This window comes from Pseudomonas sp. GW531-T4, assembly GCF_017349615.1.
Lineage (GTDB): Bacteria > Pseudomonadota > Gammaproteobacteria > Pseudomonadales > Pseudomonadaceae > Aquipseudomonas > Aquipseudomonas chlororaphis_I.
On the sequence record NZ_JACMZT010000030.1, the window covers coordinates 1 to 57,671 of the forward strand.

Below are 57,671 nucleotides of genomic sequence, written 5' to 3' on the forward strand. Positions count from 1 at the left end.
TCGCGATGAACCATCGGGCCGCGCAACCTGTGCGCGACCCGACGGGTTTGTCCCTGCTTAGATCCGGTGGATCTGGGTGATGTGCGGCTTGCCTTTGATAGGCGCGTAGATTTCCACTACCGCTTGCCAACTTTCCGACGAGCCAGGCAGCGTCGCTTTCGATTGATAGCGATAGTTCGTGCCGTTGACGACCTGGGTCGAAACCAGTTCAGGTGTGTACTGCACACCCACGAACCCGGCCAGGGCTTCTTTGAATACTTCCTGATCCTTTGGGGTCAGTTTGTGATAAGGAGTCCATCCGCCAACAAAGTTCTCTTGAGCCGACATACGATATATCTCCATATATAAGTTCCTACTCGTCTGGCTTTTCGGAGTCCGCCCCGTTTATTGAATGGTTTCCGGAATCCATTGTGCCGGGTGGTTTTCCCGAGTGCTGTTCCTCGTGGAACAGGGCGTTTGGGAGAGCACCGGCACGTACTGCACACATCGCGCACTGCAGGCCAGCAAGTGGCGAGCGCGAATGTCGGGTCATGGAGGATGAGGTGGTAGTCGTCGGCTTCAGATCCTTGTCCCTGATAGAAACAGCCTTCGATGAACGATGACTGCCAGACCTCCATGTCTTGTCCGCAGCAGCTCTGCTTATGGGGCATGCCGCTGGATGGCCTTAAGCTATCAGGCATCGGCGGAAAGTCTGTGCGCATTTGGCTGTCCGAGCTGTAAGGCGTTGGCTATTGGCTACCAACGGCCACAGGCATTGTCGTTAGAACGTCGATTTGCCAATGGACGCTCCGCCATCGACAAACAATGTCTGGCCAGTGATAAAGCCGCTCTGTTCCGATAACAGGAAAGCGATGGCCGCCGCGATTTCATCCGGCTGACCGAGCCTGCCCATGGGAACGCTCGCCAGGTAACGTGCTTCACCGTCGCTGCCGAGCGGATTCCCGGCACGGAACAACTCGGTTTCCGTGGGGCCTGGAGCAACGGCGTTGACGGTGATCCCGCTGGTTGCCAGCTCCAATGCCCAGGAGCGCGTGAAGCTGACCAGCGCGGCTTTTGCCGCGGCATAGGCGGTACGGTGCGGGATCCCCAGGATGGTCAGGCTGGAGATATTGACAATCCTTCCCCAACCTCGATTGCGCATCCCCGGCAGCAAGGCTTGCGTTGCCTGCAAGGCGCTATGCAGGTTGATCCGCATGACTTCATCAAAATCGTCGAGCTGTACATCGCCCAAAGCCTGCGGGCGCACCAGGCCAACGTTATTGATCAAACCATCGAAGGCATAACGTGAAACCAGGCCCGCCAGCGTTTTTTCGGTCTGCTCCCGGTCGCCCAGATCGAGGGCAACAAGGGTGCCGGGAAAGTCTGGATCGTCGCTGTTGCGAGCGATGCCGACCACATGGTGGCCCGCTTGGGACAATTGGTTCGCAAGCGCACGGCCGATGCCTTTGCTGGCTCCGGTGATAAGGAAAGTACGAGTTTTCATTGCGATGCTCCAAACACCCGGCAACATCCGGGATTGGGGGAGGGGACAGGTTCATAACCAGGATGTGGTATTCGCGATGGCTGCAGTCAATGCAATACGAGGCGATTCAGGTCGGGTCCAGAAATAATCAGGAGAGCCGTTGTCGCCCCTGCCTGGATACTCTAGTGAGGCGCGCCGTGACGATAAACCACCCCTGGTGGAATTCATCTGGACTTAAAAAGCAATATTCACGGTCGGCTTTGCCGATCATTCAACCGGCTCTGAAGCAGAAATGGTTGTCTGCGTAACCCCAACTGCTTCTGGCATTCCAGCGGGGACATGCCGAACCAGCGATTGAATGCTCGGGAAAAGGTGCTGACGTCGGCGTAGCCGAGCAGTTGCGCCACGTGGGTCATGCTGATCGAGGGGATTTTCAGGTAGTTGTGCACCATTCCCTGGCGGGTCTCATCCAGCAGTCGCTGGAAGGAGGTACCTTCCTGCGCCAGGCGGCGCTGCAGTGTGCGTGGGTTTATCGCCATGCAGTCGGCAACCCGCTCGATCGTGACCCGACCGCTGGGCAACAGGTTGCGCAGCAATTGCCTGACGTAGCCCGGCATTTCGTCCGCGGCCAGGCGCTCCATGCCGCTCAGATGTTCAGCCATCAGTTGGTGCAGGGTTTCATCGGCAAGACTCAGTGGCAGCGCCAGCACCGAGGCGTCGAACAGCAGCCCGGTGTGGGCCGCGGCGAACGTCGGCGTAATACCCAGCGCCCGCCGATAGGCCGACTCATTGCCAAGGGGAGGGTGGCGAAGCAGCACCGCCTTGGGTTGCCAGTCTCCGCCTGCCAAGGTGCGCATCAGTCGCAGGCCGACACCACAGGCCAGCTCTTCTGCCTGGGGCAGTCCGGGAACGGCCTGTTCACCGGCCCGATAGCTGAGGAGTGCCATGCCGTCGACGACATCCAGGCCGATTTGCGCCGCGCCGTTGTAAAACCCGTAGTGGGTCCGCAGTTCGAACAGCGCATCACCGACGGTCCTGGTGTTGTGGATCAGGTAGAAAATATCGCCAAAGACATCGATCCCCTGGTAGAGCCCATACTCCAGGCCGAACAACGCGTTGCTGGAGCTCTGCTGGCAGAGCTCCAGCAACTCGCAGTAGCGACGGAAGGACAAGATATCTTCCGGACGGCGCAGGGATGCCGGCGGCAGGGAAGCGCAGCGCAACATATGGGTCGGATCCAGACCCTGACGGGCAGCGAATTTGTCGAAACCCGCAAGGCTGAGTGCGCGAATGAAAGGATTGATCGTCATGTTCCGCCACTTCTATTGCCGATGAGGGGGTTGCAAACGCTGCTTCCACTTTTGCGGGCTCATGCCGTTCCAGCGGTGGAAGGCCCGGGAGAAGGCGCTCAGGTCCGCGTAACCGAGCAGGCTGGCCAGCTGCGTCAGGCTGATCGACGAGTCGCAGATATAGCGCGTGGCCATTGCCTGGCGCGTCTTGTCCAGCAGCTCCTGAAAGCCAGTGCCTTGGGCCTGAAGATAGCGCTGCAGGGTACGCGGGCTGATCATCATGTACTCGGCGACCTGGCGTATCGTCACCTGGCCGCCGGCAAGCCGGCTGCGCAACAGTTTCTGCACGTAGGACGGCAGCTCCTGCAGCGTCACCCGGGCCAGCTCGTCGATATGCTGCTGGACCAGTTGCTGGCATCTGGCATCCGTCGGGCCCAGCGGGGTCGCCAGCAGCGACTCATCGAATACCCAGGCATTGACCGGGCTGTCGAAGCGCGGAAGCACACCCAGCAGGGCCCGGTAGGCTCCGCGGTCCGCGGCGGCAGCATGGCGCAACATCAAGGCCCGCGGTTTCCAGGCGTGCCCCAGCAAGTCATGCAGCAAGTGCGCGGCCACGCCCATGGCCAGCTCCACGGTCTGCCGCACCGAGGTCAGATCGCCGTCGGTGATGTCGTACAACAGCAGGGCACTGCCGGCCTGTCGTTCGAGACGCACTTCCGCACCATCGCTATGGACATGGAAATAACGGGTCAGCAGCGTCAGCGCTTCCCCCAGGTTGCCGGTGCTGCGCATTGCGTACAGCAGCGGCCCTAGCCCTTGCGGCCCTTGGCGCAGGCCGAACTGCAGACCGAACAGGGGATTGTTCGCACGCTGTGCGCACAGCTCGATCAAGGCATTGAACTGCACGCCGGAAAGCTGCCCGGGTAACGGGTCTGCGGGCAGCTTGACCTCAGCCAGGGCCTGGGACGGATCGAGCCCCAGGCTGCTGACAAACTCAGTGAACCCAAGCAGGGCGGTGCCTCGGACAGTAGACGTCATCTCAAGCCCTCGAGTGAGCCATGGGGCGTGGCCAGGCGCGCGGCTGCCGGCCTGACACCCGCCTGTTGCCAGAGCGCCCGAGCCGAGTCGCGTCTGGCAGGATTTGCACAATAACTGGCGCGATCTGCAAAGCTTTTACCCCTGCCGGCGACCAGACTCGAATCACCAATAACAAAAGACCTGCGTTCAGCCCGAGGCTGGATGATGGAGGTATTCGATGCGCCGGTTCCTGTCCGCTTTCCTGGTTGTCGCCCTGATCTCGGGCGCCGTCTATTTTCAGTTTCAGCCTTCGAACAAGACGATTCACCATCAACCCAAGCACCCTCCGGTTGCCAGCATCAGCGAAGCGCTCGGCCATTTCTGAGGGCGCGCACTCACACCCAAAGAGCCGTTTCCGGCGTGGGCGAACGCTCGTTCGACACGCCGGGACACAGGGCTCCATGCAAAAACATCTGCTCCAGTGTGCGGGCTGAATTGGCATTGGCCGCGCGCCCGCGTTGTTCGGCATCGACCATGCCGTAGATCAGGGTGATGAACAGTTCGCTGAAGATCGCCGCGGTAATGTCGATACGAAACACGCCTTTTTGCTGGCCGCGCAGGAAAAACGCGTCCAGCGCTTCGATGTAAGGCCGCCAGCGCGCGTCGCCGCGTTCGAAGTCGAGGAAGTCGGGGCGGTATTGCACCATCAGGAACGCCAGCAGCTCACGATGGGCCAGGTGTTCTCTGATCAGGCGGCGCAGTGCCTCCAGCGGCTCGGCGTGCTGCAACCCGGCGCTCTTGATGATCCGCTCGAGCGTGCCCTCGGCGTACGCCTCCAACTGGTGTTCCAGGTTTTCCCGTGTGCCGCAGTAGCGATGCAGTGTCGCCTTGCTTACCCCCGCCAATTGCGCCAGCTCCTTCATGGTGGCGCGCGGTCGATTGACCACCGCCAAGGTCAGCGTCTTGAGCAGATGTTCATCATGGGAAGTCGGGGTCATCACCAAGCCTCGGATGGATTTTCCGGATGGGCACCTGTGCAGGTCACTATCCAGGTTTCTGAAATATGACAAATATTACCCATATGAGACATTGTTGACTCATTGGGATTTAGAAAGTAGCATTCGAGTCGTTTTCAATCAAGCCTCGGGTGATTTATGGGCAATTTGCGTGCAATAGGGATGGCAGGCTCGTTGGCAGCAGCCATTGCGCTGGCCGGATGCGGTCCGGCGAATGAACAAGAGAGCGTGGCCGAAGTGGCGCGTCCGGTAGACGTGGTAGCGGCGGTGACCGAACCCCTGGCCCTGACCTCGGAGCTGCCGGGCAGGGTCGAGCCCATGCGTGTGGCGGAAGTGCGTGCACGGGTGGCGGGTATCGTCATGAAAAAACGTTTCGAGGAGGGAGCTGATGTAAAGGCCGGCGACCTGCTGTTCCAGATCGATCCGGCGCCGCTCAAGGCGGCGGTATCGCGGGCCGAAGGCGAGCTGGCGCGTGCCCAGTCCGCAGTGCAGGAGGCGCAGGCGCGAGTCAAGCGCTACGAACCGCTGGTGAAGATCGAGGCGGTCAGCCAGCAGGACTTCGACAGCGCCACCGCCGACCTGCGCAGTGCCCAGGCCGCGACCCGTTCGGCCCAGGCCGATCTGGAAAGCGCCCGGCTGAACCTGGGTTATGCCTCGGTCACCGCGCCGATTTCCGGCCGTGTCGGCCGCGCCCTGGTAACCGAAGGCGCTCTGGTCGGCCAGGGTGACGCCACGCTGATGGCGCGGGTTCAGCAGCTCGACCCGGTGTATGTCGATTTCACTCAGTCGGCGGCGGATGCGCTGCGCCTGCGGGAATTGCTCAAGGACGGAAAACTCTCCGGCGACGACAACAAGGTGCTGTCGATCCGCGTTGAAGGCACGCCTTTCGAGCGCCAGGGCTCACTGCTGTTCACCGATGTGGCCGTGGATCGCGGCACCGGGCAGATTGTCCTGCGCGGCAAATTCGATAACGCCGACGGCACTCTGCTGCCGGGCATGTACGTGCGGGTGCGCACGCCGCAGGGAACGGATAACCAGGCGATCCTCGTGCCGCAGCGTGCGGTGCAACGCACCAGCGATGGCAGCGCCCAGGTGTTCGTGGTCGGCGCGGACGAGCGGGTCGAGGCGCGCGCGGTGCGCACCGGCACCATGCAGGGTTCTCGCTGGCAGATCAGTGAAGGGTTGAAGGCGGGGGACCAGGTCATTGTCGGTGGTCTGGCCGGCCTGCAACCGGGTGCCAAGGTCACGCCTAGCCAGTCGCAGGCCCAGGCTCAGTTGCCTGAGTCGAAACAGTAAGGCCGAGTTCGCCGCGAGGATTTTCCGATGTCTCAATTCTTCATCAAGCGCCCGAACTTCGCCTGGGTCGTGGCGCTGTTCATTTCACTGGCGGGCCTGCTGGTCATTTCCAAGCTGCCGGTGGCGCAGTACCCCAGCGTCGCGCCGCCGCAGATCACCATCACTGCCACCTATCCCGGCGCCTCGGCGAAGGTGTTGGTGGACTCGGTCACCACCGTGCTCGAGGAGTCGCTCAACGGTGCCAAGGGCCTGCTCTACTTCGAGTCGACCAACAACTCCAACGGCGTGGCCGAGATCGTGGTCACGTTCCAGCCCGGGACCGACCCGGACCTGGCCCAGGTGGACGTGCAAAACCGCCTGAAGAAGGCCGAGGCGCGCATGCCGCAAGCCGTGCTGACCCAGGGCTTGCAGGTCGAGCAGTCCAGTGCCGGCTTCCTGCTGATCTACGCCCTCAGCTACAAGGAAGATGTGGAGCGTAGCGATACCACGGCGCTGGGTGACTACGCCGCGCGCAACATCAACAACGAGCTGCGGCGCCTGCCGGGCGTCGGCAAGTTGCAGTTCTTCTCCTCCGAAGCGGCGATGCGCGTCTGGATCGACCCACAGAAACTGGTGGGCTACGGGCTGTCCATCGACGACGTGAGCAATGCCATTCGTGGCCAGAACGTCCAGGTGCCGGCCGGTGCCTTCGGTGCCGCTCCGGGCAGCTCCCAGCAGGAGCTGACCGCGACGCTGGCGGTCAAGGGGACCCTGGACAATCCGGATGAGTTCGGCCAGATCGTGCTGCGCGCCAACGAAGACGGCTCCCTGCTGAAGCTGGCCGATGTCGCGCGCCTGGAAGTCGGCAAGGAGAGCTACAACCTTTCCTCGCGCCTGAACGGCAAGCCGACCGTGGGCGGCGCGATCCAGCTGTCGCCTGGCGCCAACGCCATTGAGACCGCCACCCTGGTGAAGGCGCGCCTCGCCGAGCTGTCGGCATTCTTCCCCGACGACATGGAGTATTCCGTACCCTACGACACCTCGCGCTTCGTCGACGTGGCCATCGAGAAGGTGATCCACACCCTGATCGAGGCGATGGTCCTGGTGTTCCTGGTGATGTTCCTGTTCCTGCAGAACGTGCGCTATACGCTGATTCCATCGATCGTGGTGCCGGTGTGCCTGCTGGGTACGCTGCTGGTGATGTACCTGCTGGGCTTCTCGGTGAACATGATGACCATGTTCGGCATGGTCCTGGCCATCGGTATCCTGGTGGACGACGCCATCGTGGTGGTGGAGAACGTCGAACGGATCATGGCGGAAGAGGGGCTCTCTCCGGCCGAGGCCACGATCAAGGCGATGCAGCAGGTCTCCGGGGCCATCATCGGCATTACCCTGGTGCTGTCGGCGGTGTTCCTGCCGCTGGCGTTCATGGCCGGTTCGGTGGGTGTCATCTACCAGCAGTTTTCGGTATCGCTGTCGGTATCGATCCTGTTCTCCGGTTTCCTTGCCCTGACCTTCACCCCGGCGCTGTGCGCCACGCTGCTCAAGCCGATTCCCGAGGGGCACCACGAGAAGCGCGGCTTCTTCGGCGCCTTCAACCGGGGTTTCGCCCGCGCCACCGAACGCTACTCGTTCCTGAACACGAAGCTGGTGGCGCGCACCTCGCGCTTCATGCTGGTGTACGTCGGCATCATCGCCGTACTCGGCTATTTCTACCTGCGCCTGCCGGAAGCCTTCGTGCCTTCGGAAGACCTGGGCTACATGGTGGTCGACGTGCAACTGCCGCCCGGCGCAGCCCGCTCCCGTACCGACACCACCGGTGAAGAACTCGAGCGTTTCCTCAAGTCCCGCGAGGCGGTGGCCTCGGTGTTCCTGGTCTCGGGCTTCAGCTTCTCCGGCCAGGGTGACAACGCTGCGCTGGCCTTCCCGACCTTCAAGGACTGGTCGCAACGCAGTGCGCAACAGTCGGCCGAGGCGGAAATCGCGGCGGTCAACGAACATTTCGCAATGCCTGGCGATGGCTCCATCATGGCCGTGTCGCCACCGCCCATCGATGGCCTGGGCAACTCCGGCGGTTTCGCGCTGCGCTTGATGGATCGCGGCGGCCTTGGCCGCGAGGCGTTGCTGCAAGCCCGGGATACGCTGCTCAGCCAGGTCTATGGCAACCCCAAGTTCCTCTACGCGATGATGGAAGGCCTGGCCGAGGCGCCACAGCTGCGCCTGGTGATCGACCGCGAGAAGGCACGCACCCTGGGTGTGAACTTCGAGACCATCAGCGGCACGCTGTCCTCGGCTTTCGGCTCGGACGTGATCAATGACTTCACCAACGCCGGGCGTCAGCAGCGCGTGGTGATCCAGGCCGAGCAGGGCGCACGGATGACTCCGGAGAGCGTGCTCAAGCTGTATGTGCCCAACGCCAAGGGCGACCTGGTACCGCTCAGCGCCTTCGTGACCATGAAGTGGGAGGAGGGGCCGGTCCAACTGGTGCGCTACAACGGCTATCCGTCGATCCGCATCGTTGGCGACGCCGGGCCCGGTTTCAGTACCGGCCAGGCCATGGAAGAAATCGAGCGCCTGGCCTCGCAGTTGCCGGCCGGTATCGGCTACGAATGGACCGGCCTGTCCTATCAGGAGAAGGTTTCCAGCGGCCAGGCGACGCAACTGTTCGCCCTCGCCATCCTGGTGGTGTTCCTGTTGCTGGTGGCTCTTTACGAGAGCTGGGCGATCCCCCTGACGGTGATGCTGATCGTACCGATCGGCGCGATCGGCTCGGTGCTCGCGGTCATGGTGGTCGGCCTGCCCAACGATGTGTACTTCAAGGTCGGCCTGATCACCATCATCGGCCTGGCGGCGAAGAACGCGATCCTCATCGTCGAGTTCGCCAAGGAACTGTGGGAGCAAGGCTACAGCCTGCGCGACGCGGCGATCGAGGCGGCCCGCCTGCGTTTCCGGCCGATCATCATGACCTCCATGGCCTTCATTCTCGGCGTGGTGCCCCTGGCGCTGGCCACCGGTGCCGGCGCGGCCAGTCAGCGCGCGATCGGTACCGGGGTGATCGGCGGCATGCTCAGCGCGACCTTGCTGGGTGTGCTCTTCGTACCGATCTGCTTTGTCTGGGTGCTGTCAATGCTGCGCAGCAAACCGGCCCCCATCGAACAACCGGCCCTGGCCCAGGAGTGACTCCATGCGTATCTCAGCCTTTTCTACGCTTCTGATCGCCATGGCGCTGGGCGGGTGCTCGCTGGCGCCCACCTATGAACGTCCTGTCGCGCCGGTGGCCGACAGTTGGAGCGGCCAGGCCCATCAGCGGGGCAGTGCAGTCAACGAGATGGTCTGGCAAACCTTTATCGTCGACCCCGACCTGCGCCGCCTGGTCACGACCGCGCTGGACAACAACCGCTCGCTGCGCCAGACGCTGCTGGACATCGAGCAGGCCCGGGCGCAGTACCGGATCCAGCGTGCCGACCGGGTGCCGGGGCTGAACGCGGGTGCTTCGGGCAATCGCCAGAGAGTACCGGCCGACCTGTCCAACAACGGCAGGTCGGGCGTAGTCAGCAGCTATCAGGTGGGCTTGTCGCTGCCTGAATACGAGCTGGACCTGTTCGGTCGGGTGAAGAGCCTCAGCGATGCCGCGTTGCAGGAATACCTTGCCACCGAAGAAGCCGCGCGTGCTGCGCAGATCGCCCTGATCGCCGAGGTCAGCCAGGCTTACCTGATTCATGATGGCGCCCTGCGCCGCCTGGACCTGACGCAACAGACCCTGGCCAGCCGCGAGTATTCTTTCGCCCTGATCAGCCAGCGTCGCTCGGCCGGTACCGCGACCGCGCTGGACTACCAGGAGGCCTTGGGCCTGGTGGAGCAGTCCCGCGCCGAAGAGGAAAGCAATCAACGGCAGAAGCAGCAGGCGTTCAACGCGCTGGTTCTGCTGCTCGGCACCGCGGACGCCGCGAAGTCGATACCTCAAGGTGTGCGCAAGGAACCGATGCTGGTCCAGGACATCGCGCCGGGCACCCCCTCGGCGCTGATCGAGCGGCGCCCGGACATCCTCGCCGCCGAGCATCGCCTGCAGGCGCGTAACGCCGATATCGGCGCGGCGCGCGCGGCGTTCTTCCCGCGCATCAGCCTGACCGGCAGCTTCGGCACCTCCAGCGCACAGATGTCCGGTCTGTTCGATGGCGGTTCGCGCTCCTGGAGCTTCGTGCCGAACCTGTCCCTGCCGTTGTTCGACGCCGGTCGCAACAGTGCCGGCCTGAGCCTCGCCGAAGCCCGCAAGGACTCCGCCGTGGCGGCGTACGAAGGCACTATCCAGACGGCGTTTCGCGAAGTGGCGGACGCCCTGGCGGCCACCGATACCCTGCGTCGGGAAGAGGCGGCCCGGCGCGCCCTGGCCGACACCAGCAGCGAGTCGCTGAAGCTGGCCAAGGCCCGGTATGAAGGGGGCGTGGACAGTCACCTGCGTTATCTGGACGCCCAGCGCAGCAGCTTCGTCAACGAGACGCTGTTCATCGAAGCCAGCACTCAGCGGCAGATTGCCCTGGTCGACCTGTTCCGCTCCCTGGGCGGGGGCTGGCCGTCTGCACGACACCAGGCCGAGCAGGCCAGCAGATAAGGGTCGGCAATAACTTCCTGGGTTGGCGCATCCAACCGAGCTTTAGCCCCGTGGACCTTCAGGTCGCGGGGCTTTTTTTGGCCTGCGCCATGGCTGGAGAATGGGGCAGTAGAGCGGGGCAGCGATGTCGATTGATAAGCCTGGAGCAGGCTACTTGGGGCTCACCGCCGCGGCTGCGCCATGCAGGAACATCTGTTCCAGCACGTTGGCTGAATTGGCGCTGGCCGCGCGACCGCGGCGTTCGGCATCGATCATGCCGAAGACCATGGTCAGGAACAGTTCGCTGAAGACCGCAGCGGTGATGTCGATGCGAAAGGCGCCCGCTTGCTGGCCACGCAGGAAGAACGCATCCAGGGCATCGATGTAGGGTTGCAGGCCTGTAGCTTCACCATTTATGCCGAAGGTGTCGGGGCGATACTGGAACAGCAGGAATACCAGCATTTCGCGGTGCGCCGGGGCCAGGTGTTCGTTAATCAGGCCACGCAGTGCTTCCTGAGGTTCATCCTGCTGCAGATTGGTGGCAGCGATGATCCGGTTGAGCACCGTATCGCCGTGGCTTTCCAGGATCTGCACCAGATTGTCGCGAGTGCCGCAGAAGCGGTGCAGGGTGGCCTTGCTCACCCCGGCGGATTCAGCCAGTTCCTTGAGCGTCGCCCGAGGGTGGTCGACAATGGCCAGCGCCAGCGCCTTGATGAGTCGTTCGTCTTGAGGGGTCAGGGACATCAGTCGGTCTCGGATCAAATTTCAATGGCTGGTATTGTGCAGGAAAAGCTCATTGCTTCAACGAAAAGCGATGAAGATACTTCATCTGAGACATTATTTCCTCAGGCAATCCATGAGGAAATCTCTCTTCTCGTTCCCGTACCCGTCACCGCGCACTGACCTCCAGGGCGCGGTTTCGCCGCGGCTGGACAATCGCCATGGTCAGGTTTTTTGAGCGTCATGATCTGCATATTCTGTGGCGTGATCTGCAAAGCTTTTGCCTGTACCAGCCCCCAGAATCGAAACCCTCAATAACAAAAGACACTGCATTTGGCCCCGGCCGAATGACGGAGGTTTTCGATGCGCCCATTCCTTTTTTCCTGCCTGGCCGTGACGCTGGTTTCACTCGCCGTCTACTCCATTCACTCGTTTTACTCGCTGGCTTCCTTTGGCTCTGTGGCTTCGGGGGCCGCCGCCAGCTCCCCGCAGAATTACCCCGTTGCCAGCATCGGCGAAGTCTTCAGGAACTTTTGACGACCAGGGCCCCATGAGCCCACGAGCGCATGCGCGGCGACAGCCCCGATGAAATGCACAACACCCGTTCGCAGTCCTGGTAATACCAATTAAGGATCTCCCATGTGCGACCTGATCCACTTCCGTCTCGAAGGCAGCCTGGCCTTGATCGGCCTGTCCCGTCCGCCGGTCAATGCACTCAGCCAACCGCTGCGCGCCGCCATCATTGAGGCGTGCGAGCGCGCGGCGGCTGACATCAGGGTGCAGGCCATCATTCTTTATGGCGAGCATGGCCTGTTCAGTGCCGGTGCCGACATCGGCGAATTCGGCACCGAGGCCTGTTTTGCCGAGCCGGACCTGCCCAGCACCCTGGTCCGCCTGACCGAAATCCCCAAGCCCCTGGTTGCCGCCATGGGCAAGCTGGCGCTGGGCGGCGCCCTGGAGCTGGCCCTGGCCTGCGGATACCGGATGGGGGAGCCGGGCACCCGGGTCGGCCTGTCGGAAATCAACCTGGGCCTGCTGCCCGGGGCGGGCGGGACCCAGCGCCTGCCCAGGCTGATCGGTGCCGAGTCGGCGCTGAACCTGATTCTTTCGGGTGAACAGATAGACGCCGAACGCGCCCGCATGCTGGGTATCCTCGACCGCATCGCCAGCAGCGCCGAGCAGTTGCTCGATGAGGCATGCGCTTATGCCAACGAGTTGATCGAGTGCGGTGCACCGGCGCGCCCGGCGGAGGCCTGGCCGAAGCCGGCCGAGGACCTGCCGGACGACTTCCTCGCGCGCTACCGCGCCGAGCACGAACCTCGCTGGAAAAGCCGCCTGGCCCCGCGCCTGGTGCTCTCGGCGCTGGAGGCCGCCTGCCTGTTGCCGCTGGAAGAGGGGCTCACCCGCGAGTTGGCGCTGTTCAAGCAGGCCGAAGCGTCCCGCCAGTCGAAGGCGCTACGCCATGTGTTCTTCGCTGAGCGCGAGGCCGGGCGCGTTCCAGGTATCGGGCCGGACATTACCCCGCGCAAGCTGGACAAGGTCGCGGTCATCGGCGCCGGCCCCCTGGGTGCCGGCATTGCCATGAGCTTTGCCGACGTCGGTATCCCCGTGGCCCTGCTTGAGCCCGAGGGTGGCGCGCTGGATCGCGGCCTGATGCAGATCCGCAAGCTCTACCAGGCCAGCGTCAAGCACGGAAAAATGAGCGCCGCACAGCTGCAGCAACGCATGGACCTGCTGTTCGGCACCCTTGACTACAAAGATCTGGCCGACGCCGACCTGGTTATCGAAGCGCTGTGCGAGAAGCCGGGCGTCAAGCGGCAGGTGTTCCTCAGCCTGGAACAGGTCTGCAAGCCAGGCGCGATTCTCGCAACCAGCACGTCGTCGCTGGATATCGATGCCATCGCGGCGAGCCTCGGTCGTCCGCAGGATGTGATCGGCCTGCATTTTTTCAGCCCGGCCAATGTCATGCGCCTGGTGGAAGTCGTGCGCGGCAAGGCCACCGCGCCAGAGGTGCTGGCCAGCGCCATGCAGATCGCCAAGCGGATCGGCAAGCTGCCGGTGATCTCCGGCGCCGGCCAGGGTGCTATCGGCGAGCGCATGCTCGAGCCCTATGCACGCGAAGCCCATCGCCTGGTACTGGAAGGCGCAACGCCGGCGCAGGTCGATAGCGTACTCACAGGCCTGGACTTGAACATGGGAGTGTTCAGCATGCTGGACCTGGCCGGCATCGACGTGAGCTTCCTGACGCGCGACGCCAATCGCGCCGCCACGGCCCATGATCAGAGCTACTGCTGCATCGCGCAGGAACTGTGCGCCCTGGGACGCTACGGGCAGAAGACCGGGCGGGGTTTCTACCTCTACGAGGGCCAGAACCGCCAGGAAGACTACGAGGTAACCGCGCTGGCAGAACAGCTTGCCGGTGAGCTTGACGTTCCCCGGCGCGCGATCGAAGACCTGGAAATACATGATCGCTGCCTGTTCATGCTGATCAACGAGGGCATCCAGCTACTGGACGAGGGTATCGCCCTGCGGGCCAGCGACATCGATCTGGTGTGGATCAACGGCTACGGTTTTCCCGCCCATCTTGGCGGCCCGCTGCATTACGCCGAGCAACTGGGGCTGGACCAGGTGCTTTGCGGCATCCTCCACTATCGCCAGGCTCTCGGTGAGTACGGCCAGATGTGGTTCCGCCCGGCGGCGCTGCTGGAGCGCCTGGTCGCCGCTGGCAAGACCCGCATCGAACGAATCTGAAGATTCCCCCTTTCTCCGGGGGAGGGCGAGGCCTGGGGGCGACCACGCATCAACCTCAGCCTGGCCCGATCCCGAAGAAAGAGGGTCCAACCTGCCTGCACAACACCCTGTGCATTGTCCACGCAAGACGTGCCGCCATTCTTTATCGAGGTGTACCGATGAGTCACGATTTCGCCCAGAACTTTTCCCTCGCCGACCGGACCGTGCTGATCACCGGCGCGTCGAGCGGCATCGGTGCGCACCTGGCGCGGATTGCCGCTCGCGCCGGTGCCCGCGTGGTACTGGCGGCGCGGCGCCTCGATCGGCTCGAGCAAGTGGCCAGGGATGTCGAGTGGGAGTGCGCCCAGGTGCTGTCGGTCGCTCTCGACGTCACCGATCGGGCCAGCGTCGAGGCAGCTTTCGACGCTGCCGAGGCGCGTTTCGGAGTGGTTGATGTGGTGCTCAACAACGCCGGCATCGGTAACGGCCAGCGCCCGCTGGAGATCAGCGAAGAGGAGTGGCGCGCCATGCTGGCGACCAACCTGGACGGCGTCTGGCGGGTGGCCCAGGTCGCCGCGCAACGGCTGGCCAAGGCCGGGTGTGGCGGCAGCATCGTCAACATCGCGTCGATACTCGGGCTGCGCGTCGGCACTGGCTACAGCCATTACTGCGCTGCCAAGGCCGGCGTGGTGCAACTGACCAAGTCACTGGCGCTGGAGCTCGCGCGCTACCGGATCCGGGTCAACGCCATTGCTCCGGGCTACTTCAAGACCGAGATGAATGCCGCGTTCTTCGAGAGTGACAAGGCCAAGAGCTACATCCGTGACCTGATTCCCATGCGCCGCCTGGGCCAGCTTCATGAGCTGGAGGGACCGTTCCTGCTGCTCGCCAGCGATGCCGGTGGGTTCATGACCGGGAGCGTACTGGCCGTGGATGGAGGCCATCTGGTCAGCAGCATTTGATAGGCCTGTTGATGTTCGAACAGGACTCAGTGACTGGCCACCAACAGTGCCAGCGCCTTGCAGGCTGTCTCGGTTTCGCTCTCCAGGCGCGCCAGGTCGTCATGGGCGGACCAGGCAATGATCAGGCCATCGACCAGGTGAATGAGCAGGCGGCTTGCGGCCTGTAGAAAGGGCTTTTCGAGCTGCGCCCCCATGGCGCGCTCCAGGGCCTGCTCCGTTGCTTCTATAGCAACCGAGTAGATCTTGTTCGCCAGCTCGGGATTGTTGCGCATCGCCCAGAAAAACAGCTCGGTTTGCGCCCTGGCCACGTCGGGGTGGCTGGTAAGCCAGGCAATCAATTGGCGAAGCACCTCGGCAGCCTTTTCCGCGGCCGTGGTACCCGTGGGTACGTGTTCCAGGGCTTGATGGGGCAGATCGAAAAGCGACTCATAGACCGCATAGAAGAGGTCGTCCTTGGTGTGGAACACGTAGTGCAGCGACGCCAGCGGGCAGCCGGCGGCAGCGGCGATGCGCCGCGTGGTTGCATTGGCGACCCCGTGTTCGGCAATGACCTTGACCGTCGCCTCGACGAAATCCTGCCTGCGTAATTCAGCACCCATTCTGGCCATGGATCAGCAATCTCCCCTAGTGCGCTCGCGCCGTACCTGCGGCTTTGGCGGTGTCAGTGCTGGCGGATGCTACAGCAAGCGCTCCGAGCGCGTCAGGGCCTGCGGAGCATCACAGTGATGTGTATGCCTGTTTGAACCAATTTAGGTAACAAGTGTTTCGTGAATTCCCATTCTGGTGCGATCCGACGAAACAAACCGCGGCAGGGCAGGACAGCATTTCGTCCGCCGAATCCATTGCCCGAACTTAAACACTTGATACAAAAAGAGAAATCCAAAGCCATGGAATCTTGGCATCAGGTTTGCCTCTTGATCAATGGACTTGGTCATTTGATCAAGTCAGTTGACTAGATTAGCCCAGGCAACGTGTTGCGGCTTTCCCGGAGCGCACGCTGCCGCTCGAGGCCCATGAGGATCTTCCAATGAAAGACGTGATTGAGTACCCGGGCGCCGGGATTTCCATCGGTGGTGGAACCAGGCAACTGATCCTGGCATTGGCCGTATCGGCTGTCATGTGCAGCGCTCAGGCAGCGGACAAGGATCCGGCGTCACTGGGCAGCAAGCTGACGCCCTTGGGCGGGGAGGTCGCGGCCAGCGCCGATGGGGTGATCCCGGCCTGGACGGCGCCGGGCCCGCAGGCGGTTGGCTGGAGCCATGGCCAGCCGCGGGGCCAACACTGGAAGTTCAAGGGCGACAAGCCACTCTTCAGCATCGATTCGAGCAATGTCGCGAAATACGCGAGCAAGCTCTCTCCTGGCCAGGTGGAACTGTTCAAGAAGATCCCGGGGTATCGCATGGACGTGTACCCGACCCGTCGCAGCTGCGGCGTACCGGATTTCGTCGCGGACAACACCAAGAAGAATGTCGGCTTCGCCAAGCTGGACGCCGATGGCCTGGCACTGCAGGAAGCCTACGTACCCGGCATTCCGTTCCCGTTCCCGAGCAACGGCGCCGAGGTGATGTGGAACATGAAGATGCGTTACCGGGGCGTTGGCTTTGAAATGTCCAAGACCGTTTCCGGCATCTCGCCACGCAAAGGCAGTGAGGACTGGCTGCGTACCTCGACCGACTGGTTCATGTATACGCCGTGGGGAGAAAAGGGCAGCGCGTTGTTCTCTTCGGTCGATCGCCTGGAAGTCGCCACCTACTTCTCCTACTACGATCCCGCCGCCCTTGCCGGGCAGGCCGGCGTGGTGACGACCAAGGCTGGCGAGCAGGCCAGCACCTTCTATTACTTCCCCGGTCAGCGCCGTGTGCGTCGCATGCCGGCCTATTCCTATGACGCGCCGCAAATCGGCCTGGACAACCAGTACACCATCGATGAGTCGAACGTGTTCTTCGGGCCGATGGATCGCTTCGACTGGAAGCTGGTCGGCAAGCAGGAGTTGCTGGTGCCTTACAACGCCTTCGGCCCCTACGACAACTTGGCGAAAATCGAGGATGTGGCCAAGCGTGATTACATCGCCCCCGAATCCCGCCGCTATGAATTGCATCGCGTCTGGGTGGTCGAGGCCACCGTGCGTCCGGGCATGCGCCACCAGGCACCGAAGCGCCTGTTCTATATCGATGAGGACAGCTGGAACGCCCTGATGGCAGTCGATTACGACAAGCAGGGGCAAATCTGGAAAGTCCGTGAAGGCTACACCATTCCTGTCTACGAGACCGGTACCTGCGACATGGAAGCCCAGGCGCAATACAACCTGGTCGACGGTCGCTACCTGTACGACATGACCTCCATAGGCGTGGGCAAGAACGACCACCGCTGGCTCACCGAAAGTACCGGCAACCCGCGACTCAAGCGTGACTTCTATACCTCCGACAATCTGCGCGCCACCAGCGAACGCTAACCGCGGCCTATCGAGAACTGACATGAAAAGAATAATTACCAAAGCCTCAGGTCTTGTCATTGCGTGTGCAACCCCTCTGGCGATGGGGTTCACGTTTGAAACCGAAAACATCCGGGGCTCGTTCGACTCCACCATCGCCATGGGCATGGGCCTGCGTACCGAGTCCCCAGGCTGCAACCTGATCACCAGTGGCGCCAGCGGACACCATCCGCCCAGCGGCTGCCTGTCGCCCAGCGCGGGCATCGGCGACCAGGGCAACATGAACTACGACAAGGGCGACCTGTTCACCAACTACCTCAAGGGCACCCATGAGCTGCTGCTGAAGTTCCCCGAGGACTACACCTTCATGGCGCGCGGCAGCTGGATCCGTGACTTCGCCGCGACCGACACCAGCGGTGCGTTGTCGGCCACCAGCCCGGAGAGCGTGGGCAGCGACGGCCTCACCAGCAGCGCCCGCGACGATCTCAAGTTCAAGGCCCGCCTGCTGGACCTGTGGGTGAGCAAGAGTTTCGATGTCGGCGAGCAGCACGTCCGGGCCAGGCTCGGCAACCAGGTGATCAACTGGGGCGAGAGCCTGTTTGCCGCCGGCGGCATCAACAACACCAACTCCTACGATGTCATGGCCCTGTCGCGGCCGGGCACCCAGCTCAAGGAAGCCTTGTTGCCAGCGCCGATGCTGAGCCTCGCTTCGGGCCTGGGGGCTGGCGTCAACATCGAGGCTTACTGGCAGTTCGGCTGGAACAAGAGCGAGATGCCGCCCGTGGGCAGCTACTGGTCCACCACCCATGCGCTGGGCGAGGGCAGGGGGGCTTATGGGTACGACGAAAAGGACGCCCGCGACAGCGGCCAGTGGGGTATCTCGCTGCGCTGGCAGCCCCAGGACAGCGACCTGAACCTCGGCCTCTATGTGATGCGTTATCACGACAAGCTGCCGTCCCTGACCATGCAGGTGCTGGACCCGGACACCTTCGCCCTGGCGCAGAAGTGGGAGTACCCGGAAGACCGCATGCTCTATGGCATCAGCGCCAACATGCCGATCGGCGACTGGGCCGTGGGCACCGAGCTGTCGTACCGCCCCAAGGATGCGGTACCGCTCAACCCGGTGATCGATGCCTGCACCAGCAACGGTGGCAAATGCTGGAAGGATGAGAAGAAGTTCCAGTGGCACCTGACCGGTATCTACAGCCTGACCCCGTCCAACTCGCCGAGACTGCTCGACTTCACCGGCGCCAGCACCGGCACGCTGCTGACCGAATTGGTCGTCGTCAAATACCCGGGCTTGCATGACAACTACAACGGCGAACCGATCTCCGCCGGCTTGAACACCTGGCAGCTGGATCCGGCCACGGCGCCGACGGCCAAGGGCAACAAGACCTCTTCGGGGATAAGCCTCGACTTCAGCCTGACCTACGACAACACGCTGATCCCGGGCTGGCAGGTCACGCCGGGGGTGTTCTATTCGCAGTCGCTCAAGGGCCGCACGCCCAACCTGTCGGCGACCTTCACCGAGGATGCCAGCAGCATGAACCTGTACCTCAACTTTGTGCGCAACCCGGCGAGTTGGCAGGTTTCCTTCAACTACGCGAAGTTCTCGGGGGGCAAGACTCCCTACGACCAACTGTTGCGTGACCGCGACTACGTCGGTCTTGTGGTTTCCCGAACCCTGTGAGGCGTGCAGTGAACAGTTCCGTAAAGATGTCGGAGAAAAAGGTGCGTGGCGTGCTGCCACGCATCGAGCAGTGGTTGTTTACCCATCGTCTGCTGACGCTGGTGAGCCTGGGTGTCTTCACCCTGGCCATGGCCTGGTTCGCCGTGCAGTTGCGCATGGAGGCCGGCTTCGAAAAACAGCTGCCGATCGGTCACGAATACATCGAAACCTTCGAGGCCTATCGCAACGACCTGCTGGGGGCCAACCGCCTGACGGTGGTGGTCAAGGCACGCCAGGGCACGATCTGGAGCAAGGAGGGACTCAAGCGCCTGTACGACGTCACCCAGGCGCTGATCTTCCTGCCCAATGTCTCGCGCAGCAGCGTGCGCTCGTTGTGGACACCCAATGCCTTCGTCAACGAGATCACCGAAGAAGGTTTCCGTGCCGATCCGCTGGTGCCGGGCACGGTTACCCCGGAAAACCTCGATGAGGTGAGCATTGCGATGATCGCCGACTCAGCGGCCCAGGGCGGCTTCATCGGTACCCTGGTCGCCCGTGACCAGAGCAGCGCGATGATCACCGTCGACCTCAATGAGTTCGATGCCAACGGCGAGCATCTTGACTATGTGGCCTACAACCGGGTGCTGGAGCAGCAGATCCGCGAGAAATTCGAGGACGGCGACTTCGACATCCAGATCATCGGCTTCGCCAAGCAAATCGGCGATATCGCCGACGGGGCTTCGGCGGTACTGGAGTTCTGTCTGCTGGCTCTGCTGCTGACGGCGCTCGCGGTCTACTGGTACTGCCACTCGCTGCGCTTCACCCTGTTGGCCCTGGGCTGTTCGCTGGTGTCGCTGGTCTGGCAATTCGGCAGCCTGCGCCTGCTCGGTTACGGTCTTGACCCGCTGGCGGTGCTGGTGCCGTTCCTGGTATTCGCCATCGGCGTGTCCCATGGCGTGCAGCAGATCAACTTCATCGTCCGCGAAATCGCCTGCGGCAAGTCCATCGAGAGCGCGGCGCGTGCCAGCTTCCGCGGTTTGCTGATCCCTGGCACGCTGGCCCTGGTGACGGCGTTCGTGTCCTTCGTGACCCTGCTGCTCATCCCGATCCCGATGGTCCGCGAGCTGGCGATCACTGCGTCGCTTGGGGTGGCCTACAAGATCATCACCAACCTGGTGATGCTGCCGGTGGTGGCCTCGATGTTGCGGGTCGACGGCGGTTATGCCGCCGCCGAGGAGCTTTCCCGCCAGCGCCGGGCCCGCTGGTTGCGAGGCTTTGCCCGACTGGCCGAATGGCACAACGTGCGCTGGGTGTTGGGCATGGCCTTGCTGATCTTTCTCACGGCGGCCTGGCAGAGCCATGACCGGGTCGTCGGCTCCCTGCAGGCCGGGGCCCCGGAGTTACGCGAGGAAGCCCGCTTCAATCGCGACGCGGTGGCCATCGCCAGCAACTACGACATCGGCCTGGACTGGCTCAGCGTGGTCTTCGAGGTCGTTCCCGACACGTCCGGCGCAAGCCCGGCGGACGCCTGCGAAGACGTTGCCCTGGGCCAATATCAGGATCGTTTTGTCTGGGCCATGCAGGGCGTGCCCGGGGTGCTGTCAGTGACCTCGTTCTCCAACAGCATGCGCCAGTTCAACGAGGGCTATAACGAGGGCAATCCGAAAATGAACGCGGTGCCCATCGACCCGGCGAACTACTCATCGATGGCGGCCGAGGTGGCCCGTGTCCCCGGGATGATGCGCCCCGATTGCAGCATGACCGCCGTGCACCTGTTCCTGGCGGACCACAAGGCCACGACCATCCACCGGGTGATCGCCGCCGCCAAAGCGTTCCGTGCCGAGTTCAAGCAGCCTGGCGTGAGCGTGCGCCTGGCGTCCGGCAACGCCGGGGTGATTGCCGCGATCAACGAGGAAGTGGAGCGCAGCGAGCTGCCGATGATGCTGTACGTCTATGGCGCCATCGCTCTGCTGGTGTTTGTCGTCTACCGCGACTGGCGTGCGGTCCTGGTGTGCTGCCTGCCCCTGACCCTGGGCACCTTCATCGGCTACTGGTTCATGAAGGAGCTGCAGATCGGCCTGACCATCGCGACCTTGCCGGTGATGGTATTGGCCGTCGGCATCGGCGTGGATTACGCCTTCTACATCTACAACCGCCTGCAACTGCACCAGGCCCTCGGCCAGCCGATCACCAAGGCGGTCGAGCATGCGTTGCTGGAGGTCGGGGTAGCGACCATCTTCACTGCGATCACCCTGGCAGTGGGGGTGGCGACCTGGGCGTTTTCCGACCTCAAGTTCCAGGCCGACATGGGCAAGCTGCTGGCCTTCATGTTCCTGGTCAACATGGTCATGGCCATGACCGTGCTGCCAGCGTTCGCCGTCTGGCTCGAGCGGGTATTTCCGCGCCGGCGCCCCGTGCGCATGATCGGCGCCCTGGCGCACTGAGGAGAGCACTATGCGAAACCTGATTTGCCTCATGGCGACCCTGTTCGCCAGCGCGCTACCGCTGGCCACAGTGCAAGCCGCACCGGTACAGCCAGTACCGGCGACCCGGACAGCCAACGCCACGGCGGCCACCATGCTGGGTGCCAGCTGGGCCCAGGAACGCCTGGTCGCCGTTGGCGACCATGGCACGGTGTTGCTGTCCGACGACAAGGGCCACAGCTTTCATCAGGCGGCGGCCGTGCCGCTGTCCACGCCCCTGACCGGTGTCTCGTTCATCGACGCCAGGCAGGGATGGGCGGTCGGCCACTGGGGCGCGATCCTCGCCAGCACCGACGGCGGTGACAGCTGGCAGCTGCAGCGGCTGTCCAGCGCCGAGGATCGGCCGTTGTTTGCCGTGCATTTCTTCAATCCCAGGCAGGGCGTCGCCGTGGGCCTGTGGTCGCAGGTGCTGACCACCGACGACGGCGGCCTCAACTGGAGTGAGCAGAAGCTGCAGGCACCGCCTGGAGCGAGTCGCGCCGATCTGAACCTGATGGGGCTTTTCGCCGACCACCAGGGGCGCCTGTACGCCACCGCCGAGCGCGGCCAGGTGCTGCGCTCCGATGACCAGGGCAAGCACTGGCGCTACCTGGATAGCGGTTATGCCGGCACCCTCTGGACGGGAGCGGTGCTGGCCGATGGGTCGCTGCTGGTCGGCGGCCAGCGGGGCACGCTGTTGCATGGCTCCGCGGACGGACTGAGCTGGAAACGCGTACCCCTGAAGAGCAAGAGCTCGGTAACCGGCATCGCGGTAGCGGGGCAGCAGGTCGTCGTGGTCGGCCTTGATGGGCTGATGGTGAGCAGCAGCGACGGCGGGCTGAACTTCCAGGAACAGCAGAGTGCCGAGGGTGTTTCGCTGACGGCTGCGCTGTTGAACGGCAACGGCTCGCCCATCCTGTTTTCGCGACGGGGTGTGGTGTCCATGCAAGGCCAGGAGGAGGGGACGATACACCCGAGTGAGTGAGTCCGCGGTACCTGTTCCAAGTGGACCGGCGCGGCGCTTCAGGCGTCGAGCCAGGTCCTGATCTTCATCCTTTAAGGGGCCCGTGCAGTACTCCACTCCAGGCGTGGCCCCTTCTTTTTAAGCCTTGCCAGGTAGGGCTTTTCTGCCTGTGTCGACGAGGGCCCAGGCTCTTTTTCCGGTCTGCTTTCGCGGACATTTCGCGCTTGTAGATTGCCCGTTCATGCACCCGCGATTAATTTACGTAACACATGTTGCGTTAAATAAATCACCTTGTTAGAGTCGATCTCAAATAACAAGACGCAGGAGGTTGCACATGAAAGCTCGCATCACTGGATCGCGCTCGGGAGCACTTCCCGGCGGATCGCTCGGCTTCGATCGTCCCGGCGCGCGTCGCGCGGCGGCTCGCAACACGTTCTCGCTGGAGGTGCTCTGATGATCTCGCTCAAGCCCACCCTGACCTTGCCCGCTGCCGGGCTGTCCGGTTTCGAAACCCCGCTGAGCGAGGAAGAAGCTGCGATCCAGGCTTCCGTGCATCGTTTTGCCAAGGACGTCTTGCGGCCGCTGGGTCGCGAGCTCGATCGCATGAGTTCCGAGGAAGTCGTCGCCCCAGGCTCGCCTTACTATTCGTTGTTCGGCGAGTTCGCCAAGCTGGGACTCGACCCGGCACTGCTGGCGGAGCTGCCGCCGGAGATGGCGGTGCGGATCGAGTCGCTGATCGGCGAAGAACTCGGCTGGGGCGATGCCGGCCTGGCGGTTTCTCTCGGCTGCGCCGGCTTTCCGCTGCAGATGGCCGTCGCCGCCGGTAATACCGAACTGATAGAGCTTTGCCAGGGGCGGATCGGCTGCTGGATGGCCACCCAGCCCGATCGCGGCAGTGACAACCAACTCTTCGATATAGCGCGCGACTGGCCCGCGGGGCAGCAGGCCAATATCGGCAACCTGACCGCCAAGGTGGTCGGCGACGAGATCATCATCAACGGCCAGAGTTCGGCCTGGGTCTCCAACGGTGCGGTGGCGCAGGTGGCTTTCGGCTTGATGTGCGCCGATTACGGGGATGGTTTCTACGACCGTGACGGCTTGCCCCATGGCATTGCCGTCATCATCCCGCTGGATCTCAAAGGCGTGTCCAAGGGTAAGCCGCTGGACAAGATCGGTCAGCGCTCTCTGCCCCAGGGCGAGATCTATTTCGACAGCGTACGGGTGCCCCGGCGCTACGCCATCGCCGAGCGCGATGCTTATTACGGTGCCGTCAGCTCCTCCTGGTCCTATGCCGGTACGCACATGAGCCAGGTGTTCACCGGCGTCGCCCGGGCGGCCTTCGAATATGCGCTGCAGTACTGCCACGAGCGCCGGCAGGGCGGGCGGATGTTGATCGACCACCAGATGACCCGCCTGCGCCTCGGCGAAATGCTGCGCCGGGTCGAAATCGCCCGCGCAGTCGCCCGGCGTTCGCTGAGCTTCGCGCGCCTGTCACCGCAGACCCATCCTTACGCCACTGCCTCCGCCAAAGTCACGGTGACCGAAGAAGCGATGGCCGTGGTCGAGGAAGCCTTCCGCCTGTTCGGCGGTAACGGCACCACCCGTGAATACCCGATCGAGAAATTGTTGCGCGATACACAGTCCGCGCTGATCGAGGACGGCGAGAACCGTGTCCTGACCATGCGCCTGGGGCTGCTGGCCCAACAGCTCTACGCCGAAGGCTGGGCGAACAACTGATCCTGAAGGATCCCCCGGCAACACTCATCCAATAACAACAATGAGGAACACTCCAATGGCTAAATATCCTGTCGTTGTCTATGGCGCCAGTGGTTACACCGGCATGTTGATGATGGACTGGTTGATCGACCAGAACATTCCGTTTACCGCGGTCGCACGTAACGCCAGCCGTGCCCAGGAAATGATGGCGCAACGTGTCGTCGGACTGGAGTCGGCCACTTACGAAATCCTCGAGTGCCCGCACGAAGTCCAGGCTCTGAGCGCCGTGTTCAAGGGCGCGCGCGTGGTCTGCAACACGGTCGGCCCATTCGTCAATTTTGGGTTGACGGCCGTCGAGGCGGCGTTGAATGCCGGCTGCCACTACCTGGATCCGGCCGGCGAGCAGCAGCATATCCTTGCCCTGCGCGATCAGTTCGGCGAAAAATTCCGTCAGGCCGGGCTGCTGCTTTCTCCCTCTCTTGCCTATATGTACACCTTCGCTGAAATTGCCGCCGAACTGGCGCTGGAAACCCCGGGGGTCGACTCCCTGGAAACCGCGACCCTGACCCGCGGGCCTCGTGGCCGTGGTGCCGGTGTCACCGTGGGATCGACCGCCACGATTTTCGAGGGCTGCCGCCATGACTCCTTTTACCTGTGGGAGAAAGAGCTGGTCATGTACGCCCCCAATGCCAGCTTCAATGTCGTTTCGCCCGACCTCATGGAGTCGGTGTTCTGCCTGCCCTGGGGCGGCACTTCGCTGCCCGTGTACTTCGAGCGCGACGCACGCGTTCGCAGCTGCATGTCCTGTGTCGGTTTCTACGACAACCCGGTGATGAAAGTCGTCCATGGACTGAACGAGAAGTGGGACGCTGAATACAAACACTTGCCCAAGGAACAACAGGACGCCGTCATCCAGAGCCTGGTGAGTTCGACAACGCCGAGCATGCCCCCTCGTGAACGCGGCACCTTGCAGCGCACCGTGGACTTCGCCATCGGCCGCGGTCAGTTGACGGCGGTGCGTGCCACCGTGCACGGCATCACCCCCTACATCGCCACCGGCGCCCTGCATGCCGCGGCAGTGACCAAGCTGCTGGACAACGACACCGCCAAGGTCGGTTTTGCCTCGGCCTCGAAGGCTTTCGGCCATCGCTACCTGCTGGGTTTCCTCGAGCAGCGTGGCCTGGCCCGCGCAACCATCACCCAACTCTGAAGTGACAGACATGGCGATTATTGATTTCTTCGACCGTGGCTGGCGGATCAATCCGCAGGGCGCGGCTTATATCCAGGACGATCGGGTGTTCACGTTCACCGAAGTCCGCGATCGGTCATGCCGTATCGCCAACGCCCTGTTGGCCGAGGGTTTGCCCAAGGGCACCAAGGGGGCGATCTGGTCAACCAACGATGTGGTGGGCTGGACCTGCACGCTGGGACTCTGGCGCGCCAACCTGTGCTGGATTCCCGTCGGCGCGCGCAACAGCGCCGAAGAGAACCGCTACGTGCTCGATGCGTTCGACTGTGAGGTGTTGTTCTTCCAGAAGGAGTTTGCCGCGGTCATCGACTCGCTGCGCGCGAGCCTGCCGAAGATCAGGTTGTGGATCTGCCTCGACGGCGACCTGCCCGGCGCGACTTCTCTTTCGGCCTGGAGCGATGCCCAGCCGAGCAGCGTGCCCCAGGTCGACTATGACATGGACGACGTGGTGGCGATCTCGCCCACGGGGGGAACCACGGGGATGCCGAAGGGGGTGATGAACACCCATCGGAGCGTGCAGACGTTCTGTGCCCACTTCATGATCAACTTCCCTTATGAAGACGAGCATCGTCCCGTCAACCTGGCGGCGGCGCCGATGACCCATACCGCCGGCACGCTGTCCCTGCCGTGTTCCGCGCGGGGCGGCACCGTGGTGGTGATCACCAAGCCGGATCCGGCGCTGATGCTGGCGATGATTCCCAAGTACAAGGTCACCGAGACCTTCCTGCCGCCCACGGTCATCTATCGCCTGCTGGATGTGCCCGATCTGGCGCAGAAGGTCGATTTCAGCTCGCTGAAATACTTCCTCTACGGCGCGGCGCCGATGTCGGTGGAGAAGCTCAAGCAAGCGATCGAGACCTTCGGCCCGGTGATGGCGGGTGGCTACGGCCAGACCGAAGCGCCGGCATCGATTTCCAACCTGCCGCCGAGCGAGCACCTGCATGGCGGCCAGCTGGCGTCGGACGAGCGGCTGTCTTCGGTGGGGCGTCCCAATCCGCTGATCCGGGTCGAGATCATCGACGACGCGGGCAATATCCTGGCCCAGGGCGAAACCGGCGAGATCTGCGTGCGCGGCGACCTGGTGATGAAGGGGTACTACAAGGCCCCGGAAAAGACCGCCGAAACCATCATCGATGGCTGGCTGCACACCGGCGATATCGGCCACCTCGACGCCAATGGCTACCTGCACATCACCGATCGCAAGAAGGACATGATCATCTCGGGTGGCTTCAACGTCTATCCGAGCGAGGTCGAGCAGGTGCTCTGGGCCCACCCGGCGGTGCAGGACTGCGCGGTGATCGGCGTGCCGGACGCAACCTGGGGCGAGAGCGTCAAGGCGGTGGTCGAGTTGAGTTCCGGCCAAAGCGTCAGTGCCGAAGAACTGATCAGCCTGTGCAAGGCCAGGCTTGGTTCGGTCAAGGCTCCCAAGAGCGTGGATTTCATCGATGCCCTGCCACGGAGTCCGGTCGGCAAGGTATTGAAGAAGGATCTGCGTGCCCATTACTGGCAAAGCGTCGATCGTCAGATCTGAAGTCGAGGAGTTATCTGATGGAACCCATTTATATTGCCGGCATCGCCATGACCCAGTTCGGGCGGCATCCGGAACGCAGCCTGCAGAACCTGGCCCTGGAAGCTCTGCAGGGCGCGCTGGCGGATGCCAACGCACAGCGTTCGGACATCGGCGCCGTTTTCTACGCCGGCATCACCAACGGCCCGTTGCAAGGCCAGTTTTCCATCCCGGGGCAGGTGGTATGCAGCAAGATCGGCATCGAAGGGGTGCCGGTCTATAACGTCGAGAACGCCTGCGCTTCTGGCAGTACCGCGGTGCACCTGGCGGTGCAGAGCCTGCGCGCCGGCGCCACCGATGTGGCGCTGGCGCTGGGCGTCGAAAAGATGAACGTGGCGGACAAGCTCAAGGCCCTGTCACTGTTCGAGACGGGCTGGGACGTTTCCACCGCCGAGGAGAACTACGAGATCCTGGTGAAAATGGGGGAGGGCATCGTCCCCCCGGCCGGGTCGGAGTCCGATCGTCCATACAGCAAGTTCATGGCCATCTATGCGGCCATGTGCCGTTGGCACATGAAGACCTACGGCACCACCCAGCGGCAGATCGCAGCGGTGTGCGCCAAGAACCACCAGCATTCGGTACACAACCCTTATTCCCAGTTCCGCAAGACCTTCAGCATCGAGGAGGTGCTGGCCGCGCCGCCCATCACGTATCCGATCACCTTGCCGATGTGCGCGCCGCTGTCCGACGGCGCGGCGGCCGCCATCCTCTGCACGGAGGCGGGCCTCAAGCGCATCGGTGCCGATCCCAAGCGCTGCGTGCGGATCGCCGCCAGCGTGATCCGCAGCTTCACCCTGCGAGACCTGAGCGAGCCGGAGAAGCATGTCAGCCTCCTTGCCGCCCGCCAGGCCTATGAGATCGCCGGCCTGGGGCCGCAGGACATGCACGTCGCCGAGGTGCATGACGCCTCGGCGATGGGCGAGATCATCCAGTCGGAAAACCTTGGACTGGCGCCCCTGGGGCAGGGTGGTGTGTGCGCCGAGCGCGGTGACTTCACCGTGGGCGGGCGGATCCCGATCAATCCCTCTGGCGGGCTGGAATCCAAGGGCCACCCACTGGGCGCCACGGGCATCGGCCAGTTGTATGAGCTGACTACCCAGTTGCGGGGCGAGGCGGGTGCGCGTCAGGTCGAGGGCGCGCGTCATGCAATCCAGGAAAACGGTGGCGGGCTTCTGGGTGTCGAGGAAGCTGCCGTCGCCATTCACATCTTGAGTCGATAGGAGAACAGTCCATGTCCACGACCCGTCGGGGCGATGAAATCAAGGCCACCTCTGGCCCGGGGCAGTTTCGCAGTCTCGGCGGGTGGATGGAGCGACCGGACGATCTGCAACCGGAACTGGAGGGTAATGTCAGCGCCGACGTCATCGTGGTCGGCGCCGGCTTCGCCGGCCTGTCCACCGCGCTAGAGCTTACCGCCCTTGGCGCCAGGGTGATCGTTCTCGAGCGAGAGTGCGCCGGTTTTGGCGCCAGTGGCCGTAATGCGGGTTATCTCGCCGGTAGCCTGGGGATCGAATTCGAGATGTTCCTCAAGCGCGTAGGTCATGAGAAGGCGAAGAAAGTCGTCGCCTTCTATGACGAGGGCGTTGCCTACGTGGAAAGAAGGCTGCGCGAACTCGGTATCGACTGCGACTACAACGCCTCCGGGATCATTCGGGCGGCGGTTCATCCCTCACAGGAAAAGAAGTTGCGCGAGAGCATGCAGATCGGTCTCGAGCTGGGCTCGTCCGCGTGCTTCCTCGACCAGGCCGAGATGCGCGCTCGTGGCATACCCCCGGCGTTTCTCTTTGGCTGCCTGCAGCGACACGGCGGTACGCTGGACCCCGGCAAGTACGTGATGGGACTGCGTCGCGCGGCGCTTCAGGCCGGAGTGAAGATTTATGAGAACACTGAGCTGCTGTCCTACAGCGAAGGCCCGATCATCCAGTGCAACACCGCGCGGGGCAGTGCCAGCGCCCCGCATCTGGTGCTCGCCACCAATGCCTATACACCGCAGCTTGGCCTGCTGCGCGACAAGGTGGTGCCGTTGCGGGTGTCGGCGATCGAGACCCAGCCGCTGTCCCCCGCGCAGCTGGCCTCGTTGGGCTGGCCAGGCCGCGAAGGTCTGGTGACGCCTCACTGGACCATGGAAAGTCATCGTCTGACCGCTCGCAATACGCTGGTTGTCACGACCAAGCGACTCAGCTATGTGTATGGATCCCAGACACCGAATGTGCCGGACAACGTTGCTTATCACGAACTGGCAACAGCACTCGAAGACCGCTTCCCGACCTTGCGCGGCCTGGGTATCCAGTCATGCTGGAGTGGCTACATCAGCCTTGCCTACGACGCACTGCCGGTAGTCGGTGAAACGGGAGAGCAGGGCAATATTCTCTACACCGCCGGGTGCTCCGGGCATGGCGTCGCCACCCAATCACTCATGGGCCACCTGCTGGCCGAGCGAATTGGCGGCATCGAGCATCCGTTGCTCGCGGCCCTGCGCCACAAGACCCCCTCGACGCTGCCCGAGCCGTTGCAGTGGTGCGCCGTCAACCTGGCGCTGGGCCTGGTGCACAGGATGGACGAGCACGTCAATCGCAAAGCACGCCGTGTTTCCAATCAGTAACTAACAGACTTGTCGATGTTCAAGATTCGACAGATGGCTGGACATATAACAACAACTTGATGCACTTGGCTGCGCACCCTGGTTTTTAAACTTGATGACTTCGCCCGTTGTGTTCTGGCGAACTGAAAGTTGCTGTCGGGTACAACGCCGCTGTCACTCTTCTATTGCCGAAATGACACTCATCAATGAGTGGTTACTTTAATAAAAAACACGTGAGGCACCCTGTATGAACAAGAAGCCCACCCCTGACACTCCGCTCGATTTAAGACGAAGGCAACTGCTCAAGTTTGCCGGCGCCTCGGCAGCGGTAGGAAGCCTCGGTCTGAAAGCGGGGCTGGCAAATGCCGCTGAAGGGCCAGGAAAAACAGACTCCGCCACTGACAGGGGAGATGTTCTGGACGTCGTCATCATCGGCGCCGGGCTGGCCGGCCTGACCGCCGCCCGCGACCTGCAACAGGCAGGTTGCCGCTCATTCGTGGTCCTCGAGGCCAGGGATCGGGTAGGGGGCCGAACCCTCAATCACGACCTGGGCTCGGGTTATGTGTCCGAAGCCGGCGGCCAGTGGATCGGGCCTGGACAGACCGCCGTGGCGGACCTTGCCCGGGAACTGGAGGTGGGTACCTTCCCCACCTATTACGAGGGCAGCACGGTCATTCTTGGCGGCGACGGGCGGGTCGAGATCGACCTGAAGGGCACCTTCGGCACCGATGAGACGCTCGCGGCGAAGCTCAGCGAACTGTCACGCGACGTGCCTTGCGGCGCGCCCTGGAAGTCTTCGAAGGTGGCCGAGCTGGACAAGCTTTCTGCAGGCGATTGGCTGTCCAGGCAGGCCATCAAGCCCGAGGATCGGGCTGGGTGGAATGCCAGCTTCCTCCTGACCTGCGGCGTGGCGCCGGCGAAGATGGGGTTCCTGCATTTCCTGTCGATGATCAACTCGGCCAACTGTGAGTACATGCAGCTCGACTCGATCAAGGACAGCGCCCAGGGCACCCGGCTTGTCGGTGGTTCGCAGATTCTCTGCATCAAGATGGCGCAGCAACTGGGTGACCGGCTGCGCTTGTCGTGCCCGGTCCGGCAGGTTTCCGACTGGGACCGCGAAGTCGTCCGGTTGCAAACGGACCAGGGGGAGATCCGTGCTCGCCGGGTGATCATGGCCATCCACCCCGCATTGTGCCATCAGCTCCGGTTCGATCCGCCGCTACCCGAAGAGCGCGCGGCGCTGCAACGTGCCTGGCCCGCCCACTCCCCGGCGCGCAAGACGTCCATGGTCTATTCCCGTCCGTTCTGGCGGGAAAAAGGCTTGAACGGGCATGTCATCCAGGCGGGTGGCCCCGTCATCTGGGCTTACGACAACTCCCCGCCGGGGGGCGAAATCGGCGTGATCAATGCCTTCGTCACCAACGCCATGGTGTCCTCCGACCTGAAGGAAGCACAGCGCGTGCTGGCCCAGATTTACGCCAGGGCACTGGGCGACGAGGCATTGAAGCCGGTGTCGTATCACGAGCATGACTGGGGGCAAGCCGACCCCTGGACACTCACCTGCGTTTCCCCCATTCCACCTGGTTTCTGGAGTACCCATGGCGAGGCCCTGCGTCCTCCCTGCGGCAATCTCTTCTGGTCGGGTACGGAGACCGCCGATATCTGGGCGGGCTACATGGACGGGGCCGTGCGCTCGGGCCATCAGAGTGCCTTGCAGGTGCTCAATGCCCTGCGTCGGGCGTAGGAGGCGAAGATGAAAAGAAAGATTGTGCTGGGGATTATCGCAGTCGTTGCCGTCCTGCTGGGCCTGTATGGCCGGGATTTGCTCGACCTCTATCGTTTGCAGAACTACATCAGCGCCTCGACCGAGGCCTACGAGGCCGACGGAGGCCCATGGCCGCAACTGACCGACGTCTGTACCGGTTGCCATGGAACCAAAGGCAGCTCGCAACATCAGCGCTACCCCAGCCTCGCGGGGCAGCCGGCCCCATACCTGGCGGCGCAGTTGCACAACTTCGCCAGCGGGCAGCGGATCAACCCGAACATGGCGCCGCTGGCGATGACCCTGAGCCGGGAGGACATCGACCGACTGGCCAACTACTACGCCAAACAGCCTTTGAGCCGCGACTCGTCCTTTCAGCCCGACCCGGGCCTGCGGGACAAGGGGCAGAAACTGGTCGCCGCAGGCGGCTGCGTGGCCTGCCATGGCGAGCGCCTGATGGGCCGCGAACAGTTCCCGCGTCTTGCCGGGCAAGGGTCCGACTACCTCCGGGTGCAGCTCGATGCCTTCGCCGACGGCCGGCGAAAGGACCTGACCGGGGCAATGGGGGCCATTGCCGCGACCTTGTCAGCAGACGAGCGCAAGGCCATTGCCAGCTATCTCACAAGTTTGTCTGCGCAATAAAACAACGAATCGAACATCAATAAAAACATTGAGAGTATGTGTCATGGAACTCAGGAATATTGTTATATGCGCCGCTTGTTTCATATTGGTTTCGGCGGGACTGGTTTATGGGCTCAAGCTCCTGCGCAAGCGTAACTATCTGCTTGGCCTGGAATGGCTGGTCGTTGCGTTCTCGGCGACCAATGCTTTGCTGTACTTTTCATTGGGATCGGAAACGGCTTATTTGTTTTCGTATTTCTGTGATGCGTTTTCCAGGGGCGTCGGAATTCCAGTCATTACCATCATTGGCTTCATGGCGGTCACCCATGATTACAAACCGTCGGTCTTCAAGGATGTCATGCTGTTCGCGGGCGGTATGCTGGTCACCCTTGCTCTTGTCCTCTCTGCCAATGCCCTGGGCGGGTTCCTGGCGTATTTCTACGTCGTCATGTGGACTGTCTTCTCCCTCTACCTCGTTTACCTGGTCCTGCGTCTGCTGAGTGCCGGGGAACACATCCTGGCGCTGGGCCTGTTCCTCGGCATGCTGGCGGCGCAGACGATTGCCTGCATCTACGATTTCTACAAGATCCCGGGGGACGAGACCAACGTGCTGTTCAACTTCTATGTGCTGGCGTTGCTTAGCTGGGCCTGTCTGTTGGTCCTGATGTACTACGCCTATGGCGCCCTGGAGCGCACCAAGGAATCGATGCCGCTCCTGCAGCCACGCTGACGAGTCGTTTTTTCAAGAACGGGCCTGCTCGCGCCCCACCTGCCGCGGTGTGACAGACCCACCGCGGCACGTGGGGCGCGAGCATGCTGGATGTGAAGCTGGTCGCGTCTGTCCGCATGCAGCCACCTGAGCCTGACCTCGGGGCAACGTCGGACGCGGATATCCATGATGTTTTGTGCCCGCAGGAACGTCAGGGCAGGGCGGAGGTCGAGGAGGGAAGGCAGGGAGGAAGGCAAGGAGAGGTGAGCATCCTTGCCCACGCTCACCCACAGCGGACTACTTGGCGCCTGGTGCGGGTGCCAGGGTGCCCAGGTAGTGGGCCACTGCCTTGATGTCGTCTTCCGATAACGTACTGGCCAGGGCGTTCATGGCCTGGGTGGGGTCCTTGCGCTGGCCCTGTTTGAAGGCGGTGAGCTGATCCGTCAGGTAGAGCGGCCCCTGGCCGGCGATCCGCGGCGCCAACGGGCCGCCCGAGAGGTTTTCACCATGACAGGCGACGCAGCCAGTGGTGGCAACCTTGGCCTTTCCGCGTTGCTCGAGGGCCTGGTCGCTTGCCGGGGCCTCGGTCTGGCCGGCTGTCTGCCGGGAGAAATAATCCGCCAGGAACTTGATCTGCTCTTGCGTCAGATTCGCCGCAAGCGGGCTCATTTGCGCACTGTGCCGACGCCCTTGCGCGAAGGCCTGCAACTGCGCCTCGATGTAGGCTACGGATTGTCCAGCCAGGGAGGCATATCGGGTGTTTGCCGGCTGGCCCCTCGCGCCATGGCACAGGGCGCAGGTGTCCTGAAGCTGCGGCCAGGCGCCGCCGTTGGCCAGGTACCTGGCGTTGTGCTCGTCGAGGGTATTCATGAAGCGGTAGCCGGCCACCAGCTCCGGGCCGTAGAGCGCACCAGCCCCAGCCAGCGCCGTGGCCACCACCACCGTCCCGATCACTATTGCTCGTTTCATCAGGCGCTCCTCCGGTCTTGGACCAGGGCCTGGAGCGCTTCCAGCGCCGCCCGGTGGCCGGCACGGACCGCGCCGTCCATCGAGCCGGCCCAGAGATCCGCGGTTTCAGTGCCGGACCAGATCAAGCGACCGGTCGCGGGGTTCAGGTACTCGCCCCATTGCGTCCAGAACCCGGGCGGCATTGGCGAGATACAGGTGAGGGTCCAGGGGTCGACCTTGCCCCAGTCCTGGTCGTGGAACTGGACAGGGTGCAAGGCTTCGTCCCCCAGGGCCTGGGCATAGATGGCCGACAAGGTGCTCTGCGCGGCTTGCGGATCATGGGGCAGTTGCCCGGTCCTGACGAACCCGCTGAGGACCCCGAGGCTGCCATCCGGGGGCGAATTGTCATAGGCCAGGATCAGCGGCCCTTCGACCTGGATGATCTGGCCGTTCAGGCCCTTGTCTCTCCAGAAGGGGCGTTCATAGACATGCACGGTCTTGCGCATGGGCGCGTGGGCCGGCCAGAGTCGCTGCAGCTGCGCACGCCCGGTGGGGAGGGGCGGGTCGAAGGTGATCTGGTTGCACAGGGCCGGGTTGACTGCCGCAATGACCTGCCGGGCGCGGATGATGCCGCGGTCCGTATGCAGTTCGACGACGTCGCGGTCCCAACCGACGATCTTGCGCACCGGGCAAGACAGCTTGAGCTTGTCCCCCAGGGCCTGCGCCATCTTGAGGCTGAGTACCTGGGAGCCGCCAACAAAACGTGTCTCCTGGGCGCCGCCCTTTATCCCCTCGAGTTTCTCCAGGCTGCAATCGGAAGAGTTGATCATCGACAGGTAGTGCAACAGTCCCATGCCGGCTGGGGTGGTGCCGAAGGTCAGGCTCACGGACATGTTGAATCCGATCTGGTCCTGGTTGCTGATGCCTTGCCTGACCAGCCACTCGCCAACCGAAAGTTTGTCGAGGGCGGCGGCATCCGCTGCCTTCCAGGGTGCTTTGCTGGGGACGCCCCTGGCCAGCTCGTTCAGCTTGCCGACCAGCTCGGTGTTGGAGTTCGGGCCGTCGGTCACGTCTTCTTCCACCTTGGTGTCATCCAGCAGATAGACGGTTTTGCCTTGGTAATAGGTGGGGAAGGTGCCGACCTCAAGCTGGCGTGCCAGGTCGGCGATGGCTGTTTGTCCTGGCCCGATCCACTGGCCGCCCGCTTCAGAGACCACGCCATGGCCGAGGTCATGGTTGTAGGTACGTCCGCCCACGCGATCGCGGGCCTCAAGCACGGCGAAAGACTCGCAGCCGGCGCTGAGCAGGTCCCGTGCCGAAGTCAGGCCCGCCAGGCCGCCACCGATGATCGCTACGTCCAATATGCCGTCGCGATTGTCTTGTAGCGCCTGCGCCGCGGCACGCGTGCTCAGCGCGAGCCCTCCAACCACTGCCGCGCTGCCAAGCGCTTGCAGCAGCAAGCGCCGCTGCGGTGATTGAAGGGATGATTCATTGTCGGTCGAATGCATGTTTGTCCCTGCCAGATCTGAGTTTTATTTTTAAAAACAGGTGTTATGCAAAATAACGCATAATCTGATCCGGGCAAAGGGAAAACCGCCGCGAATCAGGGACAGGGCAAGGGGCGTCGAGCTATTGAAGCCTTGCCTGAGTAGGCGTGATGGAGCAGGGGGGAGGAGGGGGCCGCAACGACCTGGATGGCAGCGCTATTTCGCGGCGCAAAGCATGAAGGCCGGAAGCGTGCCGGCCTTGTGCTGGTTCTGAAGAAGCTCCGTTACCGATTCCGGCAACGCTACGGCCTCATTGCTTCCGGGGACTCTTGCCGTTCGATGGCGCCGCCGGTGAGATCAGGGTGATGACCGCATCGAGCAGGGCCTGGCTTCTGGCGGGGGTGAACCTTTCGGGCTCGATCGGCAACATCATCATCCAGCCGTCGCTCATGGCGCTGATCTGATCGGCGAGCAGATCCGCTTCGATGTCGCTGCGGATCTTGCCTTGTTTCTGTCCCTTCTCCAGCATCGACGTGAGTACCTGGCGGAACAGTGCGTAGCGTTGCTTGATGATGCTCGCGAACGCTGGTTCGTGCCTGGCATGGGCCAGCAATTGGAACCAGGCGAGCCAGCCATTTGGTTCATCGACGCGCATCCAGTTCAGCCATTGTTCGATGAGTGACTTGATGTCGACCTGTTCCTGGCTGCCTTCCAGCAACGTGTCGATCTGGTCGAACAGGCTCTGGGCGACAGCCGTGACCATCTCTTCCTTGTTGGCGAAGTAGTAGGTCACCGCACCCGTGGTGCATCCGGCATGCTGCGCCACTTTGCGCATCGAAGCGCCAGCGTAGCCTTCCTGGGCGATCACGGCGATCGCCGCTTTCAGCAACTCGGTTCTTTTCTCGTCGCGGTTGCCGACAGGGCGCCCGCGCCGTACGGCAGGCTTGGGTGGAGAGAGGTGAGAATCATGCATGGGAAATGGGCAACTTCGCTGGCTCGATTATCTGGAGCACCATCGGTTTGAAAATGGTGCCTTCTGGCTGTGGAGCAGCATAGGGAATTTGCTCGCAGAAAGCACATGGGAAAGCAGCGCAGCGGCCAGGGCTTGAGTCCGCCGACTATTCGTCATCCGCGCGGAAGATCGTCGGGGTGATATCGGTGAAGTTGGCGACATCGCCAATCACCCTGGCAGTCCCGGGCGAGGACAGCGCGGCATTGATATCGGCCTGCTCGCGAAAGCGCAGTATCACCATGGCCACCAGCGGCGTTGGCCCGGTTGCCGGAAACAGCACCTCTGCCGATTGCAGCCCGAACTCGCTCCAGGCGGCGCGCGCCAGTGGCAGGTGGGTTGCCAGATAGTAATCCCGGTCGAATCGCCCGCCTTTGGCAGCGGGATAACTCACGATCAGTGTTGCCATGTTGTGGTCCTTGTTCCTGTCAATAAGCATCCTCGAAAGGGCGCGAAGATACTTCGCAGCCCCTTGGAATCTTGAGGCGCCTGTATGCGTCGACGCCCTCGGATCAATCCTGCCCGCAGCCGATGACCGCCACCGCGCGTATTTCCACGCGCAATGCGGGAAGGGCCAGTTGCGTGACGCCAACCGCGCTCCAGGATGGGTAACGATCTGGGAAATACTTGTCCTTGATCTGTCCGAACGTATGGATCTCGCCTTGCAGATCGATATGGAAGGTCATCAGCTCGACCACGTCGGCCAGGCTTGCACCCGCTTCCTCGAGAATGCCGCTCAAGGCCTGGAACGCCAGGTGCGTTTGTGCCTCGATGCCTTCGGCCGGAGTCATGGTCGCGTCGACGCCAACCTGGCCGGACACCCAGATCATGTTCCCCACGCGGGTCGCCTGGGAGAAGTGAAAGTTGTCGTAAATGGCCTGGGTATGGCCAGGGTTGATGGACTGTCGACGCAAGTCTTGGGTGGTCATGGACGATCTCCTTATTAGGCTTAGGCGATTTGCCGGAACGTGGTGTGGCGAAAGGAATCCCCGGCCTTCAGGTCTGCCAGCTCCTGGGTGAAGAGCACGCCTTGCTGCGGATAACCGGCTGCGCTGTGTTCCGGCAGCGGGCGGAAGGTTGCGTCGTCGCCGAAGAAGCGGAAGACAAAGGTGTGACGATCCGGGAAGGTCTCATCGACCGGAGCGCCACCGTGCAGCGCGCCGGGATGGAGCACGACTATGTCTCCAGGCTCGGTCGCCCAGGAGAGGATTTCGTAAGCGTCGGGATCCTGCTTGCGCTGGGCCTCGACATCGGGAAGCCGAGGCAGTGCGTTGCCGCCATGCAGGGGCTGGGTCGGGTCGTTCGGATCGAGGAAGGTGGTGCCGTCGTAACGCGGCCCTTTGTGCGAGCCGCGGACGATCTCCAGGGCATTGCGCTTGGGCACCGACTCGAAGCTGATCCAGGCATTGCCCCAATGCAGGCCAGCCCAAGGCAGATAGGAGGTGTCCTGGTGCCAGAGCGTACGGGAGCCGCGGCCGCCCGCCTTGAGAAACACTTCCTCGGCGAAATACCAGACATGTTCAGAGCCCCAGAGCTGCGCAAACAGCTTGCCGAAGGGCAGGGAAGCGACCAGTTCCTCGAGCCGGGCCTTGGCCTTGGGGTTGGCATTGTCGACATGCGATTGCTGCTCGGTCCCGTCGAACATCCTGAAAGCATGCGGGCCGTGATTCTCGACAGCCCAGTCGTAGGCGGCCCGGCACTGGGCCAACTGTTCTACGTTCAGAAAACCTTTGATCAGGACGGCCCCGTCTTCCAGGAACGCCTTGCGCACAGAGTCTTGCATGAGAGCTTCCTCCTAGGAAATGCCACTTGGCGATCTGGATCCTAGCAAGCCGCTTTATTTTACGCAACATGTGTTATTATAATTTGAAAAAGGCGTCGACAAGGCCAGATTCCCAGGCCTGGCTAATGCTTATCGAGTTCATCACCCGCTGACCTTCGGCGGCTCGGAGTACGAAACCTGCTCCGATGCCGAGCAGTAACGGAAACGCTGTCAGAGGGAAGGCGGGTTCGGCTGCAAGGTGCCGCAGATGACGCGAATTCGGAGCGGGTAGCCGAGGGTAGTGGGCTGCATGCACTGGATGGAAGCGATAGCCCAGGCGGACAACCGTATTTTAATCAGGACTCTTACCCGGTTTTTATGGACAACTTAGATCTCGTTAATGTCTTGCTCGTTGAAGACGATCGGAAGCTGGCGGCGCTGATCGCAGAGTTTTTGCTCCGGCATGGTTTTGAGGTGCGGGTGGTCCACCGGGGCGACCAGGCGCTGGCGGCATTTATCGAGTTCAAGCCGAACGTCGTGCTGCTTGATCAGATGCTCCCAGGCCAGAGTGGGCTGCAAGTGTGCCGCGAGATTCGCAACCTGTCCGATACTCCCATCGTCATCCTGACCGCAAAAGGGGATGACCGGGACCATGTTCTCGGCCTGGAGTCCGGTGCCGACGATTATGTGATCAAGCCTTTCAAACCCTCTGTGTTGCTGGCTCGGCTACGCGCCTTGCAACGCCGGCTGGCACAAAACTCAACGACACTCGATGTCCTGGAGTTCGGACGGTTATCGATCGACCGCGGTTGCCGGGTGGTCAGCCTGGCCGATGAAAAAATCAACCTGACCACCATGGAGTTCGAATTGCTGTGGGTGCTGGCCAGTGCGGAGGGCAAGCTTCTTTCTCGCGACGACATCCTCAACCGTATTCGCGGGATCCCGTTCGATGGGTTCAACCGTAGTGTCGATGTCTACATCAGCAAGTTGCGCGGCAAACTCAATGACAACCCCCGGGACCCGGTATGCATCAAGACTATCTGGGGCAAGGGCTACGTTTTTAATCCGTTTGCGTGGGAAGTCTAGATAGCGCTACGCCAATCATGGCTATTGGCTTGGCGAGAGAGACTTGGCTCAACCATTAATAGATGCAAGGTAGGACATGAAAAAGGTTTTTTTATTTTTGCTGTTTTTTGTCTGGATTCCGACATCTCTGTATTCGCTTTACTGCTGGAAAATGGCGGAGAGTTGCTCTATGCCGGGGATAGGACTGAAGCAGCAGAGTTCGGCATGTTGTGTCGCAGAACCTCATCAATGATCGCCTGCTTTGGCACTTATCCATCAGCCCGGGCATTCGGCTGGTTGAAGAGGTGAGGGGATCTGTATCTTCGAAGTCGTGTGTGGGTGCCACTCAATCTGGACTGATCCTGGGGAGCCTGCAACAGGCTCTGGTGCGCGCTCACCACGCAAGTCACGCACCAGGCCCGTCAATAATTACCACTGGCCGCTGATGAGACAGCCGACGATTTCCCAACCGCTGTATTCCCACCAGGAATATCGTTCATCGGAGCAACTTCTGGCCAGACTGGCCATCTGGATTTCGCCAGCTTTTTGATGGGTTCCGAAAGGCGTGTCAATAGAAGCTGTCACCTGATTGACGGTCTGGGGAGCCTTGATGGTGGTCGGATGCACGGAAGCGTTCGCGACAGTTGCGGTGAAAGCGAGCGTCGCGGATACGGCCAGAGCAGTTATGGACTTTTTCATGTTCGAATCCTTTCAGTTATCTGACATGCGGCTTATACGTCGGCCTGACCTGCCTTTATCAATAATCTGAACAGATCGGGCACTCGCGTAGTGTGACGCTATGAAAGCCTACTACCGTGCTGCCTCCCGCACAGTCGCTCAACGGCACTATTGACAAGCTGGTAAAAGCCTGGATTTTTTTCTGCGGAGAGAGCTCCCAAGAGTTCGAGCTTGACGAGTCTGTTGTTAACGGTCTCGCTGAAAATGTCAGCTTTCGTCATGGTTTGAGGCGATGGTTCGCTGGGGGCAGTTCACTCGGATCCTCAAAGCTCAGTTGGAGTTGAGCAATAATCGTGTCCAGTTGCTCAGGGCAGCCCAGCGACTCTATGCATCCAGCCCAGGTGTCTTCCTGACACCGGCCCCCCTAAGCGGGTCTTTCGGCTTTTTTGAGATTGGGGCGAATCAACGAGAGCTCCCGCTCGAATGGCCACATCGAAACGCTCCTCCACGAGATCGACACGACGATCGAAGCACTCCGCTCCTCCAGGTCCGAGATCCTCCAGCTCACTGTGGACTTCGGCAGGTTCAGATATCGCGCCGCTTCACTCAGGCTCTGCGCCTGGCTGATCCATACCAGGAACAAGAGCCAATCATTCGTTCCACTCATGGAACGGTGATGCCAATTTTCCATGGCTTGTACAACAGCAGGCCGGGACATATCTTTTGGATGTGAGAAGACACCACAAACCGAAAGAGAAGGAGAAACTGTCATGGCGGATATTCCGCAACTGATCAATGGTCTGGCCAGAGGGCTCAGCAGCCCGGTCCGTGCACCGATTCTGCACACGCCGGACGAATACGGGATGGCGTATGAGGATGTCACCTTCCCGTCGCTGGACGGCACCCCGCTGGAGGCATGGTGGATACCCTGTCCAGGCTCGGACAAACTGGTCATCGCCAACCACCCGATGCCTATGAACCGCTATGGCTTCCCCTCGCACCTACCCCAGTGGCAGTTCGTGCCCGGCAACGACATCGAGGTCAACTACATGCGGGAGTACCAGCACCTGCATGAGGCCGGCTATAACGTGCTGACCTACGACGCGCGCAACCACGGTCACAGCGGCGTCGCCAACGGCGATATCTTCACCTGGGGCCTCTTCGAATCCCGTGACGTGGCCGGTTCGCTGCACTACATCAAGTCCCGCCCCGACACCCGCGGCATGAGATTGGGCCTACTCAGCCGCTGCATGGGCGCCAATGCCACCTTCGTCGCGAAAACTCGGTACCCCGAGCTTTTCGCGAGCGTACACGCCTTGGTCGCCCTGCAACCTATCTCAATGCGCGCCATGGTCGAGCGCAACCTCGAGGCGATGGGGATCGCGGACCAGTTCGACGCCGTTGACCGGGAGGTTCAACTGATCACCAGCTTCACGATCGATCAGGTGTCGCCGCTGGAATACGCCAAGAATTGGCAGGCGCCTGCCTTCATCCTTCAGGTGCGCGACGATGCGCTGACCAAGCCCGCCGACGTGCAGGCGATCTTCGACAACATCCCCGTCGCTGACAAGAAGCTGTTCTGGATCGAAGGCAGCACCCGGCGCTGGGACGGCTACAACTACTTCTCCGAACATCCGGCGCAGATGATCGAGTGGTTTGATAAACACATGAATTAAGCCGATTTCACTCTGGCCGCGTGGCTTCGTTGAGACCACTGACATAACCCTCGAGGACTTTGGGGCGTGCGTGTCGAAAATCTACTGGATACGCTGGTGATCCCGCCGATGCGCGACTACATGAGCGCTTTACTTCCTACGCCGCGACTGAGCGTATGACAACCGCCAAGGACGTCGCTCACACAGAGCGGCGCTCCTTGCCTCCTTTGTATCAATAGCCATCAGCAGAAAATGCAGGAGAATAATCATGTCGGATAAAACCATTGTTGTGTTTGGCGCAACGGGTCGGCAGGGGCAGGGGGTGGTGAACGCGCTGCTCGACCAGGGTGGCTACATTGTCCGGGCGATCAGTCGCGATGCCAGCTCGGACCAGGCCAAGGAGCTCGCCGCTCGTGGGGTCGAGGTGGTCGCTGCAGATCTGAACGCAGCGGATACGTTGGCATCGGCGCTCAACGGGGCCTATGGCGTGTTCCTGGTCACCAATTTCTGGGACCCTGCAACCGGGGCGAGCGAGTACGACCAGGTCAGGAATGTGGTCAGCGCCGCAAAATCCGCCGGTATTTCTCATGTTGTTTGGTCGACGCTGCCCAACGCTCTCGACATTTCAGACGGTAGGTATGAGGTTTCGCATTTCACCAACAAAGCTCTGGCCAACGTTGTGATCGCTGACGCGGGCTTTCCCTACTACAGCTTCGTCGAAGCGCCGTTCTTCTTTCAGAATTTTCTTGCCCAGATGGCACCGCAACCCACCGGAAACGGGGACCAAAAGGCCTGGGCGGTTCCGATGGATATCACCAACAAAAACGTCCATGCCGGCGACATCCTGGAACTGGGGAAATTGGTCAGGCAGGTCTTTGACCACCCGGAGACAGCCGGTCAGGGGCAAATCCTGTCGCTCTGCCCCGACGCTTACAGCTGGCAAGAGTTCGCGGATATTCTGAACGCACAGGGCCACAACGTGGTGGTGAGCCAGGTGCCAGGCGAGGTCTACGATACGTTCTATCCTGGCGCGGAGGAGGTCTGCGAAATGATGAGCTACTTCGAGGACTACAGCTACTTCGGCCCTGATGCGGACACCAAGAGGGCGCGCGCCGATGCGCTTGTCGGTGGGCAACTCACCGGTTTTGCTGACTGGGCCAAGGTCAACATGCCGGCCTGATCCACCGGCTGATGGCGTGGAAAGGACGAATACCATGACGACAAGCACGACAGAACGCGAAAACACCCAGCTCCACCTCGGGCACAATCAGCGTCCACGCGACATCGTTCACCGGGCGCGCGGGATAAGCAGCGGCCCGATTACGCGGCTCGTGAGCCCCTCTGACTGGGGTGGGTTCATCAAGCCGTTCGTATTCCTCGATCTCTTCGATTTTGAGGGGGGGCATGCCCCCTCTCTTGAACTTGGCTGGCACCCGCACTCAGGTATTGCCACAGTAACCGTCCTTCTTGATGGCTCGGTCCAATACGCCGAGACGACGGGCAGCGTGGGCGTATTGCCCGCCGGCGGCGTGGAATGGATGCAGGCGGGGGGCGGTGTTTGGCACACCGGTACCGTGAACTCGGCGCCCGTGAGAGGTTTCCAGCTCTGGGTGGCGCTCCCACCCGATCTTGAAAATGCGCCTAGCATGAGCCACTACGTGATGCCCGAAGATGTGCCCCACGTTGGCCCGGTGCGGGTGATCCTCGGCTCGTATAACGGTCTTTCGAGCCCCATCGTTGCGCCGCCAATGACGTACCTCCTGGTCACGCTGAAGGACGGCGAACGATGGACGTTCCTCCCGCCATTGGGGCATGACGTCGCGTGGCTATCGTTGATGGATGGTGCGCTGCATGCGTCATCTCGCATCACACGTGGAGAGATCGCGATCTTCGAGCACCGCGAGACGGCCATCGAACTAGTCGCGGAGGGTGACACACAGTTCGTGCTTGGCTCGGCCAAGCAGCACCCTCACGAACTGGTGCTCGGCCACTACTCTGTGCATACCAGCGTCGAGGCATTGCGACGGGGCGAGGCCGAGATCCGCCGCATAGGGCATCAACTTCGCGCCGAGGGCAAGCAGAGCTACGCGCTCTGGTCGATCTGAGGCCGGGACGTGATTCAGAAAGAAGAGAAGAAACATTCATGGCCCAGACTCGAAAGTGGCGTCCATCACTACAAAAATGATGGGCGCCACTTTGATGTCGATCCTGGCTTGCGACTACGACGCCCTCGCGAGTCGCTCTACAGGAAGTCAGTCGCGAACAACATGCACAGGAGGCACACCGACGGGGTCAGCAGTCGCAGGTCGAACATCGCCAGATGGTTATGTGCCCGACGGCCTACCACGTTGTTCAACGAGCCATTTGTCAAAGGTACGCACATCGGGCTGGCGCTCCAGCAGCGCCGGTATGTTGGCGAGGTAGCCGGCCTCCCCAAACCACTCAAACATCTTCCGAACGTCATGGGGCAATGGACGTAATAGCAACCTGGGCAGTGGGAAGGGAAGGCCGGCCGACCAGCCGTGGTCCTTGAGGGCGGCGACGATCTGCGCGCGGGTCAGCTCGACGCCGGCGATTTCCTCGGACTTGCCAAGAGACTCACCCGGATGGGTGAAGGCTTGCGCAACCCAATCGCCAATGTCGGCCGTTGCAATCATTTGGAGTGGCTTCGTCTTGGGCACATAGCTGCGCAACAGCGCCAATAGCACGGTTCGTAGTGCAGGCTTACTAAAGTTCTCCATGAAGAACGCTGGACGAACGATGCTGGCGGGTAGACCAATACTGCGAATGTGTTCCTCGATAAGCCACTTGCTTTCAAAATGCGCTACGCCCGAGCGCCGATCGGCTCCTCCCACCGATGCATAGATGAAGTGTTCTACCCCTGCAGCTAGCGCAGCATCCGCCACGGCAATGCCCCGGCGAGTTTCGATCTGCGTGCCTTGTTCTGAACCTTGAACGGAAAAAACTCCATGGGCGCCGGCAAAGGCGCTTCGCAGTGAGGCATAGTCATCCATGTCGGCCGCAACGACCTCGATGCCGTTCGCGGCCAATTGCTGCGCCACGTTGGAGCTCGGCTTTCTCGAAAGCGCGCGAATGCGCCAATGGCCTTCGGTCCATAATGAGCGGATCACGGCACCGCCCTGTTGCCCAGTGGCACCTAGAACAACGATGGTTCTGAAAGTCATGGTATGAAACTCGACTGTTTTATCGAAGAGATCAAGGAACACAAATAGCTTGACGAGCCCCCCCAGGTCAGAGGGATTCACGAGATGCGTAATCGGACCGCTGCTCACTCCTATGCGTGCGCTGAGCGATATCGCGCGGACGCTGATTGTGCCTGGGTAGAGCAGGGGGGCTTGACGCTTGTCGTCATGGTGTTTTCGTTCTTGTTTGTGGGGACTCTTTGCAGGCTTCGGCCAGTGCGGTGCCGCCGAGACGAAGCACATCACGGCGGCTGAGTGGGTTGCTCGTCGTCCCTGGTGTCCGGGGCCGAACGTGTTGTCACACCAGCCCGAGGCCGAGCAACTCGGCGAGCGCCTGTCCTCGCGGGGTGGTCCAATCGACGGCCAGCTCCGACACGACCTGTGCCGTCGACGTGATCACGGCTCCGGCCTGCTCCATACGCCGCAGCGCGGCGGCGTCCCCTGTCTTTGTGAAAGAAGCAGACGCGTCCGTCACAACTTGAACGTGATACCCCTCGTCAAGCAGCTGGAGCACTGGAAAGACGACGCAGATCTCGGTTGTGATACCGGCGACGATGACCTTCTTTCTTGCTGTGGCCTTGACCGTGTTGCTGTAGTTCGGGTCGTGCATCGCGTTAACGATTCCCGTGCGTTTGACCCGCTTGGCGAAGGCGTCCGGTGCGACTTCCTCTAGCTCGGGAATCAGCGGGCCCTGGATGTTCTCCTCCATGCTTGAGGTCAGTACCAGTGGCATGCCGACACCCTTGGCGATCTTCGCGAGTTGCACGGCGTTCTTCCTGACTTGCTCGACGTCGTGCGATCGCGTCCAGGATATCGTCCCCGTCTGATGGTCGATCAGCAGCATCGCGGCGTTTTCTGCGGTATAGACATTCTTATGCATGGTTCGCTTCCTGTCTGGTGGTTACCGACGCTTCACGTGCACAATAGGTTCTGTCATTTCGTTGCACAAGCCATGGTATTTTGGCAACATCGTTCCATGAATAGAACGACCGATCTCAACCAACTCTTGATTTTCGTACGGGTCATTCAGGCGGGGAGCCTGAGTGAAGCAGCGCGACGTTTGAACCTGCCGAAGTCCACAGTGAGCCGGAAGATCTCTGACCTGGAGGAACGGGTCGGTGAGCGGCTTATCCAGCGCACGACGCGTAAACTGGGCCTCACCGAGGCGGGCCGTCTGCTCTTCGAACGTGTCTCTCCGGCCATGAGCGACATCGAGGAGGCCGAGAGCGCAGTGGCGGGAATGCGTGGGGCGCCGCGCGGCGTGCTGCGGGTCGCGGCTCCCATGTCGTCCAGCACGCTCGGACCGATCGTCGCCGAGTACCTGGTTCGTCATCCGGACGTGGCCGTCGAGATGGTGTGTTCCGATCGTCTTGTCGATCTCGTGGAGGAACGCTTCGATGTGGCCATTCGAGCGGGAGAGCTCGTCGATTCGACCCTTGTTGCGCGTAATCTCGGAAAAGCGAAGTTCATGCTCGTCGCGGCACCCGAGTACTGCAAACGCCATGGCGTCCCGAAGACGCCTGCCGAACTGACGAGCCACGCATGCGTCGCATTCGGCGGCGGAGCCGCACCGCACGTCTGGCCCCTGGAGTCGGGGGGCAAACGTGTCGAGGTCCGCGTTACCCCACGTCTGACGGTCAATGACATGGAGATCGTTCGCGAGGCCGCCCTCGCGGGCGTGGGGATCGCATGGCTACCCCAGCTCTTCTGCGCCGATGACTTGCGCCATAAGCGCTTGCTGCCCTTGCTCGTCGACTGGTGCTCTGCGGAGATCCCCGTGCATGCGCTCTACCCAACGAGACGTCATCTTTCGCCAAAGGTGGTCTCCTTCGTCGATCTGCTCTCCGAGCGGATCCAGCTGCACGATCACTAACGCGCAGCTTTTGCCTACGCCCACATGCGGCGCCGTCCCTCTTGTCCCGGCGCTTTGTCGACTTCTCGCCAACCCTCCAGGCAAAACCCGGCGGGGAGAAGGGATAACATTTTGAACTAGGCGGAATTTTGGGATTGCCTATCCAGATTGGCCGAGTTTATCGGTCGGTTCTGCCTACCTACATTTCGATGCCACCCAGAGGGCAGGGCGGATATTTCTCATGGTCGACTCTCCCTTTTCCCATACAGGATCCACACCCGATGCCAGGGCGGTTTGAGCCTTCTCATATCCGTACGTTTGCCTGTGCCTGCAAGGCCGCTTATTGCCTGAGGCGTGTCGGGGCAGGGCGTTGAGATTGGATATGCATGTGCTGGTGGTCATGGTACTGGCGACCTTTGATAAAGGACGGATCGAAGCTATCCTCACCAAGGATAGGGATCTTAATTATTTTCAAATACGTGTTAAATATCAGGGCAGGAGCCAAGAGACATGACAGGGGAAGATCTGATTAAGGCAATAAACAATAACAAGACACTCATGGAGTTGAATGATTGTCCTTCTGTGTCAGTTCAAATGGGCTGCGCTGTTTATGGGAAGGTGCAAGATGACGTTGGCAATGATGAAATTACAAATAATGGGAGCATGAAGTACCAAATCGATCAGGCACTTTTATTTCGTGGTTTGCACTCGGAGACAGCTGTTTGGCACTTTAGTACGGATAGTCCGGAACCAAAGGTTCATCACTTTGTTGTTATCCCTTGGTTCAAGCAGTCAGCCGGGACAGTGTATACGGTATTTATGGCCTACGAGAAAAAATACATGGTGGTTAATTATGTCGAGCATAAGAGTCCAGCTCCTGGCGAGATTAAAGGCTACAAGACAGTTTGGATGGCAAACGACCTAAGCACCATGCTCTCTGACTTACTGACTAAGAGTAACGCTTGGGAAGAATATTTCGGTAATGTTGGACCAGCTCAGGCAAATAAAATCCGCTACTTTAAATACAAAACAACAACACTAGACTCTGCAGTTTCCAACGTAAACCAATACAGAGAGCTCTGTCGGTAAACTACTTGACCATCCTGGCGACCACCCAAAGCCCACCTTCAGTGATTCGATGTGCAGGTGGGCCTCGGCCAGCAGCTTCTTGAGTTTGGCATTCTCCGGCTCGATCTTTTGCAGGCGTTACGAATTTCGAGAGATACCGCGACGTGTTCACCAACAGCCGGTATCCGTACGAGTCAAGCAGCTGGAAATTTTCCGATCCAGTGCCGGTGGGGTTCTGGATAGGAGCAAAGGACTCAGGATCCGTTTGTCCTGGATTATCTGGATTACATTGCTGAGATCCAAACGCGAGCTGCGGCAGAGTGATCGGGGCCTGGCTTCAAATCTGCCGCCCCACACCCCCCAAGCCTCCATATAGATATACGCATAATGTATATTATGTTAAATCAGATGCTATGTTAGATATGTTCATGTGCTTCGTCTGACGTCCACGCTCTCAATGATCGCGAACATGATCCAGGCGACCCGCGCGCTGAAGAGCCTGCGCTCAAAAACCACGGACGAACCGTAGGTATTTCTGCGCAGGTGTATGACGCCCCCTGCGTAACGGCAAACCAATGAAACTGCCGTACCGCTATTTGTTCATCTCGGATCGAGGCCACCTGCTTTCGAGGAGTCTGCGGTTGGTCTGACACTTCGACGATGCCACGCCGTTGCTCGGGACGGTGAACGGCGCGACCTGTGGCAGACGGTTGGCATCAGGCACGGAAAGCGCGGCCCCGTCCTTTGGGGGATCTTCGCGCCTGATGGACGAACACTGAGCTAAAGGCGCAATTACAGGTGGAAATCGCCCGCGGCCTCCGGCTGGTAAAGCACTTTCCTGATCTCAATCCGGCGGGTCCGATCAGAAATTCGCCAGTCGATGGCGTCCCCCTCCTGATAGCCCAGGATGGCAGCACCGATGTCGGAACACACGGAATGCTTCCCGGCGCTGCTGTCCGCGTCGTCAGGGTAGACCAAGGCCACTTCGATCTCCTCGTCGTCCAACTGCAGCAAGGCCCTGGAGTTCATCGTGACGACATTGCGCGCCACCTGCTGCGGCTTGACGACAATGGCTCGCTCAAGCTCATGTTCGAGTTCAACAACGGTCGGGCCTTGCTCAAGCGCGATCAGACTCTCGAGCCTGGCCTTGTCGATTTCAGTGATGTAGATCCCCGTGGAGCCGCCAACGGCACCTTCGCGCAAGAACTGGAGATAGCGCCCCGCCGTCATGGAAAATGACTTCAATGCCGGCGTTTCGCTCTCAAGCAGAAAGCCGCTGCGCAGAAAGGCTTTCAGCGAGCGCGCGTTGTCCGGGTGGATCTTCGCGATGAGCTTCTCGGCCCGCATGTCGAGGAAGGCCAGTTTCATGCCTTCGCGGATCGTGCGGGCGCCAAGGTTTCGCCCCCATTTGTCGCTGTCTCCGATGACCAGGACTATTTCGCAATTCGAGCCGGTCTTGATGAGACGGACAAAGCCCACCGGGGCGTCATGCCGGTCATAGGCCATGAAGAATCGGCCGCCCCGGTTGAATAAATGGGTCAGGATCGGTAATTGAGTCCGATCAATGACTTGCTCGATGGAGCGGGAAACGTCACGTGAATCGCTCAGATAGCAAGTGACGCGCTCATCCTCCAACCAATCCTTCAACGTCAGCGCATGTGCCCGAGTAATTTCAGGGCACAGCGAAATGAAAGGCTTGTTCATCTTCACCACACTTATTTGTAAAGGATGAAAGCCCTTCATGGCTATGGCCATGACGGTTCTTTCGGCAACCGGCTATCTTAAGGCATAACGCGAGTAATGCCGAACAGCCTGCGCACTTGTCCTTAATAAGCGGTTCAGCAGCGTCAGGAGGTACCACACCCTTCCCTGCTTCAAGGATCAAAAAAAAGCGACGGACGAGTGATAACGGCGATACCGCCAAAAATAGCGCTGCGCCCAACAGTCGAAGAAACCTGGTGGTCGTGTGAAGAAATTGTGCCAAAGCCCGCCATTCGCGATCCATGAACATAAACCGATGAACAAGCACATTCATTTTGAGAGCATTGGTCAGGTTCTCTTCTCTGAGCGGATGAGGCCAATGAGGTGTCGCGAATTCGATTTGAGGATGCTCATAGCCTCGGCTATAGCCTGGATGAGCGCCCAGCACAGTGAGTACATCCTTCACGGCCTGAGCGGCTGAACAGATTCACGGCTGAGCCCCCTTCCCTCTATCTCTTCCCTCCCCTGGTGTAGACAGGCACCGACAAGAGCGCAGTTCGAATAGAGCCGCGATCTTGTCGGGCGGCCTGTATGCCCTATTCCAGAAGCCAATCGCCATTATGAGGGTTGCGAACAAAAAGGTTTCCGGATAAGCGAGCTGCAGTTGTATAGGCTTCCCGAAGAAATACCGGCAACTGCAACTCGAAGATCTGGGCGACAAGAGTATTGCACTAACTGCCGAACGGTGGCGGCATCGGTATATCGCCAAGCTGCAATCCCAGCAGTGACATGTACTCGTAGATGTGCTGATAACTGGATTGAGCCTGATAGCTTGCGCACTTCGATTGAAGTTCCCCACAGAGCCGCAGCTCCATGTTCGAGCTACCCATGCCCCATTGTGTGTAGTTCAAATTATTATTTGTAACCGTATCTATTGCCAAGCAAACCATTTCCTTCGTGCCATTATCAATGACGTTGGTGGGTTCATAGAGCGTCAAGGAGAAATCCAGAGAAGTTGCGCACCACGCCATCGGAACAACATCCAGAGTGTTGTATATCCGTAGCGCATTACCGGCCATTTGCTTATTGAAATAGCTCGCAAAAAAACCATCGCCAGCCGTTGGCGCAGCAATCGTTTCGCAATAAAAATTAAAGCCCGAGAGTTTCTCTTTTAGATAAAGCGCGAGTACCGACATTAGCGCACCGCCAAGGCTATGACCGACCAATCGGATCGTCGCCCCACTCCGCTGCTTCCCGAGAAAATCGCAAAGTGTGCCCTGAACACCAATAGTAGATGGCGTATTCAATATCTTTTGTACACCCAATGCAGTTCCCGGCGATATGCTTGCCGGCACCGGGCAGCTCTTGATGAGTTCCTGTAACGGCACCATTGGAAAAATATCAAGATCGTCCACCTGATCTTGAAGAGAATCGCCAAGGGTCCCACTCGTCACCACTACGATGTCGTTCCCACTTTTCCCGCCGATCAGCACCACTGTGATATGAGCCGCGTAATCGCCATCCATAGCCAGAGCGGGGCCCCAGACTACGGCATAGCCGCCGCCAATCTTGGAGCCATTGAGACGCGAAAGAATATTGTCTTTAACTTGGTGCGGCGAAGGGTTCTTGATGTCTTTCCATGACGGTGAATATCTCGCCGAATTATTCACCACGTAAGCGTGTGTAAGACTGATTTGCCTTTGCTGAATTGAGTCTAGCGAAGTCATGACTGCTCCTTGTCGCGAAGATAGATAATTTCCTATGGGACCAACGAAAACGCACAGCAGCCGTCGATCCTTCCGGGCTAGCAAGATGAAGTCTAGTCACCGTTTCAGCAGCGTAAGTACGATCCGCTGAGCGGATACTTTGACTACCCGGCTGTTTGATCGCCCGAAATACCGGCAACGGAACATCATCGAGCGGATGTAAGGCCGAGCCTCTCGACGGCTCGGCCTTTGCCCATGGTTCAGCGTTTTGACGCAACCATCGCCTCCACCGTGGTCGCTCTGTCCGCACTGGCCGTAGCCTGCCCTGCCCCTCGCACCGCCTGCGCCCGTACTGCGGCCGCATCCTGCAGGATCACCTGCGCCGCCTTCTCCGCCGCGACGTAGATCGAAGTGACGATGAAGAAGCCGGGGATTTTCGGGAAGATCGAGGCGTCCACCACCCGCAGGTTGCTCACGCCGCGCACGCGGAAGGCGCTGTCGAGTACCGCCATCGGATCGTCGTCGGCGCCGATCGGGCAGGTGCAGGAGGCGTGGTGGCCCCAGGCCTGGTTCATGACGAAGGTCTTGAGCTGCTCGTCGGTCTGTACCGCATCGCCGGGTAGTTCTTCGCTGGCGATCAGCCCGGCGTCTTTCAACGGCTGGGCCAGGTTGCGCACGAACTTGATGCCCTCCACCACCGATTGCAGGTCTTCGCCCTGGGTGTCGCTGCCCTCCTCGAAGTAATGGAAGTTGATCAGCGGGGTGTCGGCCGGGTCTTTGGAGCGCAGGGTGACGTAGCCGGCGTTGTTGATGGTATGGGCCTTGAGGATTGCCCAGGTCAGGTAGTTCAGGTGCTCGACGATCAACTTCGAGTAGCCGGGGAAGTAGCCGCGAAACAGCGCCAGCAGGGAGAAGCAGAACAGGTCCGGCAGCGGCCGTTGCTTCAGGGATTTCTTGATGATCGCCAGCACCGCGCCGTTGGTGCTGTAGACCCCGACCTTGCCCTTGGCCCATTCCTCGTACTGCGGATCGCCCTTGGCGTAGCGCGCGCCCTTGAGCACCTCCCAATTCTCGAAGTTCATCCGGTTGACCACCCCGACCTCGTAGCGGTCCTGCAGGTTACGTCCCACGCCCGGCAACTCGACCCGCACCGGGATATCCATGGCCTCCAGGGTTTCGCGCGGGCCTATCCCTGAGAGCATCAGCAGCTGCGGCGTATTGAAGGCGCCACCGGCGAGTATCACTTCGCGGCTGGCGTGCACCTGGCGCAGTTCACCGGAGGCATTGCGCGGCAAGGTGCAGGCCCGGTACAGCCGCGCGCCCTTGATGTACTCCACGCCATAGGCGCGCTGCTGGTCATCGAGCAACACCCGGGTCACCAGCGCATCCAGCTCGATGTGCAGGTTGTCCGGGTGGCGCTTTTGCACATCCAGCAGGCGTTCGCGGGTGCCGTTGCGATGATGCTGCCGGGTGGCCAGCGGCGGATAGCGCAGGCCGATGGCTTCCTCGCGCACCAGTCGCCAGTCGTTGGGGTCGCCCACGCCCTGCAACTGCCAGCCGATGCGCTTGAGGGTTTCGCCCAGGGTCTTGAACGCCTGCTCGGCAGCGTCGACGATCGCACGCACCAGCGACTGGTCGTCGAACGCCGCCTCCGGAATCGCCTTCTCCACGTGCAGCCAGCCCTTGAAACCATGCCGCGACGGGTTGATGCCGAACCAGGAGAGAAACCGCTGGAACGGCCGGTGATGGCAGTTCTCCAGGCTCTGGAAGTGCTCGCGCATGGCACTGGCTTTCCACGACGGATCGCCGGTGATCTGTGCGATATGGTCCCAGTCCTGGTTGTGCGGGTAGACGGTGATCATCGCGTTGTGCGCGGTGCAGCCGCCCAGGCAACTGGCCCGTGGGTACAGCACCCCGTTGACGTCCTCGCCCTGGAAGGTCCGGGTGAACTTGGGGTCCTGCAACTGGCGGGCATCGTTGCTGTAGTGGCGGACGAAGAAGTCCCAGCGCATCGCATCGTTCTCGGTGGAGCGCGGGTGGAACGCCGGCACCTGGTACTCCTCCGGCAGCCGCGGGGCGGTGGTGTCCGCTGCCGCCGGGTCGCTACCCGACTCCAGCACCAGCACCTTGCGGCCCTGTTCGGCCAGGCGGGCGGCGACGGTGCCGCCCCCTGCCCCGGAGCCCACCACGATGTACTCGTAATCCGTTTCGTTGTTCATCGCTGGCCACCTAGAAAGTTTTCAGCAGGGCGATCAAGGCCCGTTTGTCTGCATCACTCAGGGGCGCTTCCTCCTTGAGGAAACTGGTGCCGAAGTAATGCCCCTTGTCCACCACGAAGTCCGGGCACTTGCTCACCTGCAGCAGCGGCTTGACCAGGCCGGCGAAGACCTTGCGGGCTTCCTCGTCGCTGGCACCAGGCGGCAGTTGCTTGAGGTCGTGCTTGATCTTCAGCAGCAGCTCCAGCACCTGGTCGCGTTTCTCCAGGTCGATGTTGGACAGCAGGCTCACCGGCGTGCCTTGCGGGATTGGCCCGAGCTGGATGCCGTCCTCGCCGAACAGCCACGGCAGCAAGCGGCTGAGCAGACCTTCGAGGTTTTGCAGGAAGGTCGGCAGATAGCCACTGCTGACTCGCAGGTAGCTGGTTTCGCTGGTGACGTCGACGGTGCCCATGTGGGTCTTGCCGGAGCGGGTCATGACCTGGAAGTCGCCGGTGCGGTTTTCCGGCCACAGCAGCATCTCGATCGCGCTGTCGAAGGACGCCATGCGGTCCTCCACCCCACCCTTCCAGTGGAATTGACCCAGGCGGTTGTTCAGCAGCAGCGGCGCGGTGGACCACACACTGACCAGCGAGGCTGGCCGCGTATAACCACGCCCACCCGCCGGCATCGCGTATTCCCAGGGTTCGCCGGTGTACGGGTTCTGCACCAGCACCGAGCCTACCGCCGGCAATTGCTTGTACGACTCCGACGAGAAGTTGTCCCAGATATTGCCGCCCAGGGCGTTGGTCGCCAGCGGGCTGCAAGCGTTGGTTTCGGTCAGGGTGACCGGCACCCGCAGCTCAGTGGAGAGGAAGTTGTCGGTGAGGAACTTCTCATCCTTGACGATGGCCCGCATCGCGGTCTTGAACTCCGGCGTCTTGCTCCAGGTCCAGTAGTTGTTCCAGCACTTGAGGTAACCGTCGTTCACGCAGCCATGGTCGGGAAAGAAGGTCCAGGCCTTTTCCGGCAATTTGCTGGAGTGGCAACGGGCGCAGGTGTCGGCGAACACTTCCTTGCCGCGCTCGAGCACCGCCGCCGGCTCGCTCAGGTGCGCCGCGCCGCCGGGGGCGTTCTTCAAGTAGTCCGGGGTCGCCGAGGCCAGGAAGAACAGCGCCAGGTCCGGGGTCTGTGCCTCGTTGGCGTTCCAGTAGGAGGAGTTCTTGCGTGCCACGTCGATGCGGAACGGGGTGATCGGCTTGCCACCGATCAACGGCCGGAAGTGAGTGGTCCACTCCTCGCTGTACAGGCCGATGTTGATGAACACCCGGTTCAAGGCGCCGAGCGCGCCCACCGAGTCGGCGCCGTCCTTGAGCACCCGCGGGGTGAATACGGTGTCAGGTTTTTTGTAGAACTGCGCCAGCGGGCTGTCCGGCGGCACGCCGGGTACCTCGTTGAACTGGCGGTTGTTCAGCCCGCCACCGGCGAGTTTTTCCTTGCCCAGGTTCGAGGCCAGCTCGATGCGCGCCTTGAGGTTGTAGACCGCGTTCATGGTCCGCGGGTTGTTGATGTAGTCGGTGGAGACGAACGAGGTGTCCAGCGCCCCCGGTTTCGAGGTGTGGAACAGCTGGTACGGGAAGCTGCTCGGGTCCTGGTTCCACATGAAGATCCGGTCGACCCAGAAGTACTGCGCGCCGGGGTTGGAGTTGAGGTTGGACCAGGCCGGATGTTCAGGGTCGGCCGGCGGGTTGGTCGGGTTCGGCCCGACATGGCAGAAGCCACAGGACATGCCGACCCGGTAAGGTTTCACCAGCTTGCTGTCGTTGTAATAGGTGGGGTCTTCGTAATAACGCTTGGCGTCCCACTTCTTCTGCGCGTGCTCGTCGAAGTCCGGGTTGGGGAACAGCCGCAGGCCGACGATCCCGGTGCCGTAGCCGTAATAGGAACCCACCGGCAGGTTCTTGCCACGGGCGCCGATCTTCACACCGGGGTACTTGGTTTCGTTCTCGAAGGGGTCGGCGGCGCAGGACGGGTCGCGCTTGTCCAGCCACAGGCCGTAGCGGTCGTCGCGCGGCCCCTCGCCCTTGACGTAGCAGGGTTCGTTGACCACCCCCAGCACTTGCCAGCGTTTATCGCGGTTGTATTTCAGGCTCGGGTGGTTGGAGATGGTCTTGAGCAGGTCGAGGTTGCCGACGCTGTCGCGCGAGAGCTTGTCCCACAGCGCATCGTTGCCGGCGGTCCAGACCACCCAGTTGTTGCGCCCGCGGGCGAAGGCCTGGAGCGCCTGCTGTTCGGTAATGCCGGGGATGAAGGGCGACAGTCGCTCGACCAGCAGTTGCGGTTGCTTGGACACGCCGTAGTCCATGTCGGCGAAGTAGTCCTCGTCGGCGCCTCTGAGGCTGCCGGCATCGCGGCCGACGCACTTGGCTTCGTCGAGTCGCTCGCCGGGTTTGTCGCCGCAGGGGTTTTTCGTCTCGCTGCTACAACCCTGTAACAGCACCAAAGGAAGGAAAATGCTCAACATCAGCTTCACGGGTGTCATGCGCTGCTCCTTGCACGTGCTGCAGACCGGTCCCTCTGTCCTTGGGGGACACCTGTGTCGCGACCGGTTCTTTTTCTGATGGCCGAACAACCGACTGCCTGCGCACCGGGCCGGTTAACCTCGGTACGCCAGTCGCCTTACAACGCCCTACAGCCGCCATACTAGGCCATGGCGAGCGGGTCAATTCTTCCATTTGGCGATGAAAAACCAGGGGTAATTTCGATTGGCTATCGGGCTCCACGCTCACCGTTCCGGATGTCGCAAACGCTGCTGGCAACCTGCTGTTTTCCTGCTTTAACTTACTCGTGAGGGATGGATCCCCCTCCCTTTTGCGAGGGCTGCACATGGACAGGAAAAAGCCCGCTTCTTCGGCTCAGGATGCCCAGTTTCACGCCGAACATGCCCGTATCGACCAACGTCGGGATCTGCTGGGCCTGGCGCGCAAAAGCGCCGGCCACTGGGCCGTCGCCCTGTCCGGCGGCGGTATTCGCAGCGCCACCTTCTGCCTCGGGGTATTACAGGCCATGGCCCGGGCCAGGGCGCCGGATGCCGTGGGCGAAGAACCGGGCATCGGCAAGCGCCTGCTGGCGCAGTTCGACTACCTCTCCACTGTCAGCGGTGGCGGCTACCTGGGTTCGTTTTTCGGCAGCCTGTTCCTGCCCGGGCGCCTGCGTGGGCGGGAAAACGCCCAGGTGGTAGCCAGTCCCGAAGTGCAGGCCGCGGAAGATGCCTATGAAGTGCTCGACTTCGAGCCACCGGGACGCATCCACACCCATATCGACTACGCCAAGGCCCCGGTGGGCGAAGCGCCGCTGGCCTGGCTGCGGGAGAACGGCCGCTACCTGACCCCGGGCGGTTCGGGCGACCTGTTCTATGTCCTGGGCCTGTCGCTGCGCAACCTGCTGGCGCTGCATGTCGTGATCGGCATGCCGCTGTTGTGCACGCTGGCCCTGGCCACCCTGGCGCAGGTGTTCATTTCCAGCGGCCCGCTGTGTTCGCCGCTGGTCGCGCTGCTGCCCATGGACCTGGTCAACGTCCTGTGCGGTTCGCTCTGGTGGGTGCCGGTGGCGGCCACCCTGTTCTGGATAGTGCCGCTGATGCTGGCGTTCTGGATGGTGTATTTCCGCAAGAGCCAGGACGAGGCGGTGCACCTGTGGAACTGGGCGACCCTGCTGTGCAGCGCGATCGGTGCCCTGTTCATCGGCCTGGCCTGCGCGCCCTGGGGGCTGGACGCCGAACTGCGAGCGATCCTGATCGTCTGCGGGGTGGTCAACTGGTTCGGCGTGCTGGCCTGTATCCTCGTGGCCCTGCGCCTGCGTTTCAAGCGCGACAAGGACGACGCCCTGGCGCGCAACAACTGCGTGCGCACCTACCGGGTGCTGGTCACCCGCTACCTGGCCCAGGCCCTGATCTTCACCCTGCTGCTGGGCTTCTACGTCCTGGTGCCGTGGCTGGCCCAGTGGATCTACATCAGCGAGCAGCGCGCGCAACTGATGTCGTCGGCGGTTCTGCTGCCGTTGCTGATCGGCGCGATCCGCAGCCTCTCCAGTCTGCTCGACGACAAGGCCTTGCCCGGCTGGCTGAGCCGCCTGCCGCTGAGTGTGATCGCCGGTGTCGCCGGCATCGCGATCTTCATGCTGGTAGCCCTGCTCTGGGGCCTGCTGGTGCAGTTCGTGCGCTACCAGGGGCTCGATAGCGACAGCCTGACGCGCCTCATGGGCCTGGTGGCGGTAGCCCTGGTCCTGAGCCTGGCGGAGGGACGCTTCATCGGTTTTCTCAACCAGTCCTCGTTGCAATCCTTCTATCGCAGCCGGCTGACCCGAGCGTACCTGGGTGCCTCCAACGGCCTGCGTTTTGCCGGCAGGACGCCCAAGATCCGCAAGCAGCGCCTGAGCGTCGCCGAAGCCCTGCCCGGCGACGACGTGCCGATCGAGCAGTACTACGGCGTCACCACCTGCGCGCCGGTGCACCTGATCAACGTCACCCTGAACCTCACCGTCGACCCGGCCG

Annotated in this window: 46 protein-coding genes (1 of these 46 running past the window's edge); 25 read left to right on the forward strand and 21 right to left on the reverse strand. The window is 61.6% G+C overall.

Features of this window, described 5'->3' with window-relative positions; all coding sequences use genetic code 11:
• Positions 1 to 57 precede the first annotated feature (57 nt).
• From J4D28_RS21500 to J4D28_RS21515, 4 genes are all read right to left on the reverse strand, one after another.
• Positions 58 to 327: a hypothetical protein gene (locus J4D28_RS21500; RefSeq protein WP_009049031.1), complete on the reverse strand. Its 270-nt coding sequence runs from the start codon at positions 325 to 327 to the stop codon at positions 58 to 60.
• 433 nt (positions 328 to 760) lie between these two features.
• Positions 761 to 1,483, reverse strand: coding sequence for an SDR family oxidoreductase (locus tag J4D28_RS21505; RefSeq protein WP_016702999.1), 723 nt, complete (start codon positions 1,481 to 1,483; stop codon positions 761 to 763).
• A gap of 227 nt (positions 1,484 to 1,710) precedes the next feature.
• Positions 1,711 to 2,772 carry an AraC family transcriptional regulator gene (locus tag J4D28_RS21510; protein WP_009049033.1) on the reverse strand — a complete coding sequence of 354 codons (1,062 nt, stop codon included), beginning with the start codon at positions 2,770 to 2,772 and terminating at the stop codon, positions 1,711 to 1,713.
• A gap of 12 nt (positions 2,773 to 2,784) precedes the next feature.
• Positions 2,785 to 3,789 (reverse strand): AraC family transcriptional regulator, encoded by a 1,005-nt coding sequence (locus tag J4D28_RS21515; RefSeq protein ID WP_009049034.1) that lies wholly within the window; start codon positions 3,787 to 3,789, stop codon positions 2,785 to 2,787.
• Positions 3,790 to 4,006: 217 nt separating this feature from the next.
• On the opposite strand from J4D28_RS21515, the gene J4D28_RS21520 reads away from it, so the two are divergent.
• Complete coding sequence (locus tag J4D28_RS21520) at positions 4,007 to 4,153, forward strand: hypothetical protein (protein WP_016703002.1); 147 nt, start codon at positions 4,007 to 4,009, stop codon at positions 4,151 to 4,153.
• Positions 4,154 to 4,163: 10 nt separating this feature from the next.
• Here the strand turns inward: J4D28_RS21520 and J4D28_RS21525 are convergent, their stop codons facing one another.
• Positions 4,164 to 4,766, reverse strand: a complete 603-nt coding sequence (locus J4D28_RS21525) for a TetR/AcrR family transcriptional regulator (protein WP_009049035.1) — start codon at positions 4,764 to 4,766, stop codon at positions 4,164 to 4,166.
• Positions 4,767 to 4,922: 156 nt separating this feature from the next.
• Between J4D28_RS21525 and J4D28_RS21530 the strand changes: the two genes are divergently transcribed.
• Genes J4D28_RS21530 through J4D28_RS21540 form a run of 3 tightly spaced genes read left to right on the forward strand, consistent with a single transcriptional unit; the run spans position 4,923 to position 10,668 of the window.
• Positions 4,923 to 6,080, forward strand: coding sequence for a MexC family multidrug efflux RND transporter periplasmic adaptor subunit (locus J4D28_RS21530; protein ID WP_103331576.1), 1,158 nt, complete (start codon positions 4,923 to 4,925; stop codon positions 6,078 to 6,080).
• Between the two features lie 27 nt (positions 6,081 to 6,107).
• On the forward strand, positions 6,108 to 9,239 hold the full coding sequence (locus tag J4D28_RS21535) for an efflux RND transporter permease subunit (RefSeq protein ID WP_009049037.1): 3,132 nt from the start codon (positions 6,108 to 6,110) through the stop codon (positions 9,237 to 9,239).
• A 4-nt stretch (positions 9,240 to 9,243) separates the two neighbouring features.
• Positions 9,244 to 10,668, forward strand: coding sequence for an efflux transporter outer membrane subunit (locus J4D28_RS21540; protein ID WP_009049038.1), 1,425 nt, complete (start codon positions 9,244 to 9,246; stop codon positions 10,666 to 10,668).
• Positions 10,669 to 10,818: 150 nt separating this feature from the next.
• On the opposite strand, the gene J4D28_RS21545 is transcribed toward J4D28_RS21540, so the two are convergent.
• Complete coding sequence (locus J4D28_RS21545; protein WP_009049039.1) at positions 10,819 to 11,391, reverse strand: TetR/AcrR family transcriptional regulator; 573 nt, start codon at positions 11,389 to 11,391, stop codon at positions 10,819 to 10,821.
• A 615-nt stretch (positions 11,392 to 12,006) separates the two neighbouring features.
• Between J4D28_RS21545 and J4D28_RS21550 the strand changes: the two genes are divergently transcribed.
• Together J4D28_RS21550 and J4D28_RS21555 are read left to right on the forward strand one after the other, a co-directional pair.
• A complete protein-coding gene (locus tag J4D28_RS21550) occupies positions 12,007 to 14,118 on the forward strand; it encodes a 3-hydroxyacyl-CoA dehydrogenase NAD-binding domain-containing protein (RefSeq protein ID WP_028683982.1) in 2,112 nt (703 codons plus the stop codon).
• A gap of 158 nt (positions 14,119 to 14,276) precedes the next feature.
• Entirely contained in the window at positions 14,277 to 15,059 is a 783-nt protein-coding gene (locus tag J4D28_RS21555; RefSeq protein ID WP_028683983.1) for an SDR family NAD(P)-dependent oxidoreductase, read from the forward strand.
• Positions 15,060 to 15,085: 26 nt separating this feature from the next.
• Here J4D28_RS21555 and J4D28_RS21560 read toward each other — a convergent pair whose 3' ends face one another.
• Complete coding sequence (locus tag J4D28_RS21560) at positions 15,086 to 15,667, reverse strand: TetR/AcrR family transcriptional regulator (protein WP_028683984.1); 582 nt, start codon at positions 15,665 to 15,667, stop codon at positions 15,086 to 15,088.
• 419 nt (positions 15,668 to 16,086) lie between these two features.
• Here J4D28_RS21560 and J4D28_RS21565 point away from each other — a divergent pair, with 419 nt between their 5' ends.
• The 12 genes from J4D28_RS21565 (at position 16,087) to J4D28_RS21620 (ending at position 32,811) form a co-directional block, all read left to right on the forward strand.
• Entirely contained in the window at positions 16,087 to 17,511 is a 1,425-nt protein-coding gene (locus tag J4D28_RS21565; RefSeq protein WP_009049043.1) for a DUF1329 domain-containing protein, read from the forward strand.
• A 22-nt stretch (positions 17,512 to 17,533) separates the two neighbouring features.
• Positions 17,534 to 19,180, forward strand: a complete 1,647-nt coding sequence (locus tag J4D28_RS21570; RefSeq protein ID WP_306674802.1) for a DUF1302 domain-containing protein — start codon at positions 17,534 to 17,536, stop codon at positions 19,178 to 19,180.
• Between the two features lie 8 nt (positions 19,181 to 19,188).
• Positions 19,189 to 21,603, forward strand: coding sequence for an RND family transporter (locus J4D28_RS21575; protein WP_009049045.1), 2,415 nt, complete (start codon positions 19,189 to 19,191; stop codon positions 21,601 to 21,603).
• A gap of 10 nt (positions 21,604 to 21,613) precedes the next feature.
• Positions 21,614 to 22,606: a YCF48-related protein gene (locus J4D28_RS21580; protein WP_009049046.1), complete on the forward strand. Its 993-nt coding sequence runs from the start codon at positions 21,614 to 21,616 to the stop codon at positions 22,604 to 22,606.
• Between the two features lie 432 nt (positions 22,607 to 23,038).
• Positions 23,039 to 24,322 carry an acyl-CoA dehydrogenase family protein gene (locus tag J4D28_RS21585; protein ID WP_009049047.1) on the forward strand — a complete coding sequence of 428 codons (1,284 nt, stop codon included), beginning with the start codon at positions 23,039 to 23,041 and terminating at the stop codon, positions 24,320 to 24,322.
• Positions 24,323 to 24,377: 55 nt separating this feature from the next.
• Positions 24,378 to 25,511 (forward strand): trans-acting enoyl reductase family protein, encoded by a 1,134-nt coding sequence (locus J4D28_RS21590; RefSeq protein WP_009049048.1) that lies wholly within the window; start codon positions 24,378 to 24,380, stop codon positions 25,509 to 25,511.
• A gap of 10 nt (positions 25,512 to 25,521) precedes the next feature.
• On the forward strand, positions 25,522 to 27,081 hold the full coding sequence (locus J4D28_RS21595) for an AMP-binding protein (RefSeq protein WP_038579021.1): 1,560 nt from the start codon (positions 25,522 to 25,524) through the stop codon (positions 27,079 to 27,081).
• A 17-nt stretch (positions 27,082 to 27,098) separates the two neighbouring features.
• The gene (locus J4D28_RS21600) at positions 27,099 to 28,337 is read left to right on the forward strand and encodes a thiolase family protein (protein WP_009049050.1); all 1,239 of its coding nucleotides are present in this window, start codon (positions 27,099 to 27,101) and stop codon (positions 28,335 to 28,337) included.
• A gap of 11 nt (positions 28,338 to 28,348) precedes the next feature.
• Positions 28,349 to 29,719, forward strand: a complete 1,371-nt coding sequence (locus J4D28_RS21605; RefSeq protein ID WP_028683986.1) for an FAD-binding oxidoreductase — start codon at positions 28,349 to 28,351, stop codon at positions 29,717 to 29,719.
• 226 nt (positions 29,720 to 29,945) lie between these two features.
• Positions 29,946 to 31,442 carry an FAD-dependent oxidoreductase gene (locus J4D28_RS21610; protein WP_103331577.1) on the forward strand — a complete coding sequence of 499 codons (1,497 nt, stop codon included), beginning with the start codon at positions 29,946 to 29,948 and terminating at the stop codon, positions 31,440 to 31,442.
• Positions 31,443 to 31,451: 9 nt separating this feature from the next.
• A complete protein-coding gene (locus J4D28_RS21615; RefSeq protein ID WP_016703011.1) occupies positions 31,452 to 32,102 on the forward strand; it encodes a c-type cytochrome in 651 nt (216 codons plus the stop codon).
• 43 nt (positions 32,103 to 32,145) lie between these two features.
• Entirely contained in the window at positions 32,146 to 32,811 is a 666-nt protein-coding gene (locus J4D28_RS21620) for a hypothetical protein (protein ID WP_009049054.1), read from the forward strand.
• A 276-nt stretch (positions 32,812 to 33,087) separates the two neighbouring features.
• Here J4D28_RS21620 and J4D28_RS21625 read toward each other — a convergent pair whose 3' ends face one another.
• From J4D28_RS21625 to J4D28_RS21650, 6 genes are all read right to left on the reverse strand, one after another.
• The gene (locus J4D28_RS21625) at positions 33,088 to 33,759 is read right to left on the reverse strand and encodes a c-type cytochrome (RefSeq protein ID WP_103331578.1); all 672 of its coding nucleotides are present in this window, start codon (positions 33,757 to 33,759) and stop codon (positions 33,088 to 33,090) included.
• Positions 33,759 to 35,246 (reverse strand): FAD-dependent oxidoreductase, encoded by a 1,488-nt coding sequence (locus J4D28_RS21630; protein WP_009049056.1) that lies wholly within the window; start codon positions 35,244 to 35,246, stop codon positions 33,759 to 33,761. Before J4D28_RS21630 ends, J4D28_RS21625 begins: the two co-directional genes overlap by 1 nt.
• 289 nt (positions 35,247 to 35,535) lie before the next feature.
• Positions 35,536 to 36,198 (reverse strand): TetR/AcrR family transcriptional regulator, encoded by a 663-nt coding sequence (locus tag J4D28_RS21635; RefSeq protein WP_009049057.1) that lies wholly within the window; start codon positions 36,196 to 36,198, stop codon positions 35,536 to 35,538.
• Positions 36,199 to 36,343: 145 nt separating this feature from the next.
• Positions 36,344 to 36,643, reverse strand: coding sequence for an EthD family reductase (locus tag J4D28_RS21640; RefSeq protein WP_009049058.1), 300 nt, complete (start codon positions 36,641 to 36,643; stop codon positions 36,344 to 36,346).
• Positions 36,644 to 36,746: 103 nt separating this feature from the next.
• Positions 36,747 to 37,163 carry a RidA family protein gene (locus tag J4D28_RS21645; RefSeq protein WP_063430772.1) on the reverse strand — a complete coding sequence of 139 codons (417 nt, stop codon included), beginning with the start codon at positions 37,161 to 37,163 and terminating at the stop codon, positions 36,747 to 36,749.
• A gap of 20 nt (positions 37,164 to 37,183) precedes the next feature.
• Complete coding sequence (locus tag J4D28_RS21650; RefSeq protein WP_009049060.1) at positions 37,184 to 38,017, reverse strand: phytanoyl-CoA dioxygenase family protein; 834 nt, start codon at positions 38,015 to 38,017, stop codon at positions 37,184 to 37,186.
• A 357-nt stretch (positions 38,018 to 38,374) separates the two neighbouring features.
• Here J4D28_RS21650 and J4D28_RS21655 point away from each other — a divergent pair, with 357 nt between their 5' ends.
• Positions 38,375 to 39,082 (forward strand): response regulator, encoded by a 708-nt coding sequence (locus J4D28_RS21655; protein ID WP_063430776.1) that lies wholly within the window; start codon positions 38,375 to 38,377, stop codon positions 39,080 to 39,082.
• Between the two features lie 408 nt (positions 39,083 to 39,490).
• On the opposite strand, the gene J4D28_RS21660 is transcribed toward J4D28_RS21655, so the two are convergent.
• Positions 39,491 to 39,760 carry a hypothetical protein gene (locus tag J4D28_RS21660; protein WP_028683992.1) on the reverse strand — a complete coding sequence of 90 codons (270 nt, stop codon included), beginning with the start codon at positions 39,758 to 39,760 and terminating at the stop codon, positions 39,491 to 39,493.
• A gap of 403 nt (positions 39,761 to 40,163) precedes the next feature.
• Positions 40,164 to 40,511 carry a LysR family transcriptional regulator gene (locus J4D28_RS21665; RefSeq protein WP_146043837.1) on the reverse strand — a complete coding sequence of 116 codons (348 nt, stop codon included), beginning with the start codon at positions 40,509 to 40,511 and terminating at the stop codon, positions 40,164 to 40,166.
• Here J4D28_RS21665 and J4D28_RS21670 point away from each other — a divergent pair.
• The 3 genes from J4D28_RS21670 to J4D28_RS21680 all read left to right on the forward strand — a co-directional run bounded on the left by J4D28_RS21670 (position 40,510) and on the right by J4D28_RS21680 (position 43,499).
• Complete coding sequence (locus tag J4D28_RS21670; RefSeq protein ID WP_009049065.1) at positions 40,510 to 41,415, forward strand: S9 family peptidase; 906 nt, start codon at positions 40,510 to 40,512, stop codon at positions 41,413 to 41,415. The genes J4D28_RS21665 and J4D28_RS21670 overlap by 2 nt on opposite strands.
• A 247-nt stretch (positions 41,416 to 41,662) precedes the next feature.
• On the forward strand, positions 41,663 to 42,574 hold the full coding sequence (locus J4D28_RS21675) for an NmrA/HSCARG family protein (RefSeq protein WP_037006077.1): 912 nt from the start codon (positions 41,663 to 41,665) through the stop codon (positions 42,572 to 42,574).
• Between the two features lie 34 nt (positions 42,575 to 42,608).
• The gene (locus J4D28_RS21680; protein ID WP_009049067.1) at positions 42,609 to 43,499 is read left to right on the forward strand and encodes a pirin family protein; all 891 of its coding nucleotides are present in this window, start codon (positions 42,609 to 42,611) and stop codon (positions 43,497 to 43,499) included.
• A 219-nt stretch (positions 43,500 to 43,718) separates the two neighbouring features.
• Here J4D28_RS21680 and J4D28_RS21685 read toward each other — a convergent pair whose 3' ends face one another.
• Together J4D28_RS21685 and J4D28_RS21690 are read right to left on the reverse strand one after the other, a co-directional pair.
• Positions 43,719 to 44,687 carry an NmrA/HSCARG family protein gene (locus J4D28_RS21685; protein ID WP_198560288.1) on the reverse strand — a complete coding sequence of 323 codons (969 nt, stop codon included), beginning with the start codon at positions 44,685 to 44,687 and terminating at the stop codon, positions 43,719 to 43,721.
• Between the two features lie 208 nt (positions 44,688 to 44,895).
• Complete coding sequence (locus tag J4D28_RS21690) at positions 44,896 to 45,477, reverse strand: isochorismatase family protein (protein WP_009049069.1); 582 nt, start codon at positions 45,475 to 45,477, stop codon at positions 44,896 to 44,898.
• A gap of 96 nt (positions 45,478 to 45,573) precedes the next feature.
• Here J4D28_RS21690 and J4D28_RS21695 point away from each other — a divergent pair, with 96 nt between their 5' ends.
• Both J4D28_RS21695 and J4D28_RS21700 read left to right on the forward strand, forming a co-directional pair.
• Positions 45,574 to 46,470, forward strand: coding sequence for a LysR family transcriptional regulator (locus J4D28_RS21695; protein WP_028683998.1), 897 nt, complete (start codon positions 45,574 to 45,576; stop codon positions 46,468 to 46,470).
• Positions 46,471 to 46,959: 489 nt separating this feature from the next.
• The gene (locus J4D28_RS21700; protein WP_028683999.1) at positions 46,960 to 47,538 is read left to right on the forward strand and encodes a hypothetical protein; all 579 of its coding nucleotides are present in this window, start codon (positions 46,960 to 46,962) and stop codon (positions 47,536 to 47,538) included.
• 771 nt (positions 47,539 to 48,309) lie between these two features.
• Here the strand turns inward: J4D28_RS21700 and J4D28_RS21705 are convergent.
• The 4 genes from J4D28_RS21705 to J4D28_RS21720 form a co-directional block, all read right to left on the reverse strand.
• Complete coding sequence (locus tag J4D28_RS21705; protein ID WP_103331579.1) at positions 48,310 to 49,272, reverse strand: bifunctional GNAT family N-acetyltransferase/nucleoside diphosphate kinase regulator; 963 nt, start codon at positions 49,270 to 49,272, stop codon at positions 48,310 to 48,312.
• Between the two features lie 677 nt (positions 49,273 to 49,949).
• A complete protein-coding gene (locus J4D28_RS21710) occupies positions 49,950 to 50,945 on the reverse strand; it encodes a lipase family protein (RefSeq protein WP_009049074.1) in 996 nt (331 codons plus the stop codon).
• Between the two features lie 239 nt (positions 50,946 to 51,184).
• Complete coding sequence (locus J4D28_RS21715; protein ID WP_016705251.1) at positions 51,185 to 53,143, reverse strand: GMC family oxidoreductase; 1,959 nt, start codon at positions 53,141 to 53,143, stop codon at positions 51,185 to 51,187.
• 10 nt (positions 53,144 to 53,153) lie between these two features.
• Complete coding sequence (locus J4D28_RS21720; protein WP_009049076.1) at positions 53,154 to 55,661, reverse strand: hypothetical protein; 2,508 nt, start codon at positions 55,659 to 55,661, stop codon at positions 53,154 to 53,156.
• A 344-nt stretch (positions 55,662 to 56,005) separates the two neighbouring features.
• Here J4D28_RS21720 and J4D28_RS21725 point away from each other — a divergent pair, with 344 nt between their 5' ends.
• A protein-coding gene (locus J4D28_RS21725) for a hypothetical protein (RefSeq protein WP_103331580.1) crosses the window boundary here: on the forward strand, positions 56,006 to 57,671 show its 5' portion. The gene runs 953 nt beyond the window's last position; the window shows 1,666 of its 2,619 coding nt (coding positions 1-1,666); the start codon lies at positions 56,006 to 56,008; its stop codon lies beyond the right edge, outside the window.

What these genes read in the sequence shown, in the direction of transcription:
- J4D28_RS21500 (WP_009049031.1), bottom strand. Translation starts at nt 327, where the DNA reads ATGTCGGCTCAAGAGAACTTTGTTGGCGGATGGACTCCTTATCACAAA.
- J4D28_RS21505 (WP_016702999.1), bottom strand. Translation starts at nt 1,483, where the DNA reads ATGAAAACTCGTACTTTCCTTATCACCGGAGCCAGCAAAGGCATCGGC.
- J4D28_RS21510 (WP_009049033.1), bottom strand. Translation starts at nt 2,772, where the DNA reads ATGACGATCAATCCTTTCATTCGCGCACTCAGCCTTGCGGGTTTCGAC.
- J4D28_RS21515 (WP_009049034.1), bottom strand. Translation starts at nt 3,789, where the DNA reads ATGACGTCTACTGTCCGAGGCACCGCCCTGCTTGGGTTCACTGAGTTT.
- J4D28_RS21520 (WP_016703002.1), top strand. Translation starts at nt 4,007, where the DNA reads ATGCGCCGGTTCCTGTCCGCTTTCCTGGTTGTCGCCCTGATCTCGGGC.
- J4D28_RS21525 (WP_009049035.1), bottom strand. Translation starts at nt 4,766, where the DNA reads ATGACCCCGACTTCCCATGATGAACATCTGCTCAAGACGCTGACCTTG.
- J4D28_RS21530 (WP_103331576.1), top strand. Translation starts at nt 4,923, where the DNA reads ATGGGCAATTTGCGTGCAATAGGGATGGCAGGCTCGTTGGCAGCAGCC.
- J4D28_RS21535 (WP_009049037.1), top strand. Translation starts at nt 6,108, where the DNA reads ATGTCTCAATTCTTCATCAAGCGCCCGAACTTCGCCTGGGTCGTGGCG.
- J4D28_RS21540 (WP_009049038.1), top strand. Translation starts at nt 9,244, where the DNA reads ATGCGTATCTCAGCCTTTTCTACGCTTCTGATCGCCATGGCGCTGGGC.
- J4D28_RS21545 (WP_009049039.1), bottom strand. Translation starts at nt 11,391, where the DNA reads ATGTCCCTGACCCCTCAAGACGAACGACTCATCAAGGCGCTGGCGCTG.
- J4D28_RS21550 (WP_028683982.1), top strand. Translation starts at nt 12,007, where the DNA reads ATGTGCGACCTGATCCACTTCCGTCTCGAAGGCAGCCTGGCCTTGATC.
- J4D28_RS21555 (WP_028683983.1), top strand. Translation starts at nt 14,277, where the DNA reads ATGAGTCACGATTTCGCCCAGAACTTTTCCCTCGCCGACCGGACCGTG.
- J4D28_RS21560 (WP_028683984.1), bottom strand. Translation starts at nt 15,667, where the DNA reads ATGGCCAGAATGGGTGCTGAATTACGCAGGCAGGATTTCGTCGAGGCG.
- J4D28_RS21565 (WP_009049043.1), top strand. Translation starts at nt 16,087, where the DNA reads ATGAAAGACGTGATTGAGTACCCGGGCGCCGGGATTTCCATCGGTGGT.
- J4D28_RS21570 (WP_306674802.1), top strand. Translation starts at nt 17,534, where the DNA reads ATGAAAAGAATAATTACCAAAGCCTCAGGTCTTGTCATTGCGTGTGCA.
- J4D28_RS21580 (WP_009049046.1), top strand. Translation starts at nt 21,614, where the DNA reads ATGCGAAACCTGATTTGCCTCATGGCGACCCTGTTCGCCAGCGCGCTA.
- J4D28_RS21585 (WP_009049047.1), top strand. Translation starts at nt 23,039, where the DNA reads ATGATCTCGCTCAAGCCCACCCTGACCTTGCCCGCTGCCGGGCTGTCC.
- J4D28_RS21590 (WP_009049048.1), top strand. Translation starts at nt 24,378, where the DNA reads ATGGCTAAATATCCTGTCGTTGTCTATGGCGCCAGTGGTTACACCGGC.
- J4D28_RS21595 (WP_038579021.1), top strand. Translation starts at nt 25,522, where the DNA reads ATGGCGATTATTGATTTCTTCGACCGTGGCTGGCGGATCAATCCGCAG.
- J4D28_RS21600 (WP_009049050.1), top strand. Translation starts at nt 27,099, where the DNA reads ATGGAACCCATTTATATTGCCGGCATCGCCATGACCCAGTTCGGGCGG.
- J4D28_RS21605 (WP_028683986.1), top strand. Translation starts at nt 28,349, where the DNA reads ATGTCCACGACCCGTCGGGGCGATGAAATCAAGGCCACCTCTGGCCCG.
- J4D28_RS21610 (WP_103331577.1), top strand. Translation starts at nt 29,946, where the DNA reads ATGAACAAGAAGCCCACCCCTGACACTCCGCTCGATTTAAGACGAAGG.
- J4D28_RS21615 (WP_016703011.1), top strand. Translation starts at nt 31,452, where the DNA reads ATGAAAAGAAAGATTGTGCTGGGGATTATCGCAGTCGTTGCCGTCCTG.
- J4D28_RS21620 (WP_009049054.1), top strand. Translation starts at nt 32,146, where the DNA reads ATGGAACTCAGGAATATTGTTATATGCGCCGCTTGTTTCATATTGGTT.
- J4D28_RS21625 (WP_103331578.1), bottom strand. Translation starts at nt 33,759, where the DNA reads ATGAAACGAGCAATAGTGATCGGGACGGTGGTGGTGGCCACGGCGCTG.
- J4D28_RS21630 (WP_009049056.1), bottom strand. Translation starts at nt 35,246, where the DNA reads ATGCATTCGACCGACAATGAATCATCCCTTCAATCACCGCAGCGGCGC.
- J4D28_RS21635 (WP_009049057.1), bottom strand. Translation starts at nt 36,198, where the DNA reads ATGCATGATTCTCACCTCTCTCCACCCAAGCCTGCCGTACGGCGCGGG.
- J4D28_RS21640 (WP_009049058.1), bottom strand. Translation starts at nt 36,643, where the DNA reads ATGGCAACACTGATCGTGAGTTATCCCGCTGCCAAAGGCGGGCGATTC.
- J4D28_RS21645 (WP_063430772.1), bottom strand. Translation starts at nt 37,163, where the DNA reads ATGACCACCCAAGACTTGCGTCGACAGTCCATCAACCCTGGCCATACC.
- J4D28_RS21650 (WP_009049060.1), bottom strand. Translation starts at nt 38,017, where the DNA reads ATGCAAGACTCTGTGCGCAAGGCGTTCCTGGAAGACGGGGCCGTCCTG.
- J4D28_RS21655 (WP_063430776.1), top strand. Translation starts at nt 38,375, where the DNA reads ATGGACAACTTAGATCTCGTTAATGTCTTGCTCGTTGAAGACGATCGG.
- J4D28_RS21660 (WP_028683992.1), bottom strand. Translation starts at nt 39,760, where the DNA reads ATGAAAAAGTCCATAACTGCTCTGGCCGTATCCGCGACGCTCGCTTTC.
- J4D28_RS21670 (WP_009049065.1), top strand. Translation starts at nt 40,510, where the DNA reads ATGGCGGATATTCCGCAACTGATCAATGGTCTGGCCAGAGGGCTCAGC.
- J4D28_RS21665 (WP_146043837.1), bottom strand. Translation starts at nt 40,511, where the DNA reads ATGACAGTTTCTCCTTCTCTTTCGGTTTGTGGTGTCTTCTCACATCCA.
- J4D28_RS21675 (WP_037006077.1), top strand. Translation starts at nt 41,663, where the DNA reads ATGTCGGATAAAACCATTGTTGTGTTTGGCGCAACGGGTCGGCAGGGG.
- J4D28_RS21680 (WP_009049067.1), top strand. Translation starts at nt 42,609, where the DNA reads ATGACGACAAGCACGACAGAACGCGAAAACACCCAGCTCCACCTCGGG.
- J4D28_RS21690 (WP_009049069.1), bottom strand. Translation starts at nt 45,477, where the DNA reads ATGCATAAGAATGTCTATACCGCAGAAAACGCCGCGATGCTGCTGATC.
- J4D28_RS21695 (WP_028683998.1), top strand. Translation starts at nt 45,574, where the DNA reads ATGAATAGAACGACCGATCTCAACCAACTCTTGATTTTCGTACGGGTC.
- J4D28_RS21700 (WP_028683999.1), top strand. Translation starts at nt 46,960, where the DNA reads ATGACAGGGGAAGATCTGATTAAGGCAATAAACAATAACAAGACACTC.
- J4D28_RS21705 (WP_103331579.1), bottom strand. Translation starts at nt 49,272, where the DNA reads ATGGCCATAGCCATGAAGGGCTTTCATCCTTTACAAATAAGTGTGGTG.
- J4D28_RS21710 (WP_009049074.1), bottom strand. Translation starts at nt 50,945, where the DNA reads ATGACTTCGCTAGACTCAATTCAGCAAAGGCAAATCAGTCTTACACAC.
- J4D28_RS21715 (WP_016705251.1), bottom strand. Translation starts at nt 53,143, where the DNA reads ATGAACAACGAAACGGATTACGAGTACATCGTGGTGGGCTCCGGGGCA.
- J4D28_RS21720 (WP_009049076.1), bottom strand. Translation starts at nt 55,661, where the DNA reads ATGACACCCGTGAAGCTGATGTTGAGCATTTTCCTTCCTTTGGTGCTG.